The sequence below is a fragment of the Acetobacter sp. KSO5 genome, assembly GCF_044094635.1.
GTDB lineage: Bacteria > Pseudomonadota > Alphaproteobacteria > Acetobacterales > Acetobacteraceae > Acetobacter > Acetobacter cerevisiae.
In genome coordinates, this window is record NZ_CP172014.1 from 1,065,532 (window position 1) to 1,123,060 (window position 57,529).

Below are 57,529 nucleotides of genomic sequence, written 5' to 3' on the forward strand. Positions count from 1 at the left end.
GCTGGATGGTATTCCGGTGGGGATTTCTTCCGGGGCGGCCCTGCATGCCGCGCTTCAGGTAGCCAAAAAGCCGGAGTCTGAAGGCAAGACGATTGTTGCCATCGCGCCGTCCTTTGCAGAACGCTACCTGTCTACGTCTCTGTTCTCCGGGCTCTAAAGGTTCGGTAAGCGCTGCGGCGTCAGGCAGGCCTGCTCTCGGGCGGGCACGGCAGACGGCGCCAGAGCTGAGCCAATAAAAAAACGCTGCTCCAGCTTGATGCCGGGCAGCGTTTTTTATTGGAGAGCGAGGAAGCCTATCAGGGTGCTTTTCAGCTTGCCTGACAGGATTTCCGTCCGCGTTGCTTAGCGGAAGAGAATTTCTACGCGACGGTTCTGGGCTTCCTTGGTGTTGGGGCCCGTTTTGACCAGCGGATTTTCTTCACCATAGCCATGAATATCGATAGTGGCCCCCGGTACGCCATCACGCACCAGTTCGGCCTTCACCATTTCCGCACGGCGGATGGACAGCTTCACGTTGTAAGCTTCGCCACGTTTCTGGCCGGGGAAGGCGGAAGAGTTATCCGTATAGCCGGAGACCAGAATGCGGGTGAGGCTGGTATGGGTAGTGGCCTGTGCGGCTACAGCCACAATGGAGCGGGCGCGGTCTGACAGGTCAGACTTGTCCCAGTCAAAAAACACCAGATAGCTGCGGGCTGGCTGCGGAGCCGGAGCAGCTGCGGGTTCCGCGATCTTCGGCGGCGGCGGCGGAGCTGGGTTGAACTCATATCGCAGGCCCAGCATCAGGGAATGGTTGAAATCCGTCTTGGTGTCACGATTGCCCGTGGCAAAGCTGTAGGACTTGGACTGGTTGGCCCCGCCGATGGTACCCCATGCAGAAGAGCCGTGAGACTGCGGGCCAAGCATGGTCCAGAAGCGATATTCCGCTGTGAAGGACAGCCCTACGACCCACGGCGTGGGGAAGGCGACACCGAAAATACCCTGATAGGCAAAATTACCGAACGTGCCGCCCACATGCTGGGAAAGCTGGTTTCCCGGTGCCGTGATGGAGGTGTTCATGGCCGTCCAGCCATAACCAACACCCGCGCCAAAATACGGGAAGATGAACGGGTTGCCGACATCCATGTCAAACAGCGCGTTGGCCATCACACCATAAGTCTGGCGGCGGCCATCAGCACGGCTGGTGAGGGAGTTGGTCACAAACCGCTGATACGTCTGGTTGCGGTAGTCGCCTTCCACTTCCACACGGAACCCGTTGCCCAGACCATAGCCGATAGAGCCGATTCCGGTTGCACCGGTGCGCCAGCGGTCACGTCCGTCCGGGAACATGTTGGAAGTGCGGACGCGCTGGTCCTGGTTGAAGGTCGCGCCGCCTTCGCCCGCAATATACAGGCCCTGAACAGGCTGAGCCATGGCAGGCGCGGCACACAGCAGGAAACCTGCCACCAACGGTGCAGAAAGCAGTGATTGCGCGAGGAGGCCTTGGCGCAGCGTCATGTTCTTCTCCCTGCTGTGGCACTGTTTCCGCAGTGGCCGGGCATTGTGGTCTTGGTGCACGTGGCACATATGCCTGCCTTCTTTGCTGTAAACTGGCCTTGTGTGCAACAGCTTGTGGAAACTGTTTTCAAAAACACCCCTGTTTTGAGGGGAATCAGCGTGTCAGGCGTGTGACATAAGTCACACACCGTTAAGTATTGTCAGACCAGCGTTGCTTCAAACGGAGGTCTGAAGTCCGGCGCTTCCACTTCCAGAACCCATAAATCCGGATCGTAGCGAAGTTGCCGGCCAATATAGGCCTGTGTGTCTTCGGGTGAGAGCGGGTTTTCTCCCGAGCCTTTAAGCCATGCGGCCTCACCTTCGGCTGTGCGGGTCTGGCTGAGGACCATGGCTGTGCCATCCCGCCCCAGCAGAACAACCAGAATCCCGCCAGCATCGGCATCACCCCGCCGGAGCATCATGGCAGATCGCCCATCCTGTCCGCACTGGCGGAGCAGGGCACGGGCCACAATATCGGAGCGCAGACGCAGGGTGGTCATTAGTGCGTGACCGAAGCGGCAGAGGCAGAGGCTGAAGCAGAGACAGACGCAGAATCTTCCGGCATGGCGGCAATGGCGGTCTTATACCATTTGGGATTTTGCAGCACGGCGCGGGCAACTTCCAGATCCCGGTCGCTCCCCAGTGCCGCCGGGCAGGCCTTGCGGATGGCCAGAATGCGCGAGACCGGCAGCGGGAAGCGGGCAAGACGGGAGGCCTCGACTGCTGGCTGATTCTCCAGCGTGCCTGCAGCAAGCTCATGCATCTGGCGTGTCATTTCCGTCTCCCCAAGGCTGGTGCAGAGCTGGGGCATGACGCCGAGGCCCTGCAGCGGCCAGTGGAGGGGCGCAATCACGCGGCTCCATGTCACAAACAGTTCGCCTTCATCCGGCAGCTGCGCGACGGTTTGTACCAGTCCCTTGCCGAGCGTGGAACTGCCAATCACCACCGCGCGGCGATGGTCCGCGAGGGCAGCCGCCAGAATTTCCGCAGCACTGGCCGTGCGCCCATCCACCAGAATGGCAATGGGCAGGCCGTTGGTCATGTCGCCACCCTGCACGGCCCAGATATGGTTGGCCTGCTGGTCTCGCCCATCGGTTACGGCGGCAACACCCCGGTCCAGCAGCAGGGCCGCAGCCGTCACGGCCTGTTGCAGCACGCCGCCGCGGTTGCCGCGCAGGTCAATAATCAGCCCTTTAAGGGTGGGGTCCTGCGTCGCCTGATCGAGATACTGGCTCATCTCTTCCGCCGTATCGGAGGAGAAAGAGGTCACGCGCAGCACCACCAGCGGGCCGCTGGCAAAAGCAAACACGGTTTCCGGCGGCACTTTGGCGCGGTGCAGCACTACGGTATGGCCTCGCCGCTGCCCGGGAGAAAGCAGGCGCAGCGTAACGCGGGAGTCTTCTTCCCCCCGCAGCCAGCTGGTGACGGTTTCAACCGATTGCCCGGCTGTCAGCCTGTTGTTCACTGCCAGCAGCTTGTCACCCGGATCAACCGTGGCGGTCCAGGCAGGGCCGTTGGCGTTGACGGCGGAGATCACGATATCCCGCCCCTTGCGCGTCAGGCTGAGCCCGGCATCTGCCTCACCCCCCACACGGGCCTGACGGTCCGTGGTGGCGGAGGAGGGGCCGATATAGCGAGAGTACGGGTCCAGATGGTTAAATAGCTCATCAAAAAACGCCTGAACCAGATCTTCCCGGCTGGCATCCGCGACAGACTCGGAATGGGCGCGCGCTGCTGAGATAAAGTCCACGGCCAGTCTGGCCCAGTCTTCCGTATTGCCTGCGGCCGGGGCGGCCTGAGAGAGCAGACTGGTCTGCCCGGCCAGCAGGCGAATATCAGCACCACGTGTGTCAAGCGTGAGCATGGGGTCCAGCGCCGTCAGGCACCCCAGACCCCATAAGGTAAAGTCCCGGCTGGTGTGAGCCTCCAGCGTGCGGGGAGCCAGAAATTGCAGCGCCGTAGCAATCACCGAGTGGACCAGCCCCATATCGACGCTCGGTTTGTCCGGTTCCACAGCCTCCGGCGCGTCTGGCGTGGTGGCCGGAGGCACATCGACCTGGGCGGCAGCTTCTGCTTTGGCCGGGGTAGGCTGTGCGGCGTCGGGCTGGGATGAGGGAAGGCTGTCCGGGCCGGGCGTGGGGGAGTTGCTCTGCGCACGCAGGGGCACCGGCTGGGAGACCAGCAAGGTTGCGATGAGAATGCAGGGCAATGCACGGCGCAACGGCAGGGGGAACAGGCGGCGGGCCGTACTAGCTGGCATGGCGTAGGGGGGCCGGAGCCAGAGTCAGTGTGCCCTGGGCTGGATGGGTTGCTGTCAGGACGACAGGCAGCAGGCCGCTGTTCAGGAAACGGGTTCCTGAACTGAGGTCTGAGCGCATAGGTAGCGAGTCGTCATGCATCCCTGAGTCATCCGGCAAGGCGAGAAACGAAAGGAAAGACGGAGTTCCTGTTTTCGTCAATGTCACGGCAATGCCTGAGCGTGTTGCGGCCGTGACATGAGCTTGGAGAGTGTGCCCGATAAAGGGGGTCAGAAAAATGGCAGCAAGTCTGTCCTGACAGGTCTGAACGGCAGAGGCGGCCCGGCGTTCCGTCAGTTGCAGATGTTCTGCCAGGGCAGGCAGGTCTGATCTGTCCGGCTGGAGGGACGCTGCAATGCGTGCGTCCCGCTCAAGGGTGGCCAGCAGGGCGCGGTGCGTCACAAGGTCTGCATAGCGGCGGATGGGGCTGGTGAAATGCGCGTAATGCTCCAGCGCCAACCCATAGTGGCGCCCGGGTGAAGCCGCATAACGCGCCTGCATGCGGGGCGGCAGACGCGGGCCGCCTGTGCGTTCGCTGGAGGATGCCGGTGGGGCCGGATGCACGCGGAACAGTCCCGCCGCGTTGTGTCGCATCAGCTCGTCCGCTGCAAAACGGTTGGCGGCAATCATGAACGACGCCACCAGATCATGCGCGGGCTGGCGTTCCCTCAGGCTGAACTCTGCGGGCTGACCGGCTTCATCCAGCGTGACGCGATACTCTTCTTCCGGCTGGCTCAGAACGCCACGGGCGGCGGCATCGGCCTGCAACGCCAGAGCCGCGGCCTGTAATGTCAGGATGAGGTTGGGCGGCAGAGCCGAGAGGTCGGGGTTCGGGGCAAGAGCCGGGCTGCTGTTGAAGTCGGGGTGTGGACTGGCCGTTTGATCTGGCGTGGGGGCGTTTTCCAGTGCCTGCTGCACGTCCTGATAAGTCAGGCGGGCCGCGCTGCGCATAATTCCGCGCCCCAGTTTGCCGGAGCGGATCTGCCCGGTGGGCGTGATCTCAAGCTCGGTAAACAGGCACAGCCGGTCTTCCCCCGGTTTGAGGGAGCAGACCCCGGCGGAAAGGGCCGGCGGGAGCATGGGCACCACACGGCCCGGCAGATAGACCGAGTTGCCCCGTTTTCTGGCCTCGGCATCGAGCGCAGAGCCCGGCGCGACATAATGCGCAACATCAGCAATGGCGATAATCAGCCGGAACCCATCCGTCGTCCGTTCCGCCCAAATGGCATCGTCAAAATCCTCCGCTGTGGCGTCATCAATGGTGACGAGCAGGAGGGAGCGCAGGTCAGTGCGTCTTTCGGCGGACGCTGCGGAGGGAGCCGCAGGGGATTCTGGTCGTGAAGGTGGCTGAGCAACCCGGCACGCTTCTTCTTCCACCTCTGCGGGAAATTTCGTCGGGATGGTGTGCGTGAGAAGACTCAGGGTGGCGGGCATGCCCGGTGCGGTGGCTGGCCCCAGAATGGCGTGAATACGGGCTTGCGGGGGCTGTCCATCCTGCGTGGGGAGGAGGTCCGCCAGCACAACATCGCCGGGTGTTGTGCGAGGGGAGGCGGTATCCGGCACGACATCCAGAGATCGGGTGAGCCTGCGGTCACAGGGGATTAACTGGTCCGGCTTTCCTTCAGACGGTGGGTGCGCCTCACGGGCTAGACGCGCAGGCTGAAAGACGGCGGCAATCTGGCGAGAGGCTGTGGAGAGCAGGCGGATCGGGCGGCCTTCACGCCGGGTGCGGCCTGTTGCAGGGCGCAGGCGGAGGATCAGCTCATCACCGGGGATGAGCAGGTTTCCGTCCAGATGCGGTGTGACGAGGGCAACCGTGCTGCCGCGTGGGTCATCCGGCAGATGGGCCAGCGGCAGGCCGTCGCGCCCCATGCGGGTGATGATGGCGCGGGCCGTTTCCGGCAGGCCGGTTACGCCCTTCAGTCTGCCGGGGGGCAGCAGGGCGAGATCTCCCGCAACCGCCATGGCGTGCAGATGCGTCCGCAGGGCGGCTTTCAGGTGCGTGGGAAGGCCAAAGGCCCGCAGGATATCCGGTGGAGAGACGGGGATGCGGTCTGCTTCCAGAAAAGTCCGGAGGGCCGCAGGGTCAGGCAGAGCTGCGGCCCCCGATCTTTTCTGCACGGGTCAGTCCGCCTTTTTCTTCCGTGTGGCGGGCTTTTTGGCCGGAGCCTCAGCTCCATCTTCTGCCGTGGTTTTCTTGGCCGCCGTTTTACGGGTGGTCGTTTTTTTCGCAGCCGTTGTGGTCTTGCTGGCAGCCTTTTTGGTGGCTGTTTTTGGCTCGGCCTTGGTTGCAGTCTTTTTGGCGGCAGTCTTGGTCGTGGTTTTCTTTTTGGCCCCGGCTTTGGCTTTCAGGGGTTTGCCCTTTTCAGCCAGCAGCGCCACCGCCTCATCCAGCGTGACCTCGTTCATATCCGTGCCACGCGGCAGGGTGGCGACCATATTGCCATGCTGCGCATAGGGACCAAAGCGGCCCTTGCGGATCATAACCGGTTCACCATCCTTGGGGTGCACGCCCATGTTGCGGATGGAGGCCAGCTTTTTGGCCAGCGCATCCACAGCGCGGTTCAGCCCGATGGTCAGAACGTCGTCGTCCTTATCGAGAGAGCCGTAGATCGCGCCCATTTTCACGTAGGGGCCAAAGCGACCCAGACCCGCTTCAATCGGCTCACCGCTTTCCGGGTGCAGGCCGACAAGGCGCGGGAGGGAGAGCAGGCCTACAGCCTGATCCAGCGTGATAGCTTCCCCATCCATGCCTTTGGGAAGCGAGGCACGTTTGGGTTTGGCTTTCTTATCCGCCGGGTCCGGTTCGCCCTGCTGCACATACAGGCCATACGGGCCCTGACGCACGGTGATGTCCTCACCCGTATCCGGATGCTGACCCAGTACGCGCATGCCGTCTTTCAGGGCTGCGCCATCGCCATCTTCCGCGCTGTCGGAGGACAGGCGGCGGGTGAAGGAACATTCCGGATAATTGGAGCAGCCAATAAAGGCCCCGTAACGGCCCAGCTTGAGGCCGAGACGCCCCGTGCCGCAGGCGGTGCAGTGGCGCGGGTCAGACCCGTCCTCACGCGGCGGGAAGAAGAAGGGCCCAAGATCCTTATCGAGTGCGTTCAGCACGTCGGTAATGGTCAGATCCTTGGTGTCCGACACCGCTTTGGAGAACGCATCCCAGAAGTTGGCCAGAACGTGTTTCCACTCGGCCCGGCCATCGGAAATATCGTCCAGCAGCTCTTCAAGGCTGGCGGTAAAGGTGGTGTCCACATACCGCTCAAAGAACGAGACGAGGAATGCTGTGACCAGACGCCCGCGTGCTTCGGGGATGAAGCGGCGGTTTTCCAGCGTGACGTAATTGCGGTCCCGCAGCACGGTCAGAATAGAGGCGTAGGTGGAAGGACGACCAATGCCGATTTCTTCCATCTTTTTGACCAGAGACGCTTCCGAGAAGCGCGGCGGCGGCTGCGTGAAGTGCTGGTCCGCCGCAACGCTTTCGCGCTTCAGCGGGTCCTTTTCCTTCATGGGCGGCAGCATGCGGGAGTCATCATCCGCAGGCTTGTCGCTATCATCCCGACCTTCGGTGTAGAGGCGCAGGAAGCCGTCAAAGGTAATGATGGAGCCGTTGGCGCGCAGCACCGTCTTGCCGGACGGGCCGGCGATATCGACGGCAACCTGATCAAGCGCTGCGGATTCCATCTGGCTGGCGACAGCACGCTTCCAGATCAGTTCATACAGGCGGCGCTGTTCCGGGGTGAGGTGCGAGGCCACGGAAGAAGGCGTGCGGAACACATCCGTCGGGCGGATGGCTTCATGCGCTTCCTGCGCGTTCTTGGCTTTGGAGCTGTAGAAACGCGGCTGGGCGGGGACATACTCCTCGCCAATATGTTTACCGATATGGCCGCGTATAGCGAACATGGCCTCTTTGGCCATCTGCACGCCGTCGGTTCGCATATAGGTGATCAGACCGACGGTCTCGCCGCCCAGATCAATGCCTTCATAAAGCTGCTGCGCCGTCCGCATGGTGACCTGCGCGCCCATGCCCAGCTTGCGGGAGGCTTCCTGCTGCAAGGTAGACGTGGTGAAGGGCGGCTGCGGGTTACGGCGAACCTTGCGGCGTTCGACCGACTGAACGGACAGGTTTTCCGCTTCCACTGCCTTTTTGGCAGCGGCAGCCTGTTCCTCGTTGCTCAGATCAAACTGGTCGAGCTTTTTGCCATCCAGATGCGTAAGGCGAGCGGTAAACGGCGCGCCAGCCGGTGTGGCAAGGGCTGCCTGCACCGTCCAGTATTCACGCGGTTTGAAGACCTCAATCTCGGCTTCCCGCTCACAGATCAGCCGCAGGGCGACGGACTGCACACGGCCCGCACTGCGGGAGCCGGGCAGCTTGCGCCACAGAACCGGGGAGAGCGTGAACCCTACCAGATAATCCAGCGCACGGCGGGCCAGATACGCCTCAATCAGCGGCATATCGAGGTCACGCGGGTGGGCCATGGCGGTTTTGATGGCGCTTTTGGTGATCTCGTTGAAGGTGACGCGCTGGACGTCTACCCCCTTCAGCGCTTTCTTTTCTTCCAGCATGGCGCGGACGTGCCAGGAAATTGCTTCCCCTTCACGATCCGGGTCAGTGGCGAGATAGAGCGTTTTGGCGCCTTTCAGAGCCTTGATGATGGCGGCAACCTGTTTGTTGCCCCGCTCATCGGCCTGCCAGGACATGGCAAAATCTTCGTCCGGGCGCACGGAGCCATCCTTGGGCGGGAGGTCCCGCACATGCCCAAAGGAGGCCAGCACCGTATAGTTATCGCCCAGATATTTGTTGATCGTTTTCGCCTTTGCGGGCGATTCGACCACCACAACGTCAGTCATACTCTCTCCGACCTGCCGGAAGCAGCACCTAGATCAGCCGTTTTTGCCATGACTGGCGGCACGAACAACACGCCCACCGGGGAGTGAGTCCAGACAGCCAGAAAGCTCAAGTTCCGTGAGCACGGTCAAGACGGCGGAAGCTGAGAACTGGCAGCGCCTAACCAGATCGTCAACCGCTATGGGCGTAAAGGAGAGCAGATCAAGCACTTTTTCCCGCACGGTCTCACACGTTTCTGCGAGGGGCGGGGGTGGTTTTGTTGTGACAGAAGGGGAACTGGGGACGGACGAGGCGGAGGGACTGGAAACACGCTGCAACGGCGGCAGAGCGCCAGTTTGCGGGTCTCCCGTGGCTCTGCCGGATGCGAGCTGTGTGGCTCTGGCGGCGTTCGCTTTTTCTTCTGTTTCAGGCGCATCTGAAATGCTGAGTGAAAAAGAGTGTGGCGGAGTCCGCGGGCGGTCCGGAACGGTCTGCAAACGCGGGGCTTGCGGGAAAAGTGATGGGGATGAGACGGTGCGCAAGGGTTCCGGGAACATCACTGGTGGCAGGTGCGGCAGGATGTCGGCGACGGTCTCTGTCAGCACCGCGCCGTTGCGCAGCAGGTCATTACTGCCCCGGCAGCGCGGGTCCAGCGGGGAACCGGGGACGGCGAAGAGTTCCCGCCCATACTCGCCCACCAGTCGGGCGGTAATGAGCGAGCCGGATTTAGGGGCGGCTTCCACCACAACACAGCCAAGCGTCATCCCGGCAATCAGCCGGTTGCGGCGCGGAAAATGGCGGTTGAGCGGCGCCGTCCCGAGCGGCGCTTCCGTCACCACAGCTCCTTTTTCCGCGATTTCGGCTTGCAGATGAGCGTTCTGGAGCGGGTAGGGTTTGTCCAGTCCCCCGGCAATGGCGGCCACCGTCAGGCCTTGCCGGTGTAGGGCGCCTTTATGGGCGGCGGTATCAATCCCGCGTGCCAGACCGGAGACGACCGACACACCGGCTTCCACCAGTTCCGTCGCCAGATTTTCCGCCAGTCGCAGGCCGGAGGACGATGCATTACGTGCGCCAATCAGGCCGATGCCGGGTTTGCTGAGGGCGGCGATATCTCCCAGCACGCTCAGAACAGGCGGGGCGTCGGGGATTTCTTTCAGAAGGAAGGGGTAATCGGCATCCAGCAGCGTGAGGATGCGGCCTCCCATGTGCAAGGTGGCTTCAATTTCCCGCAGAATACTATCTTGTGAGGGGATAACCAGCGGCACCCGCCCGCGCTGGGGCAGGCGGGGTAAGGCCTCAAGCGCGGCCTCGGCTGTGTGATACTGGCTGAGCAGCCGCCGCCATGTGCGTGGCCCCACAGACTCGGTGCGGGCCAGACGCAGGCAGGCGACAAGCGTGTTCATTTTTGTTTGGGAGGAACCCGGGGTTCGGTGCCGTTGAGGATGCGGCCAATATTCGCACTATGTCGCATGAGCACCAGCAAGCTGATAAGCAGCACGGCCATAGGCTTGCCGGACGCCTGAAAACTGAACCCGTAAAGAGCCAGCGTAACAAACGGCATGATGATGAAAGCCGCCAGCGCCCCGGCGGAGGAAATGCGGGTCAGCTTGGCGACACCCAGCCATGCCGCGCAGCCGATCAGCCCCGTAATGGGGGAAAGGGCCAGCAGCGCACCAAGCCCGGTGGCAACACCCTTACCGCCTTTAAAGCCGAGGAAGATCGGGTAGCAATGCCCGACCACGACAGCCAGCGCAGTGACGGCGAGAATCCGGTCTGAAAAGTCCGGCGGAGTCATGATCCACGCAATCATGACAGCCAGCGCGCCTTTGGCCGCATCCAGCCCCAGTGTGGCGGCGGCCAGATCTTTCCGGCCCGTGCGCAGCACATTGGTGGCCCCGATATTGCCGGAGCCAATTTTGCGCAGGTCGCCCACCCCGGCCACATTGGTCAGGATCAGGCCGAACGGCACACTGCCCAGCACGTATCCCATGAACGCCATGGCCGCGAGCAGCCACAGCGCATAGGAGGGGAGGTCGGACATCATGCTGCGGAGGCTCCGTAAACGCGGCGTCCGCCCTTCCAGGTGCCCAGCACACGGCCTTCCAGTGGTCGGCCATCAAAGGGGGTGTTCTGCGCACGGCCCGGCAGTTTGCCAGCCTGCACCAGCCAGCTCTGGTCCGGCGCAAACAGGCAGAGGTCTGCCGCAGCCCCCGTTGCCAGCGTGCCGCAGGCAGCACCCAGCAGTGCGGAGGGTTTATGCGTCAGCAGGGCAAGGGCCTGTGGCAGCGTGAGCGTGCCGTCATGCACTCGTGCCAGCGTGACACCCAGCAGCGTGACCATGCCTGTGCCGCCTGTGGCCGCCTGTGCAAACGGCAGGCGTTTATCATCGGCGTCACGCGGCAGGTGGTCGGACGCAATGGCGTCAATCGTGCCATCGGCCAGTGCCGCGCAGATGGCCAGACGGTCTTCTTCCGAGCGCAGCGGCGGAGAGAACTTGGCGTAGGTACGGAAGTCGCCAATCGCGTTTTCGTTCAGGTCGAAATAATGCGGTGCGGTGTCACACGTCACACGCAATCCGCGGGCCTTCGCCTGACGGATCAGTTCGACACCTTCCCCCGTGGAGACATGCCCAAAATGCAGACGGCCCCCGGTGAGTTCGGCCAGACGAATATCCCGCGCAATCATGATGGCTTCTGCCACGGGCGGAATGCCCGGCAGGCCCATGCGGGTTGCCAGTTCGCCTGCCGTGGCGCAGCCGGAGCCAGCCAGAGAGGGGTCTTCCGGGTGCTGCACAACCAGAGCGCCAAAGCCGCCCGCGTAGGACAGCGCCAGACGCATCAGGCGGGCAGGGTCAATAGCGCGGGCCCCATCGGTAAAGGCGACGGCCCCGGCTTCATGCAGCAGGCCGATTTCCGCCAGTTCCTGCCCTTTGCAGCCTTTGGTCAGCGCGCCATAGGGGAGGATGGTAATGGCCCCGGTTTCTTCCCCGCGGCCACGCAGCAGGCGGACCAGTGCGGGGTTATCAATGGCGGGTTCACAGGTGGGCAGCACGGCAATGGTGGTGATGCCCCCAGCGGAGGCCGCGCGGGCCGCGGAGGCGATGGTCTCACGATATTCGTGGCCCGGTTCACCAATTTCCACGCGCATATCGACAAGCCCGGGGCACAGAACAGCGCCCTGACCGTCAATCACCTCAGCATTGTCCGGCGCACCTTCGGCTCCGGCTTTGTCCGTGCCGGCAATCTCGCCATTGCGCACCAGCAGACGGCCCGGCTGGTCCAGCCCGGAGGCGGGGTCTATCAGGCGGACATTGTCAAAAAGAAGAGTGCTCATGCGGAATGCCTGCTGCGGGTCAGCCGATCAAGCACGGCCATACGCACAGCCACGCCCATTTCGACCTGTTCCTGAATCACGCTCTGGTCGGAATCGGCCACCAGACTGTCAATTTCCACGCCCCGGTTCATCGGGCCGGGGTGCATGACCAGTGCGTCCTTGTTCGCCAGAGCCAGACGCCGCTGGTCCAGCCCGTAAAAGCGGAAATATTCGCGTGCACTAGGGATCATCCCGGACGACATGCGCTCACGTTGCAGGCGCAGCATCATCACCACATCCACGCCACGCAGGCCTTCTTCCATCGTATGGAAGACCTCAACGCCAAGGCTTTTAAAACCACCCGGCACGAGCGTTGGCGGGCCAACCACGCGCACCTTGCAGCCCATGGTGGTGAGCAGATGGATATCAGACCGCGCCACGCGGGAATGGGCGACATCCCCGCAAATAGCGACCGTCAGCCCCCCAAACCCGCCGCAATGGCGGCGGATGGTCAGGGCATCCAGCAGGGCCTGCGTGGGGTGTTCATGCGTGCCATCGCCCGCATTGACCACACACGCTTCCACCTTTTGCGCCAGCAGGGCAGGCGCACCGGACTGGGAGTGCCGCACCACCAGCAGGTCGGCCTGCATGGCGTTGAGTGTGGCCGCCGTATCCAGCAGGGTTTCCCCCTTGTTTACGGAGGACTGCGCCACGGACATGTTGATCACATCCGCACCCAGACGCTTGCCTGCCAGCTCAAAAGAGGTGCGGGTCCGGGTGCTGTCCTCAAAAAAGAGGTTAATCAGCGTCCGGCCCCGCAGCACGTCTCTTGGCACCTTGCGGGAGCGGTTGAGCAGAGCATAGCTTTCGGCCAGATCAAGCAGCGGCTCAATCTGGTCTGGCGTCATGCCTTGCAGACCGAGCAGATGCCGGGAGTGACGGCCGGGGAAGCTAGCCATGCAGAACAGCTCCGATGCGTGCGAGCGTTTCATCCTTACCCAGAGCCGCCAGCGTGGCATCAATCCCCGGGGAGGTGTTGGAGCCTGTCACCGCAGCGCGCACCGGCTGGGCAACCTGTCCGAGCTTGTGCTCGCCAGCTTCCGCAAAGCGGCGCAGGGCGGCATCAATGTTTTCCGGCGTGAAGTCTTCCACAGCAGCCAGTTCACGCGCCAGACCACCCAGAATGGTGCGGGCTTCCGGCGTGAGGATTTTTTCTGCCTTGGCATTGAAGCTCAGCGGCACGTGGCGGCCAAGGAAGGCAGCGCTGTCAGCCAGTTCCACCAGCGTGCGGGCGCGCTCCTTCAGGCCGGGCATCAGGGCCAGAACGCGGGCGCGGACGGTGTTATCCGTGCTCACACCCTCAACGGCTTTCAGGCGGTCCATCACGTCATTGGTCAGACGCTCATCATCAGCCTGACGCATCCAGACGGCGTTGATGTGCAGCAGCTTGGCGTAATCCATGCGGGAGGGGGAGCGGCCCACGCCGTCAAGATCGAACAGCTTGATCTGTTCTTCACGGGAGAGGATTTCCGCATCGCCGTGGCCCCAGCCCAGACGCAGCAGATAGTTGCACAGGGCTTCCGGCAGGTAGCCTTCATCCCGGAATTCCACAACGGACTGTGCGCCGTGACGTTTGGACAGCTTGGCACCATCCGGCCCGTGGATGAGCGGCAGATGGGCAAAGCGCGGCAGATCCCAGCCCATGGCCCGGTAGATCATGGCCTGACGGAAGGTGTTTGTCAGGTGGTCATCCCCGCGAATAACGTGGGTGATGTCCATGTCATGGTCATCCACCACCACGGCGTGCTGGTAGGTGGGGGTGCCGTCAGAGCGCAGAATGATCATGTCATCCAGCTCGGCATTGGCCACGCGGACTTCGCCCTGAACCAGATCTTCAATAACAGTTTCGCCCTCACGCGGGGCTTTGATGCGCACGGCATAAGGTGCGCCGGCAGGGGCTTCGGACGGGTCACGGTCGCGCCACATCCCGTTGTACCGGGGCGGCTTGCCGTTTGCCATTGCGTCTTCACGCATCTGCTTCAGCTCTTCAGGCGTGCAATAGCACTTGTAGGCCAGACCTTTTTCCAGCAGTTCCAGCGCCACTTGCGTGTGGCGGTCCTGCCGGGTGGACTGGAAGACAGGTTTTTCATCTGCCGTAATGCCCATCCAGGCCAGCCCGTCGAAAATAACATCGACAGCCTGTTGGGTGGACCGTTCACGGTCGGTATCCTCAATACGCAGGAGGAATTCGCCGCCGTGATGACGGGCAAAAAGAAAGTTGAACAGGGCCGCGCGGGCGTTGCCGATATGCAGCAGGCCGGTCGGACTCGGGGCAAAGCGTGTGCGGATCGTCGTCATGGGGCGCATCCTTATCACGCACACACGCGGGGAGCCATATGCCGTTGCTGACGGCTGCCCTTCTTGCTGAGCAACGGCGACTGGTGCTGTGGGCGCCGGTCGGCATGGCGCTGGGCGTGCTGGTTTATTTTCTTCTTCCGCAGGACCCGGGGGCTTTGTGGGGCGTGGGGCTACCTGCGGCGGGGCTGGCGCTGGGCCTTGGGGTTCTGGTTGCTGGCTGGCTGTCCCTCTGGGCGCGTCTGGCAGGCGGGGCCTGTGTGGCGGTGGCGCTGGGATTTGTATCGGCGTGGAGTGCGGCGCATCGCCAGCCGCCCCTGCCGGAGCTGCCGCGTCGGGCGGTTGTGGTGTCGGGCACGGTGCAGTCCGTTATGGTCCTGCCGCCGCGTGGCGCGGAAGATTCCGCCGGAGCGCGTCGGGTTGTGCTGGCCGGGGCCAGATTCGCAACGCCGCTTGACCACGACATGCGGCCTTTGCAGCGCACGCTCAGCATCACGCTCCGCCCGGATGATCCCGCGAGTCTGGCTCCCGGTGCGGCAGTGCAGGTGCGGGCCTTGCTGCGGCCTCCGCCGTTTCCGGCTTTTCCCGGTGGTCGGGATTTTCAGCGCGAGGCGTGGTTTGCCGGAAGTGCGGGTTCTGGTCGGGCGCTGGGGAAGGTGCAGCCGGTGGCGTGCTCAAATGAACAGTCGTTTCATGGCGGTCTGGTGGGGCAGAGTGGACGGCCCGATTCTGAGGCGCGCGCTGATGACAGGCGTATGGGCTTTGAGGCTGACGGGCAGGGCGATCTGGCGGCCTGTGTGGCGTCTCAACAAGGCTTGTCCATAAGGCTGGAGCCACTGCGGGAGCAGACTGACGCCCGGATCAGGCAGGTTCTGCCGGGGCCTGCGGGCGCGGTGGCCTCTACGGTGCTGACGGGTGAGGGCGCATCTGTGCCGCGAGACGTGCGCGAAGAGTTTGCCGCGTCTGGTCTGGCGCATCTGCTGGCGGTGGCCGGGTTGCATCTGGGCATTGTGCTGGGTGTGTTGATGGCCGTGTTCCGCATCAGTTTTTCCGCATGGATGTGGGCGGCGTTGCGCTGGCCGTGCAAGGAACTGTCTGCCCTGCTGGCGTTGCTGGGTGGTGCGGCCTATGTGGCGCTGACCGGCCTGCATTTGCCCGCGACCCGTAGCCTGATGATGGCGGCGGTTGTTGTGCTGGGTCTGGTGGCAGGGCGACGTGCGGTTTCCATGCGCGGGCTGGCGCTGGCGGCGACTGTTTTGCTTCTGGTCATGCCGCAGGAGCTTCTTGGTGCTGCCTTCCAGATGTCCTTTGCCGCCGTCATGGCGCTGATTGCGGGCTATGAAGTCGCACGCCCGCATCTTGCCCGGTTCCGGGAAGAAGGACGCGGTTTCCGGCGCTGGCTGACGTTGCATCTGGTCACCCTGACGTTGACCAGTCTTCTGGCGGGGCTTGCGACGCTGCCTGTCGTGATGGCGCATTTTGGAGAAGTGCAGCCGTTTTTTATTCTGGCTAATCTGATTGCGGTGCCGCTCATGGCTGTATGGATCATGCCGCTGGGCCTGCTGGCTCTGGTGCTGATGCCGCTGCATCTGGATGCCGTGCCATTGCATCTGATGGGCTGGGGCATTCAGGTTGTGCTGCATCTGGCTTACAGCATTGCGCACTGGCCCGCTGCCCGCATGCTTGTGCCGCATATGCCCGGATGGGGGCTGGCTGCTGTGTTGCTCGGGTTGTGCTGGCTGTGTCTGTGGCGACCGGTGTGGCGACTTGCTGGAGTGGTGCCGCTTCTGGCGGGAGTGTTCTCCCCGTTTTTTGTCACGCAGCCAGACCTGCTGATCAGTCCGGATGGGGGCCTGATGGCGGTGCGGGATGGGCGTGCGCTGCTGGTGGGTGGACAATCACGCGATGCGTTTCTGGTGCGCGCAGCCTGGCAGCAGGCTTTGGCATTGCCGCTGCAACCGTTCCCTGCGGAGGGTGAAGAAACGCCGGATGGCGCGCTGGCATGCGGGCAGGATGGTGTGCCGGATGTGTGCCTGCTCAGCCTGAAAGGGCGTTCCGTGCTGCTCAGGGTGCGGGATCGGTCCGATGGGGAGGCTCTGCTACCCGACTCGTTCTGTGCGGGGATGGATCTGGTTATCAGCGCTGCGCCTTTGCGCCAGTCCTGCCCCGGTGTGCGCAAACTGGATCGGTTCACGGCATGGCGGGAGGGCGCGCAGGCAATTTACCTGCGCCCGGATGCTGTGCAGGTGGTGTCAGATCGTGAGGTGCGGGGGGCGCGCCCGTGGGTGATGAAGCCCGGCGGCCACGGCATGCCCACGTTGCCGCTGGCCCCGGAGGAATAAGAGGCTGCTTTTAAGCAGGCTGATTTTCAAACGCATCCAGCACGCGGCTGGAATAGACCACGGCAGCCCCCGCGTTCAGCGCCACGGCGACGCCAAGGGCTTCTGCAATTTCTTCCTTTGTCGCTCCGGCTTTTTTGGCAGCGACGGTGTGGACGGAAATGCAGCCATCGCAGCGCGTGGTGACGGCCACGGCCAGCGCAATGAGTTCCCGTGTTTTGGCGTCCAGATGTTTGTGCTCAGCGGGCACGGTTTCCAGCGTTTGCAAGCCCTTCATCGTGTTGGGGGAAAGCTGCGCGAAAACCTTTGTGTTGGCACCCAGATGGGTGCGGTAGGCGTTCCAGTCCATAAGTCCTGCTCCTGCTTGGAAAAAGGGTCTCCAAGAGTGCCGCGGGCGGCCCGGAGTCTGTCACGACACAGTTACGAGAGCCTCTGACCCTTGCGGAAGGGCATATGTCCCCGCTATCCGCCTATAGTTATGACGTATATCAACAAGGACGAGGCCTCGTCTTTTAGCGGGCGCGGGCCTCTTGCTGTCTACCGGGAGCGTATTGCGTCCGGAGACCTGAAGAATGATCCGGATCAGGCCCGTGTGGTGGACCGGCTGGACCAGCTCTGGCACGAGCTGGCCACCATGCCGCCGCCGGCCCCTCCCGCTAAGGGCGGGCTGCTGGCGGGCCTTGCGCGCAGGCTGAAGCCACAGGCTCCGCCACCACGCCCGCGCGGGCTATATATTGTGGGGCGGGTTGGCCGTGGCAAAACCATGGTGATGGACCTGTTCTTCAGCTGTGCGCCCGTCAGGCAAAAGGAGCGCATCCACTTTCTGCGCTTCATGCAGGATGTGCATCAGAAACTGCACGACCTGAAAGCCGCCAACCCCGGCATGACGGACCCCATTCCGCCGCTGGCTGCGGCCATTGCTGCCCGCGCCCGGTTGCTGTGCTTTGATGAATTTCAGGTCAATGACATTGCCGACGCCATGATTCTCGGGCGGCTGTTCGAGGCCCTGTTTGCGCAGGGTGTGGTGATTGTCGCGACTTCTAACACCGAACCGGGTGAGTTGTTCCAGAACCGCCCCGGTGCGGATGCCTTCAAACCGTTTATCGCCATCATCCGGCGGGAGCTGGATACGGTGGAACTGGACTCCCAGCGGGATTACCGGCGCGGGCGGCAGCAGGACCGGGAGACATGGCTGGTTCCCGCAGATGCACAGGCGCGTGCCCGGCTGGACGCTATTTTCACCCGCTATGCGGAGGGCGAGAAGGCCGCCCCGGTCTCGCTGGAATTCAGTGGGCGCACGTTTGAGGTGGATCAGGCGGCGGGTTCCGTGGCCCGGTTCGATTTCAACTCTTTGTGTGGCACGCCGCGCGGGCCGAACGATTATCTGGCGCTGGCCAGACGCTTCCCCGTGCTGATTATCGACGGAATTCCCAGCATGGGGCAGGACGAGGCCAATCTCGCCCGGCGGTTTATTACCCTCGTAGATGCGCTATACGATAACGGAAACCTGCTTTTTGCCTCGGCAGAAGCGGCACCTGACCAACTTTTTACCACGGGTGAGGGATCTGACGCGTTTGCCCGTACCGCATCACGCCTCGCAGAGATGGGAAGTGAAAGCTGGCTGGCGCGTGGGGCGGCGGCTGCACAGGCCGCACATCGCCTCTCCACACCGTGACAGCTGGCTCTCTTGTCCCCGCTTCTGGCGCGGTCTAGCAAAATCATCAGAGCGGCTGAGGGCAGTAAGGTCTTCAGCCTCACGGAATTCAGACTATGCGGGCAGGGCACCCTGCAACGCCGCAGGGTGAGAGAAAAAATGAACCGGCTTACGTTCGGGACTAACACAACCGCTGGCTGCCAGAACGGGCTTGCCCGGCAGCAGGGAGGACTCTGATCATGGCAGCTTCAGACGTGCTGACAACCGCGCTTAACGGAGCGAATATCGCGTATCTGGCGGACCTGTATGCCCGCTGGGCGCAGGACCCCAAAAGCGTTGATCCTTCATTCGATACGCTTTTCGGCTCTCTGGATGATGATGAAGCCGCTGTGCTGAAAGACGCCGTGGGAGCCTCCTGGGCCCCGCGCCCGTCCATCATTACGGGTGAAGAGCCGGCAGCACCGGCCAAAGGTGTGGCAGGCAGCCCCGCAGGTGGGCTGGCCGCAACGGACAGTCTGGCCATTGCCCGGCTGATCCGCGCCTTTCGCGTTTACGGGCATCAGGAAGCCCGGCTGGACCCGCTGGGCCTGCATGAACCGCATGCAACCGCGGAACTGGACCCGGCTACGTATGGCTTTGCGCAGAAAGATCTGGGCCGCGAGGTCTTTATCGGCTCTCTGATGGCACCGCTGCTGAAAGGCCGCACCACTGCCAAAGTGAGCGAAGTGGTAGACGCGCTGCGGGCGGTCTATTGCGACACCATCGGCGCGGAATACATGTATGCCCGCAACGCCGAGCAGCGTGACTGGCTTCGCACCCGGCTGGAAGGCGATAAGTGGCGCGAGACGGTGACGGTGGATGAGCAGAAAGCCATCCTGAAAAACCTGACGGAAGCGGAAGGTTTTGAAAGCTTCTGCCAGAAACGCTATGTGGGCGCGAAACGCTTTGGTCTGGAAGGCGGGGAAATTTCCATCCCCTCCCTGCATGCCATTATTGATCAGGCCGCCGCACAGGGCGTGACCTCGGTCACCATCGGCATGGCGCATCGTGGGCGTCTGAACACGCTGGTGAACGTGGTTCGCAAACCGTATGTGGCCATTTTCAATGAATTTGCCGGTGGGTCTTTCAAACCGGATGACGTGGCTGGCTCGGGCGATGTGAAATATCACCTCGGTTCCTCTACGGATGTGGAAGTCAGCGGTAAGTCTGTGCATATCGCGCTGCAACCCAACCCGTCCCATCTGGAAGCGGTTGACCCGGTGGTGTGCGGTAAGGTGCGCGCCATTCAGGATGATGCGGGCGATACGGAAACCCGCACCGGCCATATGGGTGTAATTATCCACGGTGACGCCGCGTTTGCTGGGCAGGGGCTGGTGTATGAAACCCTCTCCATGTCTCAGCTTCCCGGTTACCGCACGGGTGGCACCATCCATATGGTGGTGAACAATCAGGTGGGCTTTACCACCGACCCGAAAAACGGGCATTCCGGCATTTACGGCACCGACGTTGCCAAATCCATTGAAGCCCCGGTGCTGCATGTGAACGGCGATGACGCCGAGGCGGTGATTTACGTCTCCCGTCTGGCAGAAGATTACCGGCAGGCTTTTGCCAGTGACATCGTGCTGGATATCGTCTGCTACCGTCGCCACGGGCACAATGAAACGGATGAACCCGCTTTCACGCAGCCGGTGATGTATAAAGCCATTGCGAACCATGAAACGCCGCACACGCTTTATTCAAAACGCCTTGTTGCCGCAGGTGTTGTGACGGAAGACGACGTGAAGGCCCAGTGGGATGCCTTCTTCCAGAAGCTGGATGAAGACTACAAGGCCGCGCAGTCCTACAAGGTGAACAAGGCTGACTGGCTGGAAGGAGGCTGGTCCGGGCTGATCGCCCCGACATCCGGCAAGGTGGACGCTGCTTATCCGGAAACAGGTGTGGCTGTTGAAACGCTCCAGAAAATCGGGGCGGCCATCACCAAGGTGCCGGATGATTTTGACCTCAATTCCAAAATTGCCCGTCAGCTTAAAGCAAAAGCCGGGATGTTCTCCTCAGGTGAAGGGTTTGACTGGGCAACCGGTGAGGCTATGGGCTTTGGCTCTCTGCTGGTGGAGCAGCATCGGGTGCGTCTCTCGGGTGAAGATTGCCAGCGCGGCACCTTCAGCCAGCGTCATGCGGTGCTGATTGACCAGACAAACCAGACGCCGTTTACACCGCTGAACCATATTGAAGACGATCAGGCCAAAATCGAAATCTGGAATTCCCATCTCTCGGAATATGGCGTGCTGGGCTTTGAGTATGGCTATTCCCTGCGCAACCCGAAAACGCTGGTGTTGTGGGAAGCGCAGTTTGGTGACTTTGCCAACTGTGCGCAGGTTATCATTGATCAGTTCATCGCCTCGGGGGAAACCAAGTGGCTGCGGATGTCTGGTCTGGTGATGCTGCTGCCGCATGGGTACGAAGGGCAGGGGCCGGAACATTCTTCCGCACGCCTTGAGCGGTATCTCCAGCTTTGCGCTGAAGACAATATGTTCGTGTGCAATATCACAACCCCGGCCAACTATTTCCATGCCCTGCGCCGCCAGTTGAAGCTGGATTATCGCAAGCCGCTGATCCTGATGGAGCCGAAATCTCTGCTGCGTCACAAGCTGGCGGTCTCTGCTCTGTCCGATTTCGGGCCGGGCACGCGCTTCCAGCCGGTTCTGGCGGATGTGAATGATGCGGAACTGGACGGCATGGCGTCGGATGCCAGCATCAAGCGCGTCGTTATCTGCTCTGGTAAGGTCTATTATGACCTGCTGGCAGCACGCCGGGAAAACAAGCTGAAAGATGTGGCGATCCTGCGTCTGGAACAACTCTACCCGTTCCCGGAAGCAGCCCTCGCGGCCGAACTGAAGCGTTATCCTGAAGCCGAAGTGATCTGGTGTCAGGAAGAAACGGAAAATGGCGGAGCCTGGCATTTTGTGGATCGTCGGATTGAGGGCGCCTTGCAGGCCGCACAGCATAAGGCGGGTCGCCCGCGTTATGTAGGCCGTGCCGCAGCGGCCAGCCCGGCCACAGGTCTGGCGCGCATCCATGCGGCAGAACAGGCGAACCTTGTGGAAAGGGCCTTGGGTTTGAAAAAAACGGACTGAAAGCAGACCATCTGAAAAGACCGCCTGCCGCAATAACGGCAGGCATGCCAGCCCGGCAGATTTGAAAAACAGAAGACTCTGCCGGGGAGTGTTTGAAGGAAATGGGGACATAGGATGTCAGTCGAAATCAAGGTGCCGACACTGGGTGAAAGCGTAACAACGGCTACGGTGGCCAAATGGCTGAAAAAAGCAGGGGACACCGTGGCGGCTGATGAGCCGATTGTTGAGCTGGAAACCGACAAGGTGAGTGTGGAAGTTCCGGCACCGCAGGCTGGTGTACTGGGCACGGAAGTGGCGAAGGTAGGGGATGAAGTGGAAGTTGGCGCGCTGCTGACGACGCTGGAACCCGGTGCCGCTGGCGCAGCGAAGCCCGCAGCCAAAGCCGCTCCGGCTGAAAAGAAGGCCGCCCCGGCTGCCTCCGCTCCCGCAGCACCTGCGCCTGCACCTAAAGCCGCCCCGGCCTCTGCTCCGGCAGTGGACGCTGCTGCGGCTCTGCCTGCTGCCCGCAAGATGATGGCGGAAAACGGCCTGAGCGCAGGACAGCTTGGTGCTGGCACCGGCAAGGACGGACGGATTACCAAAGGCGATGTTCTGGGCTTCCTCTCCCAGCCGCCGGTGGCTCAGGCTCCCGCAGCCCCCAAACCGGCCCGCAATGATGACCCGCGTGAAGAACGCGTGAAGATGACGCGCCTGCGCCGCACCATTGCCCGCCGCCTGAAAGATGCGCAGAACACCGCGGCTATTCTGACGACCTTTAACGAGGTTGACCTTTCCGAAGCTATGGCGCTGCGGAAGGAATATCAGGACGCATTTGTGAAAAAGCATGGTGTGAAGCTGGGCTTTATGTCCATTTTTTCCCGCGCTGTGATTGCCGCCCTGAAGGAATTCCCGGCGATTAACGCTGAAATTGACGGCGATGACGTGATTTATCGCGACTTCGTCAATCTCGGTATTGCCGTGGGTGGCCCGAACGGGCTGGTCGTGCCGGTTATTAAAAATGCCGACAAGCTGGGCTATGCCGAAATTGAAAAAACCATTGCAGGCTTCGGCAAAGCTGCGCGTGAAGGCACGTTGAAGATTGATGATCTGGCCGGTGGCACGTTCTCCATCACCAATGGCGGGATCTACGGGTCTCTGCTGTCCACGCCTATTCTGAATGCACCGCAGTCCGGTATTCTGGGCATGCACGCCATTCAGGAACGCCCGGTGGCAGTGAATGGTCAGGTGGTGATCCGCCCGATGATGTATACCGCGCTGTCTTATGATCATCGCATTGTGGACGGGAAGGAGGCGGTCAGCTTCCTCGTCCGCATCAAGCAGAATGTGGAAGACCCGCGTCGTCTTCTGATTGACGTCTGAGACTGCTCAGGGCTGGCCGAAACATAGTCGGCCAGCCTTTTTCTTTTTCTGACCCCTGAATGCGAACGAGAGCGAAGCCATGCCGATTGAAATCAAAGTTCCGTCCCTTGGAGAAAGTGTCACCACCGCCACCGTGGGGAAATGGCTGAAGCAGCCGGGCGATGCCGTAAAAACGGATGAGCCGGTTGTGGAGCTGGAAACGGACAAGGTGAGCGTGGAAGTACCCGCTCCGGCGGATGGTCGGCTGGCTGCGCACGCGGTTGCAGAAGGGGATGAAGTGGACGTGGGTGCCGTGCTGGCAACACTGGAGCAGGGGGCTGCTGGTGCGTCTGCACCCGCCAAGGCGGCTCCGGCGGCAGCAAAAGCGGACAAGCCTGCTGCTCAGCCCGCAGCAGCCAAACCCGCAGCGGCGCAGGCAGAAGCTCCTGCCGAAACAGATTACGATGTGCTGGTGATTGGCGCGGGCCCCGGTGGCTATGTGTGCGCCATTCGCGCTGCGCAGCTTGGCTTCAAAGTGGCCTGCGTGGAAAAACGCGCCACACTGGGCGGTACCTGTCTGAACGTGGGCTGTATCCCGTCCAAGGCACTCTTGCAGTCTTCTGAAAACTACCATGCTGCAGGCCATGATTTTGCAGCGCATGGTGTGGTGATTGACAGCGTGAAGCTGGATCTGGCTCGCATGCAGGCCCGCAAGGCCGATATTGTTGGTGCGAACGTGAAGGGTGTTGAATACCTCTTCAAGAAAAACGGCATCACCTGGCTGAAAGGCCACGGCAAGGTGGAAGGCACGGGCCGCATTACGGTGGATGGCAAGCCGGTTACGGCGAAGCACATCATCATTGCCAGCGGTAGTGACAGTGCCAACCTGCCGGGCATTGAGGTAGATGAAAAAACCATCGTCACCTCAACCGGTGCGCTGGAACTCTCTGAAGTTCCGAAGCGTCTGGTCGTCATTGGTGGCGGCGTGATTGGTCTGGAGTTGGGCAGCGTCTGGCAGCGTCTGGGTGCTGAGGTCACGGTCATTGAATATCTGAACCGTCTGGTGCCGGGCACGGATAACGAGGTTGCTTCGCAGTTCCAGAAGCTGCTGGTCAAGCAGGGCTTTAAGCTCAAGCTGGGCCATAAGGTCACCAAAGCCGAAAAAACCAAAAAAGGCGTGGTGCTAACGGTTGAGCCTGCTGCCGGTGGCGCTGCTGAAACGCTGGAAGCTGATATTGTGCTGCTGGCAGTCGGTCGCACCGCTGCCAGCAAAGGCATGGGGCTGGAAGAAGCCGGGATTGAGCTGGACAAGCGCGGCCGTGTGGTAACGGACGCTCACTTTGCCACCAACGTTCCGGGCATTTACGCCATTGGTGACGTGATTGCCGGACCGATGCTGGCGCACAAGGCTGAGGAAGAAGGCGTTGCTCTGGCCGAAATTCTGGCCGGGCAGGCTGGCCATGTGAATTACGATGCCATTCCGGGCGTGATTTACACCTGGCCGGAAGTGGCTTCCGTGGGCTTTACGGAAGAGCAGCTCAAGGAAAAAGGCACCGCTTACAAAATCGGCAAATTCCCCTTCATGGCCAATGGCCGTGCGCGGGCGCTGGGCATGACGGACGGATTCGTCAAAGTGCTGGCCTGTGAGAAAACAGACCGCGTTCTGGGTGTGCATATCATCGGCCCGTGTGCGGGTGAACTGATTGCCGAAGCCACCATGGCCATTGAGTTTGGTGCGTCCGCTGAGGATATCGGTCGGGTTTGCCATGCTCACCCCACACTGAGTGAAGCTGTGAAGGAAGCAGCTCTGGGTGCAGATAATCGCTCCATCAATATTTGACGATTTCCTTCCTGCGGGAAGGAATGCCATAATCTCTTTTGATAGTGATGCAGGAGAGACTTGGTATGTCAGGGGCAAGGTGTCCGACACTTCTTTTTATAGCCGGCAGCTTGCTCCTTGTGCCGGGACTGGCATACGCAGCGGGAACGGGGTCTTCCGATCCCGTTTCGTCGTCCGGGCAGACAAGCGGCCAGCCCGCACAGCCTGATCAGGAAGGGGCACCGTCCCCGACACTTACTCCGGCGGAGCCGGTGCTGAAGGAAGCGCCGCCCCTGCCGGAGATTCCGGTTCTGAATGAAGAGGATGCGCGGGCGGAAGCCACGCGTCTGAACAGTGCGTTCCGGCATGAAGTGCCTGTGGCGCTTAAAGTCTCATCCGCACAAAAAGCCGCATGGATTATGCTGGCGCAGGAGCAGATCCAGCAGGCATCTTTCCCGCTGGACCGCCCGCAGGTGGTGCTGGTGGTGGACCGGAACCCTGCCGTGCAGCGTATGTGCCTGATGCTGGCGCTGCCGGGGCAGTCAGACTGGCAGGTGATTGGCAGCACTAAGGTCTCCACCGGCACAACCGGGCGGAAATTCTATTACATCACCCCCACCGGCGTGTTTAACAATACGGCGGATATTCTCGGCTATCGCGCTCTGGGCACCAAGAACGAGAACGGCATTATGGGGAACGGCACCAAAGGCATGCGGGTGTGGGATTTCGGCTGGCAGTGGGCCGAAAAAGGCTGGCTGCCTGTACCGCGTGAAAAAGGGCAGATCCGGCTGGAAATGCACGCAACGGACCCGGTCTATCTGGAAAGCCGTCTGGGCCATGTGGCGTCCGAGGGCTGCATCCGTATTCCATCATCCCTGAATGTGTTTATCGACAAGCACGGGCTGATTGATGTGGAGGATGAGCAGATGGCGGTGATTGATAACCGCTTCCGCGCGCTGCTGCGGCCAGACCGTGTGGCGTCTCCGCTGGCAGGCTCCGCCGTGATTGTGGTGGACAGTGCCAACAGGCCTGATCTGGCGCATGTGAATATCAGCGAGAACAAGACTGCTGCGGCGCGTCATACGTCGCAAACGCATAGTTAAAGAGGGTGAGGCCGGGTTGCCCGGTCTTCCATAGAAAAAGGCGTGCGAGATTTCCCTCGCACGCCTTTTTTGTGTCCGTTTGGCTGTAAGACTTACAGACCAGCAGGAACCTTGCCGCCGTTGGCAGCCAGCTTGGCGCGGACTTCCTTGATCAGCCAGACGTTCATGCTGGCGGAATCATTGGTGTCACCCGTGTAGCCCAGTTCTGCAGCCAGCTTCTTGCGGGCATCCAGAGAACTGTCCAGACCCAGCAGCTTCAGCAGGTCAACGATGGACTCTTTCCAGTTAAGGTTCTGTCCGTTCTGGGCAGCCAGACCGGTCAGAACGGCATCAATGTCCACCGGGGCAGCCGGGGCAGCGGCAGCAGCAGCTTCCGGGGAAGCAGACGGTGCAGCTGCCTGCGTGGCCGGTGCGTCAGCCGGAGCGGCAGACGGCGTAGCCGCGTTGGCGTGGTGGAAAATGGTGGAGAGAATGGTGCCGAAAATGCTCATTCTAAAAGTCCTTTCGCAGCAGATAACGCTCAGCTGCCAACACGAAAGCGTGCCCGCATACTGAATCATCTTCTTACAAACCATACACCAATAGGAATGGTTGCAAAGAAGTGTGATGAACGATTTGCATGTCTGGGAAGCATTCCCTGCCTGCCAGATGGGCAGAGCAGGGCAATGCGGGGGAGGAATGCAGCCGCCCGCTGGAAGAGCTGGGGCGGCTGCTTTGCTCCGGGGTCGTCTTAGTAGCGGTATTCTTCGTGCTTGAACGGGCCGTTGACCGGCACGTCAATATAGTCAGCCTGCTTCTGAGACATTTTGCTCAGCTGCGCGCCAACCTTGGCCAGGTGCAGGAAGGCCACTTTCTCGTCCAGCTTTTTGGGCAGGGTGTAGACTTTGGCTTCGTATTTGCCTTCCGGAGCTGTCCACAGTTCGATCTGCGCCAGCGTCTGGTTGGTGAAGGACGCAGACATCACGAAGGACGGGTGGCCCGTGGCGTTGCCCAGGTTCACCAGACGGCCTTCGGACAGGATGATCAGGCGCTTGCCATCGGGGAACACAACCTCGTCCACCTGCGGCTTGATGTTGTCCCACGTGAAGTTGCGCAGGGCACCGATCTGAATTTCAGAATCAAAGTGGCCGATGTTGCACACAATCGCGCGGTGCTTCATGGCGCGCATGTGGTCCAGCGTGATGACGTCCACGTTGCCGGTTGCGGTCACGAAGATGTCGCCACGGGGGGCGGCTTCTTCCATGGTCACAACTTCATAGCCTTCCATGGCGGCCTGCAGAGCGCAGATCGGGTCAACTTCCGTCACCAGCACGCGGCAACCTGCGTTGCGCAGGGAGGCAGCGGAGCCTTTGCCCACGTCACCATAACCCGCAACAACAGCAACCTTGCCGGCCATCATCACGTCCGTGCCACGGCGGATGGCGTCAACAAGGCTCTCACGGCAGCCATACAGGTTGTCGAACTTGGACTTGGTAACGCTGTCATTCACGTTGATGGCCGGAACCTTCAGCGTGCCTTTTTTCTGCATTTCCCACAGGCGATGCACACCCGTTGTGGTTTCTTCAGAAAGGCCCTTCACGTTCTTCAGCAGTTCCGGGAACTTGTCGTGCATCATAACGGTGAGGTCACCGCCATCATCCAGAATCATGTTCGGGGTCCAGCCATCGGGGCCCTGAATGGTCTGCTCAATGCACCAGTTGAATTCGTCTTCCGTCAGGCCTTTCCAGGCGAATACGGGGATGCCGGCAGCAGCAATAGCCGCAGCAGCCTGATCCTGCGTGGAGAAGATGTTGCAGGAAGACCAGCGCACCGTGGCACCCAGAGCAACCAGCGTTTCAATCAGAACAGCGGTCTGGATGGTCATGTGCAGGCAGCCCGCAATGCGTGCGCCCTTCAGCGGCTGGCTGGCACCGTATTCCTCGCGGAGCGCCATCAGGCCCGGCATTTCGCCTTCTGCGATGGAAATTTCTTTACGGCCCCACTCTGCGAGCGAGAGGTCCTTAACCTTGTAATCGGTCATGATTGTCCTGCTTCCTGATCAAAATCGAGGGTTTCTATACAGGCTGGAAGGCACTCAGGCCAGCCGTAACCCGCATCAGCTCCGCGCAAACGTGCGCGCAGCTTGCAAGACGGGCTGTTTTCTGGTCTCCACAGGGCAGAATATCCCTTTGAATTTTGCTGGTCTGGCTCGCTTATGGCTTTGCTTCGCTCCATCCTGTTCAATGTTATGGCCTTTGTGCTGACCCTGATTATGGGGGTAGGCGCTTTTCCCATTCGCTGGTTCGCCAAGCGGCTGGCGCTGCCTTACGCCAGACTATGGAGCCGGCTGGTGCTCATGCTGTTCCGTGATATCTGCGGGGTGGAAGTGCGCATTACTGGGCTTGAGAATCTGGCTGCGGCGGGCGGTGGGCCCATGCTGATTGCCTCCCAGCATCAGTCCGCCTTTGATACGCTGATCTGGATGTTGCTGGTGCCGTATCCGTCCTACGTGATGAAAGGCGAGTTGCGCCGTATTCCGCTGTTGGGGCCGATGTTGATTCTGGCGGGCATGATGCCAATTGAACGTGCTGCCGGGGCGAAAGCCATGCGGGTTCTGCTGCGGGAGACGGAAAAGGCCGTTAAGGCGGGCAAGCAGATTGTCATTTTCCCTGAAGGCACCCGCACGGCCCCCGGTGAGCATGTGGCGCTCAAACCCGGCATTGCCGCCATGGCAGCGCATGCCGGGCTTCCGGTTGTGCCGGTGGCGACCAATTCCGGCCTGTTCTGGGGGCGCAATGCCTTCCTCAAGCGCTCCGGTGTGCTGCATGTTGCCATTGGCGCGCCTCTCGCGCCCATGAACCGGAAACTTTTACTCGGCGAGATTGAAAACAGCTGGCGCAGGCTGGAGCAGGACTTTCCCGCGCAGGATCGGATTGTAGACGGCAAGGTCGTCTGAGGCGGGGATAAGTCAGACTATCCTGTGGATAACTTTGTGGATGCCGGAGGCGGTGCTTTGACGTGCCGCAGGTAAAACATCCTTTTTCATGTGGCATTCCAGTAAAGGCCAGCATGAATACTGGCAGAGAAACGAAATGGATTTTTGTTGAAAATTAAGAAAGTTCTTGAAAAATAAGCCTGTTTCAATTTTTAAATTTTTATGAAGGACTGTCTGAAAACTGTCATTTTTGAAACACAATTCGGACGCGCTGCTTCTTGCAGGAACGGTGGACCAATGTGGACGAAATGCCGGATTTTCCGAAAGAACAGTGGGACGCTGGCAGTTCCTTCAGCAAAATCTCGCGCATATGAGTCTGCATTTGAGGGGACATGAAAGTCTGGTAAGCTAACCATCTTCTTCGCTCAGCCAGAGTTTTTCATGTCTCAGATGATGCCTGCCGCACCCCTTCCAGCGTTTTTACTGCGCAATGTCCGGATGCTGCCAAACCGGGATGATATTTTGCCGCTTCTGCCCAAAAACGCTGTGATTGCGGAGGTGGGGGTGATGACGGGTGATTTCTCTCAGAAAATTCTCGATATCTGCAAACCCCGGCAGTTTTACGCGCTGGATATTTTCAATGTGCATGAACTGCCGGAAGTGTGGGGGCGCCCGTCTTCTGAAATGTTCGATAATAAAACGCAGCAGGCCTTCTATGAATCCCGCTTTGCGGACGAGATTGCGCGCGGGCGGGTCAAGGTGCTGGCGGGCGATAGTGGCGTGATGCTGGACCAGTTGCCAGACCATGGTGTGGACGTGATTTATCTGGATGCCGACCATAATTATCAGGCCGTTGTGCGGGATCTGGAGCTGTGCGAGCGCAAGCTGAAACCGCATACCGGCCTGCTGATCCTTAATGATTACATCATGGCGGATGGTGGCGGTCCGTACGGGGTCATTCAGGCGGCCCATGAGTTCATGCTGCGTCATGGGTGGGAAATGGTCGTTTTTGCACTGCAGGAATACATGTATTGCGATATCGTTTTGCGCAAGCATCCCGCAACGCGCCCACGTCGTATTCTGCAAAGACTAGTGCAGAAAATGGGTTATACCAAGCTGGGTCGCTTTTGAGTGCGGCTTTTCAGGTCTTCGCTGTCTGGGCCAGCGCTTTGTGTGGCCGGGGGCTGAATGCGTAAATCTTTAGGACTGCTGGCCTGTGCCGGAGCCAGTGTGCTGGCGCTGGATAGTCTGCTCTGGTGGGGTGGTGTTCAGTTTCTGGAGCATCGACTGGCCAGTGCCAGTGCCAGTGCCAGTGCCAGTGCCAGTGCCAGTGCCAGTGGCGGGGAAGGCGTGGCGCAGTCTGTCGGCTGTCCGGTGGTTTTTCAGCACAAACAACGGGGCGGGTGGCCGTTTCGGGCACAGGTATCGCTGGAGGGTGTGCAGATAATGTGTGGAGCCTCAGCCGGGCAGGGTGGCGTGTCTTATGCTGTAAGCCATGCCGTGCTGGATCTGGCCCCATGGCATCCGCTCACAGTTCAGGGCTCGCTGGACGGTGGGCAGGCACTGGCAGTGCAAGCAGAAAAGGGGCCCGCGGGCGGCCAAAAGCCGGGGTATCTCCTGCTCAAAACAGATGGCGCGCCCGTGCGAATTTCTCTGCCTTTACGTGCGGCGGAGGCAGGCACTCTCCTGTTCCACACCGATTTTTTGCATCTGGTGCCGCAACGCGGCGTGGCGGAAGCGCATCCGGTTACGGCGCGAGGTGTGAGCGGAAAGCTGGTCTGGAATAGCCATGCGGATGCGCAGGCCAGCGCCCTGGCACTGTCTTTTGCCGCCCAACGCGCGGTGGTGGCTCCCTGGGGGGACAGCGTGGACGATGTGCAGGGCGCGGTCTCCCTCCCCGGGCCGATGGGAAGGCTTGTAGCACTGTGGTCGCTGGATGAGGCTGCTTCCAATGGTCCACCGGCTTCAGATGCTGGAAATCTGGGCGGGGGAGAGAGTGCAGACGGTGCGATGGGTTCGGCGTCTAAGGACCAGTTGGCGTCGTCCGATCATTGGGCGACGGATGCCGGATCTCCCTCGGTTTTACCGTCTTCGCCTTCCGGGGCATCGCCCGGTTACGCGGAAATTTTGGTGCAGCATGTGGGCGGCCGTTGGCGCAGGCTGGGGATCTCATGGTCGGGTCGGCTGGTCATGGCCCCCGGAGGCACGCCGCTGGGCGAGACATGGCTGACTCTGAGTAACTGGCGACCTTTTCTGGCGCGCTTGCAACAGGACAAAACGCTAAGCCCGGCGCAAACGGTGCTTCTGTCCAGACTGACCGACCAGCTTGAGCAACGCACCGGCGGCACAGAAGGGCCGCTGAGTGTGCCTTTGCAGGTGCGGGACGGGGCTGTGCAGCTTGGCGGAGTGCCGCTTCTGTCTGTGCTGGCGACGCTGCACAGTGTTTCGCTATCGGGGGCGAGCGCCCCCTGATTTCGCGCCCTGATTTAACGTATGATGATGCACGCTGAGACCCCTGCCATGATGTCCAGGGAGTGCTCGTTGCGTTTGTCTCCTCCCTTAAAATGTATCCTTCTCACGCCGTAATCTGGCGAGGGTCGGCACATCAGGGGCGCGCAGGAACGGGTTTGTGGCGCGTTCTTCGCCAAGTGTGGAGGGCACGGTTGCGCGGCCTTCGGCGCGCAGGCGTTTGACCTCCGCCACGCGGGTTTTCAGGGCGGTGTTGTCTGGTTCGGCATGCAGGGCGAAGGCGGTATTGCCCTCGGTGTATTCATGCCCGCAGCAGACCAGCGTTTCATCCGGCAGGTCCGCAAAGCGTTTCAAGCTTTCAAAAAGCTGCTCGGCCGTGCCTTCAAACAGACGACCACAACCCAGACTGAACAGGGTGTCTCCACAGAACAGGGTCGGCGGTTCCGCAAAATAATAGCTGATATGGCCGCGTGTGTGACCCGGCACGGCAATCACCCGGCCCTGAGACTGGCCAACGGCAATCGTCTCATTGTCATGCAGCGCAATATCCAGCGCAGGCATGCGGGCTGCTTCGGAGGCCGGGCCAGCCACGCGGGCATTGTAGCGGGTGCGCAGGGCATCCGTGCCGCCAACATGGTCGGCATGGTGATGGGTGAGCAGGATCAGGTCCAGTCGCCCGCCGGTCTCATCCAGAACAGCCTGAATGGGGGCGGCTTCTCCGGGGTCCACAATGGCGGTGCAGCCGGTTTCCGTGTCTCGCAGAAGCCAGCTGTAATTGTCTGACAAAACCGGAATGGCGCGGGTTTGAAGAGACATGGGGCAATTCTCCAGAGTGGAAACTTTGAGGGGACGCGTGCGCAGTCATGGCGCCGGGAGCGGATATCATGGTACACATCCGCTATGCATAAGGCCATTCCTCCCTCGGCAGACGCCTTTTATCAGACCCATGAGGGCCAGACCTGCGCGGCTTTGCTGCGTGAACGGCTCCAATGGTTCTGGCCTGATCTGCGCGGCCAGCGCGTGCTGGGGCTGGGCTATGCCGGGCCGTATCTGGGGGCATGGCGCGGGCGCGGCGCGCTCTGCATTTCCGCCCGGACGCCGGACCACTGGCCTGAGAGTGCCAACGCGCAAACGTCCATGCCGTTTTCGGCTTGCGACCGGGAATGCGTGGTGGACCCGTATGCTCTGCCGTTTGATGAAGATGCCTTTGACCGGATCGTGCTGGTGCATGCCTGTGCGGAGGAGGACCAGATGGTGCCTCTGCTGCGGGCGGCAGGCCGGGTGCTGAAAGATGATGGGCGATTACTGATGATCCTGCCCAACAGGCTGGGTGGGCGGCTGCGGCAGAAAAATACGCCTTTTGCGCAGGATGTCGCCTGTTCCCGCACAGGCCTGCGTACCATACTGGGCCATGCCATGCTGCTGGCAGAGCGGCGGGATGAGGCTTTGTTTCTGCCTGCCCGGCAGGCCTGTACCAGTATGGGCCGGGGGCGCCGGTCCGATATTGCTGGAAAAGTTCTCTCACCGGGGCTTGGCAGCCTGATGCTGGTGGAAGCCGTGAAAGATGTCTTTTCCGGCACGCCGCTGCCCGTCCGCTCTCCCCGGACATGGTTTAAAAAGATGCTCTGCCCGGCGCAGGAGACGGCAACCCAAAAGAGCGGTGGCCCGCCGGAGGGTGCGAGCCGTATACCGGAGACATAAAGGCAAATTCGCTACGCGTAGCCTTGCCTTCTGCCACGAGCGTTGCCACAGAACCGCGCTCATGGTGTTATCCGCCCGTCTTTACATCCCGTCTGGAGCCAGAGTTCCATTTTCACCTCTTTTGTTCTTTGCAGTTTGTTCGTGCTGTTTGTGGTGGCGGGGGTTCTGGCTGTGCTGCCAGAGCGCCTGTTGCGACGGTGCGCTCCGTGGCGCTCTGAAATTCTGGCCGGGGTCTGGGGCTGTTTAGGCCTGCTGGCGCTGGTCGGCGCGGTGTGCAGGCTGGAAGGCGGGGTGAGCTGGTTCCCGGTGTTCGGCATGGATGGACCGGCTTTGCCCATGCTGGTGCTGCTGGCCTTTACCGGCGGACTGATGGGCGTGGGGCAGCGCGGTCTGGCCTGCGCGCTCACCGGACTGGCGTTTCTGGCTCTTTCTCCCTTGGTTTTCGGGCTCCTTGCAGGCACGGCGCTGGTGTTGCTGGCCGACCGTGGGCGGCAGGGCGTGTGTCTGCCTTTTGCTGTGATTCCGGCCTGTATTCCCGCAGATAGTCCTCTTTCTCCGCCCGCCTTGTGCCTGATGGTGCTGTTGCTGGGCTGGGCGGTTTCTTCACAAAAAGGGCCAGAGGCTGTGTTGCCTGCGGGCATTGGTCTGTTTCTGCTTGGGCGCTTGCTGGCGGAAGTCGGTGTTCTGCCACCGGTGCAGCAGGGCTTGCTGATGGTCAGCGGTGGCGCTGTGGCGCTCTGGGGGGCAGTGCAGGCCGTGCGCAGTCCTGCGGCCTGCGGGGTTCTCGCTGGTGTAGCCAGCGCAGGCTATGGCGGGCTGGTGGTCATGCTGACACTGGCTCTGGCTGCCCCTGTAAAGGGCGGAGAGTTCTTTCGCACAGCAACACTTCTGGCAACGGGTGCGCCGTTTCTGGCGTTGCTGGCAGCCCTCTGGCTTTCCCGGCAGGACGGCGGATTGTTTACGCCAAACAGTGCTGTGGCGCAGGCCCGTGGTAGTCGGCTTGCGCTGGGCGGCAGCCTTTTGCTGCTCTCCGCTGTGCCGCCGCTCGGGGGCTTTTCTGTTTTCTGGTGCCTGCTGAACGCGGGTGAAGTGGCCGCTGCCCATACGCACCCGGCGCAGGCTTTGTGCCTATTGCTGGTTCTGGTCGGAGCTGCTTGTGTCATGGCGCTGGGGATGATCGGTCTGTTGCGGGTGGGGTTTGCAACCTTTGTGCAGCAAATGCCCGCTTCCGTGCCACAGGGCAGCCGAACGGCGGATGATGCCCCATCTCTCAGCAGCGTGCTTCTGCTTCCGGCATGGATCTGCGCAGGGGGTGCGGCGCTGATTACGTTACTGCCTGGTGGATGGCTGGCGCTCGTGGACCATCTGTTTGCAGGGGATACGCCGCGTGATTTTGCCTGGAAGACGCTGGCGCGTGTGCAATTCGCCGGGTCTGATATCACGTTGACGCCTGTGTTCTCGGTGCTTGCACTGGCGGTCTGTGTGGTTGGTGCCGGTTTGCTGGGGCGAGCGTTTGGCGTGTTCCCACTACGTCCGGCGGTGCCCGGTGCAGCCGCATGGCGAGACGGTGCGCCCGTCGTCCAGCAGGATGAGGAAGTGCAGCCTGCTCCAATTTCCGAGCCCTCCATGCCTGTGGTCTTGACCCCCTTCGGGGTTTTGCTGGGTGCTGCGGAACAGAAGCCAAGCGACTGGCCTGTGGTGGAAAAGACGAGCGCCGGGGCGCGGTATCTTCAGGCTGTGCTGTTCAGAACCGTGGCATGGTGTGAGGCGCAGGGCATGGTTCTCATCCTGCTCTTTCTGGGGGCCGGGCTGCTGCTGGGGCTGTTTACTGCAAAATGATGCATGATCTCACATGGGGCTGGGCTTTTGCCTGCCTGCTGGCTCTGGCCCTGCAAACTGTTCTGATGGTTCTGGCAGCCCCCTGGTTTAGTGGCTGGGTCAATCGTCTGGCAGGTCGTCTGACGGGCGAGCATCGTTTTCTGGCAGGTGGTCGCTGGCAGGATATTCATCATCAGTTCCGCAGGCCGGGCCTGCGCCAGCGCGGGGATGGGCTAAGCAGTCTGGCCTGCCGGGGCGCGTTGGTTCTGGCTGTTTTTGCAGCGTGCATGACACCTGTTTTCACGCTGGTTCCGGCAGGTTTTCCCGCACCGGGCTTTTTCCTGCTGTGTTCAGCACTGGTCGGCGCCTCGCTTCTGCTGGGCCTGCCGCTGGTAGTGCAGGGTGGCACGACCACTCTGGCAGGGTATGCGGCGCTGCTCGCGGATAGCCTGCTTTTGCCTGCGCTGGTACCGGTGCTGGTCATGGCAGGTGGTCAGGATTTTTCAGCCTTTCTTGCGCATTTGCGCCAGCTTTCTCCGGTAGGGGATGGCGCACCGTTCGTGCTGATGGGCGTTGCCCTCTTTCTGGTTACGGCCTGGAAAGGGCGGCAGGCGGGGGCGGAACTGCCGTGCCAGCTTTCCGGGGCAGATCGTGCCTTGTGGATGCTGGCTACGGATTGCGTGCAACTGGTCTGGATTACACTGGCCGGGGATGTGGCTTGGGCCAGTAGCCTTGCTCTGCCGGGTGAAAGCGGCGTGGAACCTTGGTTGGCGCAATGTCTTGCGGGTGGCGCATTCTGGGTGGCGAAGCTGGCGATTGCGGCTCTTCTGCTGGCAGGCACGCAACTGATGGTGCTCACTTTCCCGCGTCGGGCGCGTGTGCGTCTGGCTGCGGTGTTCCTGCTGGGGCTGCTGGCCTGGCAGGTCGCGTATTCGGGCCAGTCCGGTGCTGTGGGACAGGACAGAACGGCCTCCGCGCAGGATGAGCAGGATTCTGCATGGAGTGATGAAGGGAACGCAACACCATGACGCTTGCTGTCATCCTGGCGCCGCTGCTGGCGCTGTGTGTTGTGGCCCGAGGCATTGGCTTTTTGCCCGCGCTGGGCGTGGTGACAGCGGTGGCCATGCTGGTGGACGCGCGGGAACCTTTGCAGGAATTTGGCGCGGTTTGTGTGGTGTTGTTTTCCGTGCTGCCGGTCTGGTTTGTCAGCCGATATCAGGATGATGGCGCACGCGAGCGCACCGGCCCGATGGTGCCGTTTCTGGCGCTCGGGCTGATGGTCATTCTGCAACTCGCTACGGGCACGCCTGCGGCTATGGGGGAAGCTCCCGGCCATGCCGGAGCGGCCTATTTGCCTGCCGGACTGTGCGTGGCTCTCGCCGGACTGGTGGCCGTAACCTGTCGTCAGGCTATGGTCTGGCAGTGGGCTGGCCTGCTGGTCTGTGTGGATGGCGTCATGCTCTCCGGCGTCATTGAAAATCAGGTCATGGTGGTGGGCGTTACAGCGTTGGCGGGCTGCGTGGTGGCTCTTCTGGGCGGCATGTGCGTGCATCGCGTCATGCTGCGGGTTGCGGTGGCACCGGCGCAGGACGGGGCAGGGGCTGAGCGCCCTTCCGCCCGGTCCGCAGGGTTTGAACTGGGCGATGTTGAGCAAACAGGCCCGGAACCGCGAGGGCTGGGGCCGGAAGCCGTGGTAGCTCCGCGTATCTGGACAGAAGCCGAGGCAGCGGCTGAGGATGAAGAGCCTCTTCCCCGGCCAGATAAGGCGGCAAAGAAAGCCTTACCTTCCGATGGAGAAGCAAAGGCAGACGTCGATCAGCCGCCAGCAGGGACGGGTGCGCTGCAGGATAAGAGGGCTTCGGATGCAGAAACGGTCGCCTCTGATGATGATGCTGAAACGGTGAAACAGAAGGACGTCCCAGACGCCAGTCATGACACTGCTAAGCCGACAGAAACGGAAAGCACCGAGAGCGGCGTGCTGAAAACAGACCCCTCTGAAAACGCCCTCTCTGAAGACAAGGCGGAGGAGCGTAAGGCTGGGATGAATCCGGCAGATCCTGATGCGGAAGCCTCTGAGAAAGCGCCTGAACACACATCGGATACGGCGACCTCCAGCGCGGCTGACCAGCCCAAGCCGTTTGGCCCGGAAGAGAAAGAGCCTGAGGCTGAGCCTGTACCGCGCACGCCGGAAATGATTGCACGGGATGTCTGGTTGAGAGGCTATCTGACTGAGCGCGGGAGGGACGCATGACCGTTCCTGTTTTTCTGGCTGCTCTGGCCTTTGCATGGCCTTTGCTGGGGGCTGCCATTGTCATGGCTGCACCCACACCGCGCAGCCGCGAGATTGCCATCTGGATGGCCGGGGCTGGCTGTGCGCTGGCTGTTGCCGTGTTCCTCTTCCCCGCCACAAGTGCTGCTGCGGAGGGCTGGGATGATGACCCGGTCCAGCGCGCAGGCCGTGTGATGCTGGCGTTTGGCTTGCTGCTGACGGTGATGGAAAATGGCACCTTGCAGGACCGCCTGTTGCGCGGACTGCCACACATTTCGACCGCACTGACGGGGCTGGCCTGCGTCGCGCCAGACCCGATTATCGGGCTTGGTATTCTGGAAGCCGCACTGGCTTACGGCGTGTTTGTGTTCAGCCGCCCCGCCGGGCAGGCGCGGGCCGGATGGGCGCTGGTGCGCACCGGGTCTGTGGGAATTTTTCTGGTGCTGTCTGGCCTGCTGTTGCCGTCAGGTTCTGCACCAGCCGGACTAATGATGGCCTGTGGTCTGGTCATGCTCGCAGGGCTGACGCCGTTTGGTCAGTCATGGCGTGAGGAAAATGATACCTATCTGTTCCTGCCATTTGCGGGGGCTGCCTTGCTGCTCTCCATGCGGCTGCGAGTGCATGGTGGTGAGGCGTTTGAGACGGCGCTGGTTGCGGCGGGTCTGGCCTCGGTCTGGCTGACAGCCTGCGCGGGTCGCTCCGATGAGGGGCTGCGCCTGTTCCGCACCTTTCCGTCTGCTCTGGCCCTGATGGCTGTGGGAGCAGGAGCCGATGTGGCGGCGTTGCTGTTCCTGTGTGGCTGGTGTCTGGCCGGGGGCAATCGTTCCGGGCGCTCATGGGCGGCGCGGGCGCTGGCCTGCTTCCCGCCGGGTGCGCCGTTTGTGGGCTGTCTGCTGCTGCTCTCCATGCTGAGCGACTGGTCCTGGAGTGTCACGGTGCTGACCGTGGCCGGGATTTTGTGCGCGGTGGTGCGCTCGGTGCCGGTGGAAGGGTTCACGCAGGATTTGTGGCCTGAAGATGCTGCGGGTCGGGTGGCCTGTTCCGTGCTGGTGCTGACCGGATTTCTGGTGCCGCTGGCCATGATGCTGGGAGCGTTCTAATGGATGCTGTAAGCCTGATCCGCGCCGGGCAGGAGACGGACACCCCCTGGCGCTTCCGGCTGGATGAACTCGGCTGGCGCGATATGGTCGCAGCGCTTGAAAAGGATACGCTGCCGTTTGTCGGGCTGTGGTGTGACGGCACGGATGTGCATGCCCTGTTCATGCTCTCCCCCACGCAGCCGCTGGCAGCCACGCTGGCGCTGGAGGATGGACGGTATCCGGCACTTTCCCCCGTAAGGCCGGTCTCGAGCCTATACGAGCGCAGGGCGTATGATCTGTATGGCGCGGAAGGGATGTGGGCGGTCGATGTGCGCCCGCTGGTGGACCATGATGTCTGGTCCGCGACTGCACCGCTGGCCGCCACCCCCGGTCCTGCTGGCGGCCATAAAGGGCAGATCAGCTTTCAGCCGTCTGACGCCTTGCTGGCGGCGGGCGGTGTGAACGCGGGCGCGGGGCCAGCCACCGGCGGCATGGAGGCGCCCTTGCATGTGGCGATGGCCGTAGCTGGCGAGACCATCACGCAGGCGGAAACAGTGTCCGGCTATGCGCATCGGGGGCTTGCGGCTCGCTGGCGGAATAGCCGTCTGGAGGATGCCTGCCGGTTGAGCGGGCGTGTGGCAGCTGGGTGCTCTGTGGCGCATCAGGCGGCCTTCTGTCAGGCTGTAGAAGCCGCGTGTGGCAGTGCAGTGGGGCCGGAAACGTCGCTGATCCGTGTGGTGCTGCTGGAACTGGAACGCATTTTGCTGCATCTGCACACGCTGGCGGGGCTGGCGCGGGGTGCCGGAGCGCTGGTGGTGGCGTCGCGCTGTGCGTGGTTTCGGGAACAGTTGCTGGCAGAGTCTGCGCCGGTCATCGGGTCTCGTTTGCTCATGGACCATTGTGTGCCCGGCGGCACCAGTCTGCGCGAGGCGACAGGTCTGGGCGATCTCTGCATCAGTCTGGCAAAGCTCGGTGAAGAGATTTATCCGGGGCTGGCCACACTCTGGCGCACCTATCCAGCACTTTCTGTTCGTCTAAGTGGGGTAGGCAAGGTGGATGCTACCTTGCTTGACCGCGTGGGGCTGGATGGGCCGGTGGCACGAGCCAGTGGGAAGGATTGTGACGGGCGGCGCACGCAGCGCGTTTACCAGACCCTCTGGCGGGTGACCGCTGGCCGACATGGCGGCACGGCGGAAGATCGCGCTCTTGTCCTGCTGGATGAAATTGGTGAAAGCCTGCGCATGCTGGGCGAAGCAGGCCCCCGGTTGGGGCTGACTGCCGGTGGCCGTGTGGACCTTACTCTTGAGGATGGGGAAGGGCTGGGGATGACGGAAGGCCCGTGGGGTAACGTCCTCTACTGGGTGCGTCTGCATGCTGGCCGCGTCGCGCAGGTGTTTGTGCATGACCCGGCCCCTGCCGCTCTGATGGTCTTTGAAGAGACGCTGGCAGGGCAGGATGTGGCGGATCTGGCTCTTGTGCGCCAGTCCCTCGGGGTGAATGCGGCGGCACTTGATGGCTAGAGAACAGGACAGGAAGGGTTTGCAGTCATGGGGCTGATCCGCGCAGTGTTTGATGCCGCTTTCCGGCAGGGTGTCCCGCGCCTGAAACCCGTCGGGCCGCGCTGGCCGCTGCTGCTGTTCCATGTGGATACCGGTGGTTGCGGCGGGTGCGGGATGGAGCTGGAAGCCCTGGCGACTGGCCCGTATGACATGGAAGGCGCAGGCTTTGGGTTTGTGCAGTCTCCACGCTCTGCGGATGTGCTGCTGGTGACAGGCACGCTCACCCGCACCATGGCCCCCGTGCTGGAAGCGGCGTGGCAGGCTATGCCGAAACCCAAAGGGGTGATTTGCGTGGGGGGCTGCGCCATGGATGGCGGCTATTTCCCGGAAAATTATTCCGTTCTGGGTGGGCTGGACCGCAAGGCGAAAATTGACCTGCAAATTCCCGGTTGTCCACCATCCCCCCAGCAGGTGCTGGACGGATTGTGTTCTCTGTTCGGGCAGCGCGTGCCGCCCGCCAGAGGGGCTCAGGCTGAGGGTTCGTCCTCAACCTCTTCCTGAAGATCTTCAGCCGCTTTTTTCAGCTTGAGAAAGCTGAAATGGCTGAGGGGCAGCAGGATCATATAAATCACGCCAGCGGCGGCCAGTGCGCCCCACGGGTCTGCCACCAGCACGGCTGTGTAAGCCCCCGTGCCCAGCATGACAGGCAGCACGTACTGTGCCGGCACCTTGAAGTTCTTGAAAGACCAGACCCGCAACGTGGACACCAGCAGAAACGCCGTGCTGATGAGTGTGAAGGCAGGCAGCCAGGGCAGACGGGTCAGGCGATAGAGCCAGTCGATCCCCAGCTTCTGTGCTTCCAGCCCCAGAAAGAGCGGGAACAGCGCCAGACCGGCCCCGGCAGGTGCCGGAACGCCCGTAAAGAAGTTGCTGGCGTATTTCGGCTTTTCTTCCTCACCATCCAGCGTGGCGTTAAAGCGCGCCAGACGCAGGGCCATACAGACCGTAAACATCAGGCACGGCAGAAACGCGTAGCGTCCGCCATCCTGCAACGCCCAGAAAAACAGCAGGAAAGAGGGGGCTACGCCAAAGCAGACAAAGTCTGAAAGGCTGTCAAACTCTGCGCCAAACCGTGTGGAACCCCGCAGCAGGCGCGCAATGCGCCCGTCCAGCCCGTCAATAAAGGCGGAAAGCAGCAAGGCGATCCCGGCAGCCTGAAAGCGGCCTTCCACGGCAAAGCGCATGCCCGTCAGGCCCGAGCAAAGCCCCAGCATGGTGAGAATGTTGGGGATCAGCCGGTTGAAGGACGGGCCACGGATTTTTTTGGTCCGCACCCGTTTGCGCAGCCGTTTGCGGCGCAGCCCTCGGGGGGTAAGCGGTGCCTGAGAAGGCGGGGCAGCGGGAAGCTGCGCTGGTGTCTGCGGATCTGTCACGGGATCAGAGGCGCGCCATCACGGTTTCACCACCCACCATGGTCTGGCCGGCTGAAACCAGCGGTTCCACGCCTGGCGGCAGATACAGGTCCGTGCGGGAGCCAAAGCGGATCAGGCCGAAGCGTTCACCCGCTTCCACCTTCATGCCTTCAGACACACTGCACACAATGCGGCGGGCAATCAGACCGGCAATCTGCACCACGGCCATCATCCGGCCATCGGGCAGGGTCAGGCTGAGGGCGTTGCGCTCGTTCAGTTCAGACGCCTTATCAAGGCTGGCATTCAGGAACTGGCCGGGATGGTAGGCAATGCGCGTTACCGTGCCAGCGGCGGGCATGCGGTTGATATGCACATCCAGCACGGAGAGGAACGTGGCAATGCGCCAGACCGGAGCGGTGCCCATGCCCAGCTCGGCCGGGGGAGCGACTTTCTCAACAGACACCACGTGGCCATCAGCCGGGGCCACAGCAACATCGCTGCGGGCCGGGGTGGTGCGTTCCGGGTCCCGGAAGAAATACAGGCAGAAGCCAAAGAACAGGCCGCTGGCGGTGCCCACATGGCGCAGCACCGGGCAGGAGAGCTTCTTGCCCAGAAAACGGGTGACCAGCGTGGTCGCGCCAGAGGCGAGCAGGAAGGGCTTCGCTTCCGGGTGGGGGGGCGCCAGGACAAGTTTGAAAGAGTCGATCAGGGACATGGAGGGGTCCTCATGCAAAAGGCCGGAATGTGGGAAGAAAACAGGGGACCGTGCCAGACGTTCCCCTGCGCCGGAGAAGGATCAGACCAGACCGGCCAGAGTTTCCCGCACGGCTGCAAAAGCGGCATCGGCTGCACCGGCATCCGGGCCGCCAGCCTGCGCCATATCGCGCCGGCCACCGCCACCCTTGCCACCCATGGCAGCACTGGCTGCGCGGACGAGGGCAACGGCATCGACTTTTTCCGTCAGCGCCGGGGCCACGGCGGCCACAACGCTGCCTTTGCCATCGGCGGTGGAAATCAGCACGACCACATCCGCATTGCCCTGTTTGAGAATGGTTTCTGCCAGCCCCTTGAGTTCACGCGGTGCGGTCTCCCCTACATTGCGGGTAGCGAGACGCGCGGCACCGACCTGTTCCACACCGGCGGATTCAACAGATCCAGCTGCCAGCTTGCGCTGCAGAGCGGAAATCTGCCGTTCCATGATACGGCGTTCTTCCAGCAGCAGGGCCAGACGTTCCGGCGCATCGGCCACGCTGACTTTCATCATGGCGGCCATCTGCGTCAGGCGCTGTTCATTCGCAATGGAGAGGGCTTCTGCTGCGGTGCCGGCCACGGCTTCAATACGCCGCACGCCAGCGGAGACACCGCTTTCAGACGTGATGCGGAAGTGGCCGATATCCCCGGTGCGGTCCACATGCGTGCCGCCGCAGAGTTCCAGAGACCATGCAGACTTGTTCTCATCCGGGCCACCCATGGAGACAACACGGACTTCATCACCGTATTTTTCACCAAACAGGGCCATAGCGCCTTCTTCCACGGCCTGTTCCGGCGTCATGGAGCGGGTGACAACCTGAGAGTTTTCACGCACCCGGCGGTTCACCTCGGCCTCAATCTCCGCCAGCTCTTCCGGCGTGATGGGGCGCGGCTGGCTGACGTCAAAGCGCAGACGGTCCGGGGTGTTCAGGCTGCCCTTCTGGGCAACATGGTCACCAAGGCGACGGCGCAGGGCCTCATGCAACAGGTGGGTGGCGGAATGGTGGGCGCGGATAGCGGAACGGCGGTCATGATCCACCGTAGCGGTCACGGCCTGACCGGGGCGCAGGGTGCCTTCGGTCACGGTGCCGTAATGCACAATCAGATCGCCCGCTTTTTTCTGCGTATCCGTAATGGCAACGCGCAGGCCAGCCGCCGTCAGGAAGCCGGTATCGCCAGCCTGACCACCACTTTCGCCATAGAACGGTGTCTGGTTGAGCAGCACAGCAACTTCCGTGCCCACGCCGGCTTCTTTCAGGAAGCCGTTGTTGGCGATAACGGCCTGAACCTCACCATCAGCCTGTTCCGTGCTGTAGCCCAGGAATTCGGTGGCCCCGAATTTGTCCCGTGCTTCAAACCAGACGGTTTCCATTGCCGTATCGCCAGAGCCAACCCATGCGGCACGGGCACGCTGGCGCTGCTCGTTCATGGCGGCGTCAAACCCGTCTACGTCCACGCCATGACCACTGCCGCGCAGGGCGTCCTGCGTGAGATCCAGCGGGAAGCCGAACGTGTCATACAGACGGAAGGCGACATCACCCGGCAGAGCGGTACCGCTGGACAGCTTGGAGGTTTCTTCCTCCAGCAGGCCCAGACCGCGATCCAGCATGGCTTTGAAACGTTCTTCCTCATTACGCATGGTTTCACGGATGAGGGCTTCACCCTGCACCAGTTCCGGATACGCACCGCCCATCTGCTGGATAAGGGCCGGGAGCAGTTTGTAGAAAACCGGCTCCTTGGTGCCCATCATGTGCAGGTGGCGCATGGCACGGCGCATGATGCGGCGCAGCACGTAACCCCGCCCATCCTTGGACGGCAGAACGCCATCGGCAATCAGGAAGGCTGTGGAGCGCAGATGGTCGGCCACAACGCGGTGGCTGGATTTGAACGGGCCATCGGCAGCCTGCTGCGTGACTTCGGCAGAAGCCTTAATGAGCGCAACGAAGGTGTCCGTATCATAGTTGTCGCGCTTGCCCTGCATGATGGCGGCGAAGCGTTCCAGCCCCATGCCGGTATCAATGGAGGGGCGGGGCAGCGGAGAGCGCACGCCCGGCGGATCTTCAAAGAACTGCATGAAGACCAGATTCCAGATCTCGACAAAGCGGTCGCCATCTTCATCCGGGGAACCGGGCGGGCCACCGGGAACATCCGGGCCATGGTCAAAGAAGATTTCAGAACAGGGGCCGCAGGGGCCGGTATCACCCATCCGCCAGAAATTGTCGGACGTGGGGATGCGGATAATGCGGCTGTCATCCAGCCCGGCAATCTTGCGCCACAGGCCAGCGGCATCTTCGTCTTCCGAGTATACGGTGACGAGCAGCTTATCCTTGGGCAGGCCAAAGTTGCGGGTAATAAGGGTCCAGGCCAGTTCAATCGCTTCGGGCTTGAAATAATCGCCGAAGGAGAAGTTGCCCATCATTTCAAAAAAGGTGTGATGGCGGGCCGTATAACCCACGTTATCCAGATCGTTATGCTTGCCGCCTGCCCGAACGACCTTCTGCGCGGTGGTTGCGCGGGAGTAGGGGCGGGTTTCCTGCCCCGTAAAGACGTTCTTGAACTGCACCATCCCTGCATTGGTGAACAGCAGGGTGGGATCATTGCGCGGCACCAGCGACGATGAGGGCACAATCTGATGCCCTTGTCCGGCAAAATACTCCAGAAAGGTGGTGCGAATATCGTTTGTTGTGAGCATGGCGTGAGGCAGACGGTCCTGAAACTGGTTGGGCGCGTGATCTCCCTTGCAGGAAAAGTCCTCACGGCCAGGCGAAAAGCGGAAAGGCTTCTTTAACCCGTTGCCAGATGTAGCGCACACGGCGCGGCTCTGAAAGGGGTTAGCGCGCGGGGCGGGGTGAAGAGCGCGTTATGGCTCCGGACTGGGGTTTTTGGGTGACGTTGGAAAGGCGATGGCGCTTTCGGCCAGATCCTCCACAGACGTAGGCGGTTTCTCCCGAAAAACCATTTTCTGGCTGAGGTTGAAATTGGCGAACATGCCCGCCAGAGAGCCAGCCGCCAGTGCGAGAACCGGATAGGTCACGCAGAGCGGCACCGTATAGAACAGCGTGTAAACCGTGCCGCGATTCAGCAGAAAGCCAAGGCTATTGGCTAGCAGGAACCGGAGCCATTGCAGTACCGGATGGTCATGCTGCCCGGCCCCTTTAAAGGTCCAGAGCCGGTTGAGCATCCAGTTGATCGTGGCGGCCACAAAGTAAGCCACCAGTGTTGCTGCCGTCAGCCCGATAAGCGGACGCAGAGCGTAAAGAGTGCCCGAATCCCAGACCAGACCCAAGCCGCCAACCGTGCCGAATTTCAGCAGGCGAATCAGTTTGGCGCGGGGGGGGGAGTCAGACGCCGGGGCAGGCGCGTCAGACTGGATAGGGGCAGAGGATGGGGAACGGGTCACGCAGAGTCCCTCAGGCGGGGCGGGAAGAACGGAGCAAAAAAAAGGGGCACCCGAAGGTACCCCTTTTTCCGATCACAAGGAACCGGTCGATTAGTGGAGGATGATTTCCACGCGACGGTTCTGAGGCTCACGGGTGTTCGGGCCGGTCGGCACCAGCGGCTTGGATTCACCATAGCCGTGGATGTCGATCGCGGTGGCCGGCACGCCGTCACGGATCAGTTCAGCCTTCACGCTGTTAGCACGACGCAGGGACAGGCCCAGGTTGTACTTTTCACCGCGCGGACCCGGGTGAGCAGCGGAGTTATCGGTGTAGCCGTTAACTTCGATGCGGGTCGTCTGAACGTGGGTGGAAGCCTGAGCAGCTTCTGCCACGATCTGGCGAGCGCGAGACGTCAGGACAGACTTATCCCAGTCGAAGAACACCAGGTAGGAGCGAGCCGGCAGCGGAGCCGGAGCTGCTACAACCGGAGCCGGCGGCGGCGGCGGCGGAGCCGTATCGAACGCATAACGCAGGCCCAGGATGAACTGGTGGTTGAAGCGGTGATCGAAGTTCGTGTTGCCACGACCGTGACCGCCGTTTGCGTAGTTCGCCGTAGAGGTGAACGCACCATCAGAGAAGGAGCCCGGCTGACCGATCATGCGGTATTCCGTGGTCACCTGGAAGCCCGGGATGCCCGTGTCGTATGCAGCACCGACGATGCCCTGATACGCGAAGCCACCGTTCGTGCCGCCCAGACGGCTGGTGTTGCCGTTGTTAAAGGCCGTGGTGGTCGGGTTGTAATGCTGCCACAGGTAGCCAGCACCAACACCAACAAACGGGGTAACCGGAGCGTCGATCCCGAACTGCTTCAGGTCGATGTCATACAGCACGTTGATGAAACCGCCGTAGGACTGGTCGCTGCCACGGGTACGACCCGGAACACCTGTGCCACCCTGGTGGTTGATGTTGGAGTAGTTATACACGCCTTCAACTTCAGCGCGCAGACCGTTGCCGAAGCCCCAGCCGAATGCACCGAAACCGGTGAAGCCAGTGCCGTGACGGAACTGGGAAGAAGAGGTGTTCTCAGAACCGTTCGCACCGCCGCCGTAGCCGGAAGTGTGAGCGTGCTGATTCTGCACCAGGTTGTAACCACCGCCCAGATCAACATAAGGGCCCGTGATCGTGGTGGCGAATGCGGCCGCCGGAGCCGCTGCCATCAGTGTCGTTGCGAGTAACGCCGTGCGGAGACGCATTTTTTCGTCCTCAATATTTTTCATCTGTTCGACTCTGCCGCTAACCATTTAGCGGTCAGTGCCAGCAAGATGCCTAAAGCCGTATAAAACGATCGGTTCCCAAATAGAAACCCGAAGCTTCGTGCTCTTGGTGATTAGAAGCCATAACCGTGTTTTATTTGCAACAGTTCATTTCGGTATCCCAAGATGCTGCTGCTGCATAGTTAACTATTCAGCTTAAGACTGCTTGCGTTTAACATTGCCAGGTTGCAAATGCCGGGTCTGTCTCGTTTCTGAATAAGGCGGAATTGCGGCAGGTTATTACAGTTGGAGATAACCCGCCGCAGAAGTGGCAGTTTTCTAGGCTTTACAGCCATCTTCAATCAGAACGTCCCGTACCATTTCTGCCGGTACGTCACGGCTGGTAAAGGCTTTTCCGATTCCGTTCACAAGGACAAAAGACAGGCGCCCGTCCTGCATTTTCTTGTCGCGCTGCATGTGCGCCATAAGATCTGCTACGCGGAAGCTGTATGGCAGGTCAGTAATACTTGCAGGCATCTTCAGGGCCCGCAGATGGGCTTCCACACGTGCCAGATCTTCCGGCGGGCAGAGGCCCAGCCTGACCGAGAGGGCAAAGGCCAGTTTCAGCCCGATGGACACGCCCTCCCCATGCAGCAGGCGGCCATCATATCCCAGCTCGGCTTCCAGCGCGTGGCCAAAGGTATGCCCAAGGTTGAGCAGGGCGCGGCCATTGCTCGCCTGCGCCTCGCGCTCATCCGCGGCGACGACGCGGGCTTTGAAGGCGCAGGCCTGGCGCACCGCTTCCGTCAGGGCATCCGGTTCAGCGGCCAGCACGGAGTCCCCATTCTTCTCGCACCACTGGAACAGGTCCGGGTCGCCAATCAGGCCGGATTTCACGATTTCCGCGTAGCCCGCCACCAGTTCCCGCTGGGGAAGGGTGCTGAGGGCGGAGACATCGGCCAGAACGCAAAGCGGCTGATGGAAGGCCCCCAGCAGATTCTTGCCCCAGCGGGTGTTGATGCCGGTTTTGCCGCCGACGGACGAATCAACCTGAGAGAGCAGGGTGGTGGGAATCTGCACAAAGGGCAGGCCGCGCAGAGTGGAGGCGGCCACAAAGCCCGCCAGATCCCCCACCACGCCGCCGCCAAGGGCGATGATGGTGGTGCGGCGTTCCACACCTTCTTCCAGAATCGCGTCGGTCAGGCGTTCATAGGTCTTCAGACACTTGGAGTGCTCGCCCGGAGCAATGGTCAGGGCGCGGAACTCAATGCCGGTTTCCTTCAGAGCTTCCTGCAGGGCAGGCAGATACAGAGCGGCCACATTCTCATCTGTAATGATGATGACCTTCTTCTGTGGCAGCACCGGTGCGAGCAACGCTCCGGCCCGGCTGATCAGATTGGTGCCGATCACCACATCATAAGAGGCATGATCAAGAGCGACGGGCAGGCGGACGGGCCTGCGGGAGAGGGCCAGGCTTTCAATCACCCGGGTCGTGCTGTGGTCCACGTTGTGGTCTCCGCAATCAACAATCACATCGGCTTCGGCGTAAATGGGGTGGCGCACCGTTATAAGGCGCGCCAGGACATCCCGCGGCGAGGCTTCATTTAAGAGAGGGCGATGCGTCCGGCCCTGCACGCGGCGCAGCAGCACCGGCAGGGGGCAGCGCAGCCAGACGGACATGGCCCGCGCGCGGACCAGAGCGCGGGTACTGGCGTTCATGAACGCGCCGCCGCCGGTGGCCAGCACCATGGGCGGTCCTTCCAGCAGGCGGCGAATCACGCGGCGTTCGCCATCGCGGAAGGCGGCCTCGCCATACAGGCGGAACACATCCGCAATGGAGCAGCCGGCTGCGCGTTCTATTTCTACGTCAGCATCCACAAACGGCAGGCCAAGCCGCGTGGCCAGACGGCGGCCAATGGTGGTTTTGCCGGCGCCCATAAGACCAACAAGAACAATGCTGCGTCCGGACGGAATGAGGCTGGTTGCAGGCCAGCGCCCCACTCTTTCCAGATCAAGGGGAATCGGTGGGCTTTCCGCAGCGTCGGGGGGTGGGTACGAGATACGTGATGACATGAAACGCAGCTTACCATAGAGCAGAGAGAACGTACTTATTCTGTTGTTATGGAGCCAAAACATATGAACCGCACGGTTCTTCTGGTTGCTGCCGTTATCTGTGTTGCTCTGGTCGGGGGACTTTCGGCCCTTGGCCTGTCCGGACATCCGCCTGTACCGCAGGCTGTGCATCGGGATATTCCGCTTGCTGCTCCGCCAGCCGCAGCACCTGCTGCTGCCATGGTGCCTGTCCCACCGGCAGGCCCGGCTGTGACTGCGGTTGGTGCGGCTAATCCCGCTGCCGCTGTGCCACCTGCTGCACAGGGTCCGTCTGCTGCGGCGCTGGTGCCCGCAGGGCCGAGCGGTCCGGTTGTGACGTCTCCCGTTGCTCCGGCGCAGGCTCCTGCGGTCGGGTCTGCTCCGGCTGCCGCTCCGGTCACTGTTCCTGTTCCGGCTGCTCCCGCCCACCCGTGAGCACGGACGCACGCGGCACAGATCTGTTTCTGGAAATGCTGGCGGCTGAACGGGCCGCCGCACCCAACACTCTGGCCGCGTACACAGCGGATTTAACCTGCTGTGAAGAGTCTCTGGCTGCACAGGGGGAAACTCTGTTGCAGGCCAGTGCCGCAGGCCTTGCGGAATGGATGGCCGATATGGGCCGCAGCGGGCAGTCCCGCCGCACCGTGGCGCGCAGGCTCTCCTGTATTAAGCAGTTCTATCTGTTTCTGCTGCGTGAAGGGCTGCGTGAGGATAACCCGGCGGCGCATCTGGACGCGCCCCGGCCTGAGGCCTCGTTGCCGCATTTTCTCTCCGAATCGGAAGTTGTGGCGTTGATCGACGCCTGCGCAGTCTCGCCCGAGGCCTCGGAGGCCAAACAGCGCCGCGGGCTTGTGGCGCGGGCTGCGCTGGAGCTGCTTTATGCGTCCGGCCTGCGTATTTCAGAATTGCTCTCCCTGCCGCGCGAGGCGCTGGCAGGTGAGCGGCAGATGCTGGTGGTGCGCGGGAAGGGCGGTCGGGAACGACTGGTGCCCTTGTCGGACAGTGCGCGCGAGGCCGCTCAGGCCTTGCTGGCGCTGGATGCTCCTAAAGGTAGCCCCTATCTGTTTCCGGGCCGTGACCCGAAAAGACCGCTGACCCGGCAGGCGTTTGACAAGATTCTCTATGAAGTCGGCCTGCAGGCCGGGCTGGACCCGGCGCGGCTTTCTCCCCATGTGCTGCGCCACTCCTTTGCGACGCATCTGCTGGCGCACGGGGCGGACCTGCGGGCCTTGCAAATGCTGCTGGGGCACGCGGATATCGCCACCACACAAATCTATACGCATGTGCAGACAGAACGGTTGAAACAGGCCGTGGAGTCTTTCCATCCGCTGGCCTCAGAGCGCGCCGGGCAGACTGAAAAAACAGGTTAAACGACGCGGCATGCACGAAGTGGCTTGGTTTTACGCGTGGCTGTGCTATCCGCTTGCGCATGCGTCAGTTCCTGGATTTCGAGAAGCCCGTCGCCGAACTTGAAAACAAGATCGACGAGCTGCGGCAAATGACCGACCCCGACGGGGTCAATATCGCCGAAGAAACGGCCCGCCTTTCAGATAAGGCGGAGAAGCATCTTCGTGCCATTTATGCCAAGCTCACACCCTGGCAGAAGGTGCAGGTGGCGCGTCACGCGCAGCGCCCGCACACGCAGGACTATGTCAACGCCTTGCTGACCGAGTTCACGCCGCTGGCGGGGGATCGGCTGTATGCGGATGATAAAGCCATTATTGGCGGCATGGGCCGCTTTGATGGTCAGCCTGTGGTGGTGATTGGCACGGAACGTGGTTCCGACCTTGAAACCCGTCTGGCCCACAATTTTGGCATGGCCCGTCCGGAAGGCTACCGGAAGGCCCAGCGGCTGATGAAGCTGGCAGGCCGCTTCAATCTGCCGATTCTCACCTTTATCGACACCGCAGGCGCATGGCCCGGTATTGATGCCGAGCAGCGCGGTCAGGCCGAAGCCATTGCCCGCTCCATTGAAGTCTGTCTGGAAGCCCCGGTGCCGCTGATTGCCACCGTGATTGGTGAAGGCGGGTCCGGTGGGGCTGTGGCTCTGGGTGCGGGTGACCGGGTGATGATGCTGGAAAACGCCATCTACTCCGTCATTTCTCCGGAGGCCTGTGCTTCCATCCTGTGGCGTGACCCCAAGCAGGCCAGCACGGCAGCCGAAACGCTGCGGCTGACGGCGCAGGATCTGTCTCGCCTTGGGCTGATTGACCGGATTATCCCTGAGCCGGTGGGCGGCGCTCAGCGTGACCCGAAAGCGGCTATGGCGTCCGTGCATGATGCGCTGGCGGAAGAATTGCAGGCGCTCACGCCGCTGGCTCCGGCCCGGCTGAAGGAACTGCGGCGCGAGAAATTCCTCGCCATGGGGCGTGAAAACCTGTCCTGAACGGACAGGCCTTAACGCTTTAAGGTTTCAGGGCGGTGGTTCCCCTTCCACGGGAGCGCCGCCCTTTTCTTTGAGCAGATCATAAATGGCCTGAGCAGCCTTTTCGACCTCGGCCTTGTCCTGCCCTTTGGCGACAAGGGCGACACCGCGGCGACCATCCTCACGATGGAAAGGGTAGGACCCGAGATCCAGATCCGGGAACCTGTCCTGAATCGCTTCCAGCCCTTCAGCGAGAGCACCTTCATAAAGCGAGGGCGTGTACCAGGTGCGGGAGAAGACCGGCGCACCCTGCTTCAGGGAAGGGGCCAGAGCCTCAAACATGGCCCGCATGATGCGGGGCACGCCGGCCATCACATGCACATTGCCGATGGTAAAACCGGGTGCCACGGAGACGGAGTTGGGGATGGGGGTCGCGCCACGCGGTAACTTCGCCATGCGCTGGCGGGCGGCATTGAATTTTTCCGCACCAAAAAAATCTTCCAGCAGCGCGAAAGTGGGCGGGTGGAATTCCCACGGCACGCCAAATGCCTCGGCCATGCATGGTGCGGTAATGTCATCATGCGTGGGGCCAATGCCGCCGGTGGTGAAAACCTCATCAAATCTGGCACGGAGTTCCGTCACCGTTTCAACAATCGTTTCACGAATATCGGGAATAACGCGGATTTCCCGCAGGGGAATGCCCAGTTCGCCAAGCCGTGTGGCCAGAAACTGGATGTTGTCGTCTCGGGTGCGACCGGAGAGAATCTCATTGCCAATCAGAATGAGTGCTGCGGTGCGACGCATGAAAAACCGGTCCTTTCAGCGTGGTCCCTTGGATGGGAGCAAGCGGCTTTTGGAAAAATGAGGCCGTGCTTGCCTGCGGTCAATGGCCTCATAACTCTGTAAGAGAGCGAGGCCGTGCGTGTTTTTGGATTGACCGGGAGCGGTGCAGTTCATAGCTTCCGCACCATGTCCGAGAACCGCTCAAACCCCGAACCCATTCTTCCCCGCGCCTGGCCTTTTGAGGAAGCGCGAAAACTTGCCGAGCATGTGGATGCCCGCACGGCTGCCAAACCGGACACGGCGGCAAGCCCTGCGCTGCTGGAAACCGGCTACGGCCCGTCCGGCCTGCCGCATATTGGCACGTTTGGGGAAGTGGCACGTACGTCCTGGGTGCGTCAGGCCTATACGGCGCTGACAGGCCGCCCGACGCGCCTGCTCGCGTTTTCGGATGACATGGATGCGCTGCGCAAGGTGCCGGACAATGTGCCAAACCGGGAACTGCTGGAAAAATATATCGGCCAGCCGCTCTCCCGCGTGCCGGACCCGTTTGGCACACACGAGTCGTTTGCCGCACATAATAATGCGCGCCTGTGCAGCTTTCTCGACAGCTTCGGCTTTGAGTATGAATTTGCCTCTTCCACCACCTACTACACGTCTGGCCGGTTTGATGCCGCGCTGAAGCGGGTGCTGGAAGTGCATGATGAAATTCTGGCGGTCATTCTGCCCACGCTCGGGCCGGACCGTCGGGCGACCTATTCTCCGGTTCTGCCGCTGCACCCGCGCACGGGTGAGGTGATGCAGGTGAAAATGGACGCCATTGACGCCGCAGCGGGTACCGTCCGCTGGACCGATGCGGATGGCGAGACGTTTGAAACCCCGGTGACGGGCGGCCACGCCAAGATGCAGTGGAAGGCCGACTGGGCCATGCGCTGGTATGCTCTGGGCGTCGATTATGAAATGTCCGGCAAGGATCTGATTGACAGTGTCCGTCTGTCTGGCCGTATCTGCCGTATTCTGGGCGGCACGGCTCCGGCTGGCCTGACCTATGAGCTGTTTCTGGATGAAAACGGCCAGAAGATTTCCAAATCCAAGGGCAACGGCCTCTCGGTTGAGGAGTGGCTGCGCTATGCGCCGCAGGAAAGCCTCGGCCAGTTCATGTTCAACCAGCCGCAGCGCGCCAAACGCCTGTTTTTTGATGTGATCCCCAAAACGGCGGACGACTATCTGACGCATGTGGAAAAAGCCAAAGCGTTGCAGGCTGCGGATAGCGAGAGCGTGGACCTGAAAGCCAACCCGGCCTGGTTTATCCATAAAGGCCATATCCCCACCGATGCGGGCAGCCCTGTGCCGTTTGGCATGCTGCTCAATCTGGCCAGCGTGGCCAATGCGGAAACGCCGGAAGTGCTGTGGGGCTTTATCCGCCGGTATGACCCGTCCGTTTCCCCGGACAGTCACCCGATGCTGGCCAACCTCGTCAGCCACGCTATTGCCTATTATGCGGACTTCGTGCGCCCGGCCAAAACCTTCCGCGCCCCGACGGACAAAGAGCGTGCGGCTCTGGTGGACCTTGCTGAGTCCCTGCGCGGGTATGAAGGCGAGGCTTCCGATGCCGCAACCCTGCAGAATCTGGTGTTCGAAATTGGCAAGCGCCATGCGTTTGAACCGCTGCGCAGCTGGTTTGGCTGTTTGTATGAGGTGCTTCTGGGGCAGAAGGAAGGCCCGCGCTTTGGTGGCTTTGTGGCTCTGTATGGGGTGGCGGAAACCGTTGCTCTGATTGAGGCCGCTCTGCTGCGAGAGTCTCAGGCGTAAGCGCGGGATCTTGTCTCCATGGTGAAGAACATGTCGTCATCACCACAAGGACAGATGCCTAAGCACCAGCCGGACGGGCCGGGGTGGAAGCGATGGCTGAAGCATCTGCCACACCTGATCGGGCTGCTGCTGATGGTGGCCGCGATCGGGGTGGTGCAGCATGAGTTGCGTCACCTGCGCCTTGCGGACATCAAGCAGGCGATGATGGCCATTCCGGGCCGTCAGCTCTGGCTGGGCGTGGCCTGCACGTTTTTTTCCTATTTCATCCTGTCGTTTTACGACCGGCTGGCCGTCATACAGGTTGGCTACAAGCAGATATCTTTCCGCCGCACGGCGTTTGCGGCGTTCTGCTCCTATGTGTTGTCGCACAACCTTGGTTTTTCGGCCGTTTCGGGCGCTGCGGTGCGGTATCGGCTGTATCGCAACTGGGGCGTCAGTTCCTTTGCCATCGCCCAGATTATTGCCTTCTGTTCTGCCACCTACCTGCTAGGGGCCGCCGTGCTGATTGGCGGCGTGCTGGTGTGGGAACCGCAGGTTATTCCCATGGCGGGCAGTCATGTGCCCAGTTGGGTGCTGGCCGTTATTGGTGTGCTGCTGTGGGCCGCCGTGCTGGGCTATATCGGTATGGCCTTCAAGGTCCGCACCTTTACCTTCCGTAAATGGACGGTGGATCTGCCATCTCCCCGGATGGCCGTCATGCAGACGGTCGTCGCAGCGGCGGATGTGGCGGCGACGGCTGGCATTGCTTATGTGCTGCTGCCGCCCGGTATTGGTGTGGATTACGGTTCCTTTCTGGCGATTTATATTGCCTCCTACACCGCCGGGCTGATTGCCAGCGTACCGGGTGGTCTGGGTGTGTTTGACGGCGCAATGCTGCTGGCTCTTGGGCCGTATATGCCTGCGCCGCAAATCCTCGGCGTCGTGCTGATTTTCCGGCTGTTCTACTACATCATCCCGCTCTTCATGGCCGGGATCATGTTCGCGGGGCATGAGCTGTTCCTGCGGGGTGATGATGCGCTGGCGAAGAAGAAAAGCCGGAAGCAGAAAACCCCTGCGGCTGTGCGTATTCGCCCCAGTCAGGTCGTGCGCGAAAGTGAAGCCGATTTTTCCGTGGCGGTGGCAACGGGCACGGTCTCGCTCTGCGGCCTGATGCTTATCTGCCTCGTGCTGCTGGACCCTGTGCCTAAGTTCGGCGTGGTGCAGGCCGGGCTGTTCTCTGCCGCCGGGTCTGTCAGTAACTACCTGCTCTCGCTGATGGGCGTTGCTCTGATTGGTCTGGGCATTGGTCTGTCACAGCGCGTCACGCTGGCATGGCGCGGTACGCTGGCGCTGCTGGTGACGGCAGCGATCCTCACCTTCCTGCGTGGGAATACGGTGCTGGTGCCAGTCATGCTGGGGCTTTCAGCCTTTCTGGTTGCACCGTTCCGGGCTTGCTATTACCGCCATGCCCGCCTGCTGAGTGAGCCGCTTTCTACTTCCACTTTGCTGTGCCTGTTGCTGCTGTTTGGGTGCGTGATTGCGCTGGCTAACCGGCACGGCGCCGGGAGCTGGTGGCAGATGGTTTTCATCTTCCCGGCCTCGGGCGCTGCCCGCTGGACCATCGCGTTAGCCGTGCTGATGGCGCTGGTCGTCATTGCCCGCCTGATGTGGCCGGGCCGCATTACGGTTAAAGAATGGGATGAGGACGCCTGCGCGCATTACCTCACGCTTGATCACGCCATGCCCACCATTCAGGACCTGAGGCCGGAAGGTTTTGTGGCCGGTGAGGGCGGTGAGGCTGTGATCCCGGTCCGCCAGAGTGGGGCCTTCCTTGTGGGGCTGGGTGATCCGGCCGGGGCGCAGGAAGATTGTGTTTCCGCCATCTGGCGTATGCGGGATCTGGCGCTGCAGGACGGGCTGAAACCCGTGTTCTGGCAGGTCGGGACACCTTTTTTACGGATTTATGATGATATTGGCCTGAGTGTCTGGCCAATGGACGATGGCACAGGGCTGCATTTCTGCTATCCGGCGAACGATATTGCTCTCGCATCCAAGTTTTTTGCCACCTATAAGGGCGGCAGAGTGGATTCTCCGGCCTCTGCCGGGCAATAAGGTTTTATGCAGGGCTTCGTAAGAGGCCGGTTTTGCTGGATACGTGCATGTCGGCTGATATTACTGCCTCGTTGTTTAGCGGAGGGGCCGCCCGTGTGGCGACAACCTCCTTCCTGCTGGCATTTCCCGCCCTGTTTTCCATTGTTAACCCGTTTGGGGCTGCGCTGATTTTTGCGCAGGCAACGGCTGGCCGCTCGCAGAAGGAAATCTTCGCGCTGGCCCGGCTGGTGGCGTTTTATTCCTTTGTGCTGATGGTTGTGTCCATCTGGTGCGGCAGTAAGGTGCTGGTGTTCTTCGGCGTGACCGTGAACGCCCTGCGCGTAGCTGGCGGCACCGTGGTAGCCGTGCGGGCGTGGGACCTGCTGCAAAGCCCGGAAAGCATTGAAGCACAGAAGGAAAAGCAGGCTCTGCAGGGCGGCAAGACCGTCATGTCTCCCAACTGGTCTGACTCCGCCTTCTTCCCGCTCGCCATGCCGTTTACCGTGGGGCCGGGGACGATTGCCGTCGCCATTGCGCTGGGTTCTGGCTGCCCGCCCGGGTCTTCCTTTCTGGCGTATGAAGGCGGCATTACCATTGCGGCTGTCTGCGTCGTGCTGATTGTGTGGCTGGCTTATTCCGGCTCGGAAAAGCTGGTTTCTATGCTGGGTGTAACGGGCACGCGTATTGTCAGCCGGATGGCTGCTCTCGTGCTGCTCTGCATTGGTGTGCAGATTCTGGCCGCGGGCGTGCAGGGCTTTGTGGTGGATATCTGGCAGCACATCAAAGCCGCTGGCTGAGGCATTCTTCTCGGGTAGTTTTGGAAGGGCAGGCGACACACTGTGTTGCTCTGCCCTTTTTTCTGCGCGGCTTTTTAAAGGACGCGCTTATTCCGCCGTGATCTGCGTCACTGAAGCGTCTTGCGCATGCAGCAGGGTTTTCAGGCGGTTGAGCTGGGCCGTGGCCTGTTCCGCAAAGCCGTAGGGCGGTTTGATAACCACCAGCCCTGCGCCATTCAGCCGGTCCGGGTCCACGGGTTTGCGCATCAGCAGTTCAGCGGCCAGAACATCCGGCACACCGGCATCCTGCAAGGCCGTATAAAAGGCCCGGATGGGGGTGCGATGCTTGATGGGATACCAGATGGCAATCATTCCCGTCGGGAAGCGCGCCTGGATGGTGTGGACTGCCTGAAGCAGCCGGTCGAACTCGCCGGGTTCTTCAAACGGCGGGTCAATCAGCACCAGCCCGCGTTTGGCAGTTTTGGGCGGCAGCAGGGCGCGGAGGGCTTCATACCCGTCACGCTCATGCACAAACACATTCGGGGTGCGGGTAAACAGGCCGTAGAGCTTGCGCTTGTCATCCGGGTGCTTCTCGCAGCAGATCAGCTCATCCTGCGGGCGCAGCATCATGGATGTCAGCACCGGGGAGCCGGGGTAATAGCGCGGGCCACCTGCTTTTTTGACCAGATCCAGCCAGGGAGCGAGGGGGCTATCCGGCCCTTCCTCAGCCAGCAGGCCGATGCCTTCTTTCCATTCCTGCGTTTTCTCGGCGTCCTCGCTGGTCAGATCATACCGGCCAATGCCCGCATGCGTATCCAGCACCATGAAGGGGCTAGGTTTGCGCAGAAAATGGCCGAGCAGCGAGACCAGAAGCGCGTGCTTCATGCAGTCTGCAAAGTTTCCGGCGTGGAAGGCGTGGCGATAGTTCATACAACACTCTCTTGGGGGGTAAAGCGGGCGGCCATGTCTTCAAGCGGCCAGCGCGGGCGGGGGCGGACGGTGCTGTCATCCGGCTGAGGCAGGCCGAGGTCAGCCGCTTCCTGACAGGTTTCAAGAGCAGCCCAGCCCACCATCACGGCGTTATCCGTGCACAGACGCAGGGGCGGGGCGGCAAAGCGCAGGCCGGCACTGGCGGCAACCTCTTCCAGCCGGGCGCGCAGCACGCTGTTGGCAGCCACACCGCCTGCGGCCACCAGCAGGCCAGCTTCGGGCATCATTTTCAGAGCGTTGCTCACCCGGTCCGCCACAACATCTGCCACAGCCTGCTGGAAGGAGGCCGCAAGGTCTGCTGCAAACTGGTGGGGCAGGGGCTCCAGCCCATACGGGGCCAGCTTTTGCGAGAGCGCGGTCTTCAGGCCGGAGAAGGAGAAGTC

The 57,529-nt window shown here is 61.5% G+C and carries 46 protein-coding genes (2 of these 46 running past the window's edge); 23 read left to right on the forward strand and 23 right to left on the reverse strand.

Translation table 11 applies throughout. The annotated features are described in order from the left end of the window. On the forward strand, positions 1-157 hold the 3' portion of the coding sequence (gene cysK / locus ACHQGU_RS04880; RefSeq protein WP_062140702.1) for a cysteine synthase A. 830 nt of this gene lie to the left of the window's left edge; 157 of the gene's 987 nt are visible here — the last part of the coding sequence; its start codon lies beyond the left edge, outside the window; the stop codon is at positions 155-157. Between the two features lie 185 nt (positions 158-342). Here the strand turns inward: cysK and ACHQGU_RS04885 are convergent, their stop codons facing one another. The 10 genes from ACHQGU_RS04885 to gltX form a co-directional block, all read right to left on the reverse strand. Further along, positions 343-1,494 (reverse strand): OmpA family protein, encoded by a 1,152-nt coding sequence (locus ACHQGU_RS04885; protein WP_062140704.1) that lies wholly within the window; start codon positions 1,492-1,494, stop codon positions 343-345. Between the two features lie 200 nt (positions 1,495-1,694). After that, entirely contained in the window at positions 1,695-2,033 is a 339-nt protein-coding gene (locus ACHQGU_RS04890; RefSeq protein ID WP_395496046.1) for a DUF1491 family protein, read from the reverse strand. After that, the gene (locus ACHQGU_RS04895; protein ID WP_395496047.1) at positions 2,033-3,793 is read right to left on the reverse strand and encodes a S41 family peptidase; all 1,761 of its coding nucleotides are present in this window, start codon (positions 3,791-3,793) and stop codon (positions 2,033-2,035) included. The genes ACHQGU_RS04890 and ACHQGU_RS04895 overlap by 1 nt, the downstream gene beginning before the upstream one ends. Further along, complete coding sequence (locus tag ACHQGU_RS04900; protein WP_395496048.1) at positions 3,783-5,951, reverse strand: ribonuclease R family protein; 2,169 nt, start codon at positions 5,949-5,951, stop codon at positions 3,783-3,785. Before ACHQGU_RS04900 ends, ACHQGU_RS04895 begins: the two co-directional genes overlap by 11 nt. Before the next feature lie 3 nt (positions 5,952-5,954). Next, positions 5,955-8,687, reverse strand: coding sequence for a type I DNA topoisomerase (topA, locus tag ACHQGU_RS04905; RefSeq protein ID WP_062250588.1), 2,733 nt, complete (start codon positions 8,685-8,687; stop codon positions 5,955-5,957). 33 nt (positions 8,688-8,720) lie between these two features. Continuing rightward, positions 8,721-10,067, reverse strand: a complete 1,347-nt coding sequence (gene dprA / locus ACHQGU_RS04910; RefSeq protein ID WP_395496049.1) for a DNA-processing protein DprA — start codon at positions 10,065-10,067, stop codon at positions 8,721-8,723. Further along, positions 10,064-10,705: a glycerol-3-phosphate 1-O-acyltransferase PlsY gene (plsY, locus tag ACHQGU_RS04915; protein ID WP_043553204.1), complete on the reverse strand. Its 642-nt coding sequence runs from the start codon at positions 10,703-10,705 to the stop codon at positions 10,064-10,066. The genes dprA and plsY overlap by 4 nt, the downstream gene beginning before the upstream one ends. Then, positions 10,705-11,997, reverse strand: a complete 1,293-nt coding sequence (locus ACHQGU_RS04920; protein ID WP_253554962.1) for a dihydroorotase family protein — start codon at positions 11,995-11,997, stop codon at positions 10,705-10,707. The genes plsY and ACHQGU_RS04920 overlap by 1 nt, the downstream gene beginning before the upstream one ends. Then, positions 11,994-12,935: an aspartate carbamoyltransferase catalytic subunit gene (locus tag ACHQGU_RS04925; protein ID WP_062250595.1), complete on the reverse strand. Its 942-nt coding sequence runs from the start codon at positions 12,933-12,935 to the stop codon at positions 11,994-11,996. Before ACHQGU_RS04925 ends, ACHQGU_RS04920 begins: the two co-directional genes overlap by 4 nt. After that, the gene (gene gltX / locus ACHQGU_RS04930; protein WP_395496050.1) at positions 12,928-14,334 is read right to left on the reverse strand and encodes a glutamate--tRNA ligase; all 1,407 of its coding nucleotides are present in this window, start codon (positions 14,332-14,334) and stop codon (positions 12,928-12,930) included. The genes ACHQGU_RS04925 and gltX overlap by 8 nt, the downstream gene beginning before the upstream one ends. Before the next feature lie 38 nt (positions 14,335-14,372). On the opposite strand from gltX, the gene ACHQGU_RS04935 reads away from it, so the two are divergent. Next, positions 14,373-16,673, forward strand: coding sequence for a ComEC/Rec2 family competence protein (locus ACHQGU_RS04935; protein ID WP_395496051.1), 2,301 nt, complete (start codon positions 14,373-14,375; stop codon positions 16,671-16,673). A 10-nt stretch (positions 16,674-16,683) separates the two neighbouring features. Here the strand turns inward: ACHQGU_RS04935 and ACHQGU_RS04940 are convergent, their stop codons facing one another. Then, positions 16,684-17,019 (reverse strand): carboxymuconolactone decarboxylase family protein, encoded by a 336-nt coding sequence (locus tag ACHQGU_RS04940; protein ID WP_043552089.1) that lies wholly within the window; start codon positions 17,017-17,019, stop codon positions 16,684-16,686. Between the two features lie 129 nt (positions 17,020-17,148). Here ACHQGU_RS04940 and zapE point away from each other — a divergent pair, with 129 nt between their 5' ends. The 5 genes from zapE (at position 17,149) to ACHQGU_RS04965 (ending at position 25,718) form a co-directional block, all read left to right on the forward strand. Then, a complete protein-coding gene (gene zapE, locus ACHQGU_RS04945; RefSeq protein ID WP_395496052.1) occupies positions 17,149-18,345 on the forward strand; it encodes a cell division protein ZapE in 1,197 nt (398 codons plus the stop codon). Positions 18,346-18,563: 218 nt separating this feature from the next. Next, the gene (locus ACHQGU_RS04950) at positions 18,564-21,458 is read left to right on the forward strand and encodes a 2-oxoglutarate dehydrogenase E1 component (RefSeq protein ID WP_395496053.1); all 2,895 of its coding nucleotides are present in this window, start codon (positions 18,564-18,566) and stop codon (positions 21,456-21,458) included. Between the two features lie 114 nt (positions 21,459-21,572). Beyond that, the gene (gene odhB, locus ACHQGU_RS04955; RefSeq protein WP_395496054.1) at positions 21,573-22,817 is read left to right on the forward strand and encodes a 2-oxoglutarate dehydrogenase complex dihydrolipoyllysine-residue succinyltransferase; all 1,245 of its coding nucleotides are present in this window, start codon (positions 21,573-21,575) and stop codon (positions 22,815-22,817) included. Between the two features lie 79 nt (positions 22,818-22,896). Then, complete coding sequence (gene lpdA / locus ACHQGU_RS04960; protein ID WP_395496055.1) at positions 22,897-24,636, forward strand: dihydrolipoyl dehydrogenase; 1,740 nt, start codon at positions 22,897-22,899, stop codon at positions 24,634-24,636. Positions 24,637-24,701: 65 nt separating this feature from the next. Further along, positions 24,702-25,718 carry a L,D-transpeptidase gene (locus ACHQGU_RS04965; protein WP_395496056.1) on the forward strand — a complete coding sequence of 339 codons (1,017 nt, stop codon included), beginning with the start codon at positions 24,702-24,704 and terminating at the stop codon, positions 25,716-25,718. 92 nt (positions 25,719-25,810) lie between these two features. Here the strand turns inward: ACHQGU_RS04965 and ACHQGU_RS04970 are convergent, their stop codons facing one another. Then, positions 25,811-26,209, reverse strand: coding sequence for a DUF3597 domain-containing protein (locus tag ACHQGU_RS04970; protein ID WP_062140736.1), 399 nt, complete (start codon positions 26,207-26,209; stop codon positions 25,811-25,813). A gap of 239 nt (positions 26,210-26,448) precedes the next feature. Then, complete coding sequence (gene ahcY / locus ACHQGU_RS04975) at positions 26,449-27,738, reverse strand: adenosylhomocysteinase (protein ID WP_062270927.1); 1,290 nt, start codon at positions 27,736-27,738, stop codon at positions 26,449-26,451. 174 nt (positions 27,739-27,912) lie between these two features. Here ahcY and ACHQGU_RS04980 point away from each other — a divergent pair, with 174 nt between their 5' ends. The 3 genes from ACHQGU_RS04980 to ACHQGU_RS04990 all read left to right on the forward strand — a co-directional run bounded on the left by ACHQGU_RS04980 (position 27,913) and on the right by ACHQGU_RS04990 (position 31,104). Next, positions 27,913-28,653: a lysophospholipid acyltransferase family protein gene (locus ACHQGU_RS04980; protein ID WP_395496057.1), complete on the forward strand. Its 741-nt coding sequence runs from the start codon at positions 27,913-27,915 to the stop codon at positions 28,651-28,653. A 420-nt stretch (positions 28,654-29,073) separates the two neighbouring features. After that, a complete protein-coding gene (locus tag ACHQGU_RS04985) occupies positions 29,074-29,763 on the forward strand; it encodes a class I SAM-dependent methyltransferase (RefSeq protein ID WP_395496058.1) in 690 nt (229 codons plus the stop codon). Between the two features lie 57 nt (positions 29,764-29,820). Next, positions 29,821-31,104, forward strand: a complete 1,284-nt coding sequence (locus tag ACHQGU_RS04990; protein ID WP_395496059.1) for a DUF2125 domain-containing protein — start codon at positions 29,821-29,823, stop codon at positions 31,102-31,104. 87 nt (positions 31,105-31,191) lie between these two features. Here the strand turns inward: ACHQGU_RS04990 and gloB are convergent, their stop codons facing one another. Beyond that, the gene (gene gloB / locus ACHQGU_RS04995; RefSeq protein WP_395496060.1) at positions 31,192-31,917 is read right to left on the reverse strand and encodes a hydroxyacylglutathione hydrolase; all 726 of its coding nucleotides are present in this window, start codon (positions 31,915-31,917) and stop codon (positions 31,192-31,194) included. An 84-nt stretch (positions 31,918-32,001) separates the two neighbouring features. Here gloB and ACHQGU_RS05000 point away from each other — a divergent pair, with 84 nt between their 5' ends. From ACHQGU_RS05000 to ACHQGU_RS05030, 7 genes are read left to right on the forward strand one after another with little or no spacing between them, the layout of a single operon-like run. Next, positions 32,002-32,802 (forward strand): methyltransferase, encoded by an 801-nt coding sequence (locus tag ACHQGU_RS05000; protein WP_395496061.1) that lies wholly within the window; start codon positions 32,002-32,004, stop codon positions 32,800-32,802. A 42-nt stretch (positions 32,803-32,844) separates the two neighbouring features. Further along, positions 32,845-34,641, forward strand: a complete 1,797-nt coding sequence (locus ACHQGU_RS05005; RefSeq protein WP_395496062.1) for a hypothetical protein — start codon at positions 32,845-32,847, stop codon at positions 34,639-34,641. Continuing rightward, positions 34,638-35,648, forward strand: coding sequence for a hypothetical protein (locus tag ACHQGU_RS05010; protein WP_253554911.1), 1,011 nt, complete (start codon positions 34,638-34,640; stop codon positions 35,646-35,648). Before ACHQGU_RS05005 ends, ACHQGU_RS05010 begins: the two co-directional genes overlap by 4 nt. Continuing rightward, positions 35,645-36,871: a hypothetical protein gene (locus tag ACHQGU_RS05015; protein ID WP_395496063.1), complete on the forward strand. Its 1,227-nt coding sequence runs from the start codon at positions 35,645-35,647 to the stop codon at positions 36,869-36,871. The genes ACHQGU_RS05010 and ACHQGU_RS05015 overlap by 4 nt, the downstream gene beginning before the upstream one ends. After that, the gene (locus ACHQGU_RS05020; protein ID WP_061507144.1) at positions 36,868-37,989 is read left to right on the forward strand and encodes a hypothetical protein; all 1,122 of its coding nucleotides are present in this window, start codon (positions 36,868-36,870) and stop codon (positions 37,987-37,989) included. Before ACHQGU_RS05015 ends, ACHQGU_RS05020 begins: the two co-directional genes overlap by 4 nt. Next, positions 37,989-39,488: an NADH-quinone oxidoreductase subunit D gene (locus ACHQGU_RS05025; protein WP_395496064.1), complete on the forward strand. Its 1,500-nt coding sequence runs from the start codon at positions 37,989-37,991 to the stop codon at positions 39,486-39,488. Before ACHQGU_RS05020 ends, ACHQGU_RS05025 begins: the two co-directional genes overlap by 1 nt. Before the next feature lie 27 nt (positions 39,489-39,515). Further along, complete coding sequence (locus tag ACHQGU_RS05030; protein ID WP_395496065.1) at positions 39,516-40,028, forward strand: NADH-quinone oxidoreductase subunit B family protein; 513 nt, start codon at positions 39,516-39,518, stop codon at positions 40,026-40,028. Here ACHQGU_RS05030 and ACHQGU_RS05035 read toward each other — a convergent pair. From ACHQGU_RS05035 to aroB, 6 genes are all read right to left on the reverse strand, one after another. Continuing rightward, positions 39,995-40,786 (reverse strand): phosphatidylcholine/phosphatidylserine synthase, encoded by a 792-nt coding sequence (locus tag ACHQGU_RS05035; protein WP_197056284.1) that lies wholly within the window; start codon positions 40,784-40,786, stop codon positions 39,995-39,997. The two genes, ACHQGU_RS05030 and ACHQGU_RS05035, sit on opposite strands and share 34 nt — an antisense overlap. A 118-nt stretch (positions 40,787-40,904) precedes the next feature. After that, on the reverse strand, positions 40,905-41,594 hold the full coding sequence (locus ACHQGU_RS05040; RefSeq protein ID WP_395496066.1) for a phosphatidylserine decarboxylase: 690 nt from the start codon (positions 41,592-41,594) through the stop codon (positions 40,905-40,907). Positions 41,595-41,675: 81 nt separating this feature from the next. After that, complete coding sequence (alaS, locus tag ACHQGU_RS05045; RefSeq protein WP_395496067.1) at positions 41,676-44,321, reverse strand: alanine--tRNA ligase; 2,646 nt, start codon at positions 44,319-44,321, stop codon at positions 41,676-41,678. 168 nt (positions 44,322-44,489) lie between these two features. Further along, a complete protein-coding gene (locus tag ACHQGU_RS05050) occupies positions 44,490-45,002 on the reverse strand; it encodes a GtrA family protein (RefSeq protein WP_395496383.1) in 513 nt (170 codons plus the stop codon). 117 nt (positions 45,003-45,119) lie between these two features. Next, positions 45,120-46,262: an OmpA family protein gene (locus ACHQGU_RS05055; protein WP_062140923.1), complete on the reverse strand. Its 1,143-nt coding sequence runs from the start codon at positions 46,260-46,262 to the stop codon at positions 45,120-45,122. Positions 46,263-46,601: 339 nt separating this feature from the next. After that, entirely contained in the window at positions 46,602-48,335 is a 1,734-nt protein-coding gene (gene aroB / locus ACHQGU_RS05060) for a 3-dehydroquinate synthase (RefSeq protein WP_395496068.1), read from the reverse strand. Between the two features lie 63 nt (positions 48,336-48,398). Between aroB and ACHQGU_RS05065 the strand changes: the two genes are divergently transcribed. From ACHQGU_RS05065 to ACHQGU_RS05075, 3 genes are read left to right on the forward strand one after another with little or no spacing between them, the layout of a single operon-like run. Continuing rightward, the gene (locus tag ACHQGU_RS05065; RefSeq protein WP_395496069.1) at positions 48,399-48,788 is read left to right on the forward strand and encodes a hypothetical protein; all 390 of its coding nucleotides are present in this window, start codon (positions 48,399-48,401) and stop codon (positions 48,786-48,788) included. 35 nt (positions 48,789-48,823) lie between these two features. Next, positions 48,824-49,723, forward strand: a complete 900-nt coding sequence (locus ACHQGU_RS05070; RefSeq protein WP_395496384.1) for a tyrosine recombinase — start codon at positions 48,824-48,826, stop codon at positions 49,721-49,723. Positions 49,724-49,782: 59 nt separating this feature from the next. Then, the gene (locus tag ACHQGU_RS05075) at positions 49,783-50,739 is read left to right on the forward strand and encodes an acetyl-CoA carboxylase carboxyltransferase subunit alpha (protein ID WP_062250637.1); all 957 of its coding nucleotides are present in this window, start codon (positions 49,783-49,785) and stop codon (positions 50,737-50,739) included. A gap of 27 nt (positions 50,740-50,766) precedes the next feature. Here ACHQGU_RS05075 and ACHQGU_RS05080 read toward each other — a convergent pair whose 3' ends face one another. Beyond that, complete coding sequence (locus ACHQGU_RS05080) at positions 50,767-51,522, reverse strand: competence/damage-inducible protein A (RefSeq protein WP_253554894.1); 756 nt, start codon at positions 51,520-51,522, stop codon at positions 50,767-50,769. A gap of 165 nt (positions 51,523-51,687) precedes the next feature. Here ACHQGU_RS05080 and ACHQGU_RS05085 point away from each other — a divergent pair, with 165 nt between their 5' ends. From ACHQGU_RS05085 to ACHQGU_RS05095, 3 genes are read left to right on the forward strand one after another with little or no spacing between them, the layout of a single operon-like run. Further along, on the forward strand, positions 51,688-53,310 hold the full coding sequence (locus tag ACHQGU_RS05085; protein ID WP_043553235.1) for a lysine--tRNA ligase: 1,623 nt from the start codon (positions 51,688-51,690) through the stop codon (positions 53,308-53,310). Positions 53,311-53,364: 54 nt separating this feature from the next. Beyond that, positions 53,365-55,401 carry a lysylphosphatidylglycerol synthase domain-containing protein gene (locus ACHQGU_RS05090; protein WP_395496070.1) on the forward strand — a complete coding sequence of 679 codons (2,037 nt, stop codon included), beginning with the start codon at positions 53,365-53,367 and terminating at the stop codon, positions 55,399-55,401. Positions 55,402-55,448: 47 nt separating this feature from the next. Further along, entirely contained in the window at positions 55,449-56,177 is a 729-nt protein-coding gene (locus ACHQGU_RS05095; RefSeq protein WP_395496071.1) for a MarC family protein, read from the forward strand. 87 nt (positions 56,178-56,264) lie between these two features. Here ACHQGU_RS05095 and ACHQGU_RS05100 read toward each other — a convergent pair whose 3' ends face one another. Further along, on the reverse strand, positions 56,265-57,086 hold the full coding sequence (locus tag ACHQGU_RS05100) for a 23S rRNA (adenine(2030)-N(6))-methyltransferase RlmJ (RefSeq protein WP_395496072.1): 822 nt from the start codon (positions 57,084-57,086) through the stop codon (positions 56,265-56,267). Continuing rightward, on the reverse strand, positions 57,083-57,529 hold the end of the coding sequence (gene tsaD / locus ACHQGU_RS05105; protein WP_395496073.1) for a tRNA (adenosine(37)-N6)-threonylcarbamoyltransferase complex transferase subunit TsaD. 666 nt of this gene lie beyond the right edge of the window; 447 of the gene's 1,113 nt are visible here — the last part of the coding sequence; its start codon lies beyond the right edge, outside the window — the gene reads right to left on this strand; its stop codon occupies positions 57,083-57,085. Before tsaD ends, ACHQGU_RS05100 begins: the two co-directional genes overlap by 4 nt.

Coding starts and splice junctions, on each gene's coding strand:
- ACHQGU_RS04885 (WP_062140704.1), bottom strand. CDS start 1,494: ATGACGCTGCGCCAAGGCCTCCTCGCGCAATCACTGCTTTCTGCACCG.
- ACHQGU_RS04890 (WP_395496046.1), bottom strand. CDS start 2,033: ATGACCACCCTGCGTCTGCGCTCCGATATTGTGGCCCGTGCCCTGCTC.
- ACHQGU_RS04895 (WP_395496047.1), bottom strand. CDS start 3,793: ATGCCAGCTAGTACGGCCCGCCGCCTGTTCCCCCTGCCGTTGCGCCGT.
- topA (WP_062250588.1), bottom strand. CDS start 8,687: ATGACTGACGTTGTGGTGGTCGAATCGCCCGCAAAGGCGAAAACGATC.
- dprA (WP_395496049.1), bottom strand. CDS start 10,067: ATGAACACGCTTGTCGCCTGCCTGCGTCTGGCCCGCACCGAGTCTGTG.
- plsY (WP_043553204.1), bottom strand. CDS start 10,705: ATGTCCGACCTCCCCTCCTATGCGCTGTGGCTGCTCGCGGCCATGGCG.
- ACHQGU_RS04920 (WP_253554962.1), bottom strand. CDS start 11,997: ATGAGCACTCTTCTTTTTGACAATGTCCGCCTGATAGACCCCGCCTCC.
- ACHQGU_RS04925 (WP_062250595.1), bottom strand. CDS start 12,935: ATGGCTAGCTTCCCCGGCCGTCACTCCCGGCATCTGCTCGGTCTGCAA.
- gltX (WP_395496050.1), bottom strand. CDS start 14,334: ATGACGACGATCCGCACACGCTTTGCCCCGAGTCCGACCGGCCTGCTG.
- ACHQGU_RS04935 (WP_395496051.1), top strand. CDS start 14,373: ATGCCGTTGCTGACGGCTGCCCTTCTTGCTGAGCAACGGCGACTGGTG.
- ACHQGU_RS04940 (WP_043552089.1), bottom strand. CDS start 17,019: ATGGACTGGAACGCCTACCGCACCCATCTGGGTGCCAACACAAAGGTT.
- zapE (WP_395496052.1), top strand. CDS start 17,149: ATGACGTATATCAACAAGGACGAGGCCTCGTCTTTTAGCGGGCGCGGG.
- ACHQGU_RS04950 (WP_395496053.1), top strand. CDS start 18,564: ATGGCAGCTTCAGACGTGCTGACAACCGCGCTTAACGGAGCGAATATC.
- odhB (WP_395496054.1), top strand. CDS start 21,573: ATGTCAGTCGAAATCAAGGTGCCGACACTGGGTGAAAGCGTAACAACG.
- lpdA (WP_395496055.1), top strand. CDS start 22,897: ATGCCGATTGAAATCAAAGTTCCGTCCCTTGGAGAAAGTGTCACCACC.
- ACHQGU_RS04965 (WP_395496056.1), top strand. CDS start 24,702: ATGTCAGGGGCAAGGTGTCCGACACTTCTTTTTATAGCCGGCAGCTTG.
- ACHQGU_RS04970 (WP_062140736.1), bottom strand. CDS start 26,209: ATGAGCATTTTCGGCACCATTCTCTCCACCATTTTCCACCACGCCAAC.
- ahcY (WP_062270927.1), bottom strand. CDS start 27,738: ATGACCGATTACAAGGTTAAGGACCTCTCGCTCGCAGAGTGGGGCCGT.
- ACHQGU_RS04980 (WP_395496057.1), top strand. CDS start 27,913: ATGGCTTTGCTTCGCTCCATCCTGTTCAATGTTATGGCCTTTGTGCTG.
- ACHQGU_RS04985 (WP_395496058.1), top strand. CDS start 29,074: ATGTCTCAGATGATGCCTGCCGCACCCCTTCCAGCGTTTTTACTGCGC.
- ACHQGU_RS04990 (WP_395496059.1), top strand. CDS start 29,821: ATGCGTAAATCTTTAGGACTGCTGGCCTGTGCCGGAGCCAGTGTGCTG.
- gloB (WP_395496060.1), bottom strand. CDS start 31,917: ATGTCTCTTCAAACCCGCGCCATTCCGGTTTTGTCAGACAATTACAGC.
- ACHQGU_RS05000 (WP_395496061.1), top strand. CDS start 32,002: ATGCATAAGGCCATTCCTCCCTCGGCAGACGCCTTTTATCAGACCCAT.
- ACHQGU_RS05010 (WP_253554911.1), top strand. CDS start 34,638: ATGATGCATGATCTCACATGGGGCTGGGCTTTTGCCTGCCTGCTGGCT.
- ACHQGU_RS05015 (WP_395496063.1), top strand. CDS start 35,645: ATGACGCTTGCTGTCATCCTGGCGCCGCTGCTGGCGCTGTGTGTTGTG.
- ACHQGU_RS05020 (WP_061507144.1), top strand. CDS start 36,868: ATGACCGTTCCTGTTTTTCTGGCTGCTCTGGCCTTTGCATGGCCTTTG.
- ACHQGU_RS05025 (WP_395496064.1), top strand. CDS start 37,989: ATGGATGCTGTAAGCCTGATCCGCGCCGGGCAGGAGACGGACACCCCC.
- ACHQGU_RS05030 (WP_395496065.1), top strand. CDS start 39,516: ATGGGGCTGATCCGCGCAGTGTTTGATGCCGCTTTCCGGCAGGGTGTC.
- ACHQGU_RS05040 (WP_395496066.1), bottom strand. CDS start 41,594: ATGTCCCTGATCGACTCTTTCAAACTTGTCCTGGCGCCCCCCCACCCG.
- alaS (WP_395496067.1), bottom strand. CDS start 44,321: ATGCTCACAACAAACGATATTCGCACCACCTTTCTGGAGTATTTTGCC.
- ACHQGU_RS05055 (WP_062140923.1), bottom strand. CDS start 46,262: ATGCGTCTCCGCACGGCGTTACTCGCAACGACACTGATGGCAGCGGCT.
- aroB (WP_395496068.1), bottom strand. CDS start 48,335: ATGTCATCACGTATCTCGTACCCACCCCCCGACGCTGCGGAAAGCCCA.
- ACHQGU_RS05065 (WP_395496069.1), top strand. CDS start 48,399: ATGAACCGCACGGTTCTTCTGGTTGCTGCCGTTATCTGTGTTGCTCTG.
- ACHQGU_RS05070 (WP_395496384.1), top strand. CDS start 48,824: ATGCTGGCGGCTGAACGGGCCGCCGCACCCAACACTCTGGCCGCGTAC.
- ACHQGU_RS05075 (WP_062250637.1), top strand. CDS start 49,783: ATGCGTCAGTTCCTGGATTTCGAGAAGCCCGTCGCCGAACTTGAAAAC.
- ACHQGU_RS05080 (WP_253554894.1), bottom strand. CDS start 51,522: ATGCGTCGCACCGCAGCACTCATTCTGATTGGCAATGAGATTCTCTCC.
- ACHQGU_RS05085 (WP_043553235.1), top strand. CDS start 51,688: ATGTCCGAGAACCGCTCAAACCCCGAACCCATTCTTCCCCGCGCCTGG.
- ACHQGU_RS05090 (WP_395496070.1), top strand. CDS start 53,365: ATGCCTAAGCACCAGCCGGACGGGCCGGGGTGGAAGCGATGGCTGAAG.
- ACHQGU_RS05095 (WP_395496071.1), top strand. CDS start 55,449: ATGTCGGCTGATATTACTGCCTCGTTGTTTAGCGGAGGGGCCGCCCGT.
- ACHQGU_RS05100 (WP_395496072.1), bottom strand. CDS start 57,086: ATGAACTATCGCCACGCCTTCCACGCCGGAAACTTTGCAGACTGCATG.